Annotated in this window: 50 protein-coding genes and 2 pseudogenes (1 of these 52 running past the window's edge); 31 read left to right on the plus strand and 21 right to left on the minus strand. The window is 66.7% G+C overall.

Features of this window, described 5'->3' with window-relative positions:
* Positions 1-113, minus strand: a pseudogene (locus ACH49N_RS28110) (citrate synthase); the annotation flags it as partial.
* Between the two features lie 296 nt (positions 114-409).
* On the opposite strand from ACH49N_RS28110, the gene pdxH reads away from it, so the two are divergent.
* The 5 genes from pdxH (at position 410) to ACH49N_RS28135 (ending at position 5,492) form a co-directional block, all read left to right on the plus strand.
* Complete coding sequence (pdxH, locus tag ACH49N_RS28115) at positions 410-1,060, plus strand: pyridoxamine 5'-phosphate oxidase (RefSeq protein WP_397504811.1); 651 nt, start codon at positions 410-412, stop codon at positions 1,058-1,060.
* Positions 1,057-2,346, plus strand: coding sequence for an MFS transporter (locus ACH49N_RS28120; RefSeq protein WP_358271399.1), 1,290 nt, complete (start codon positions 1,057-1,059; stop codon positions 2,344-2,346). Before pdxH ends, ACH49N_RS28120 begins: the two co-directional genes overlap by 4 nt.
* A gap of 41 nt (positions 2,347-2,387) precedes the next feature.
* A complete protein-coding gene (locus ACH49N_RS28125; protein WP_250777994.1) occupies positions 2,388-3,350 on the plus strand; it encodes an aldose 1-epimerase family protein in 963 nt (320 codons plus the stop codon).
* A 438-nt stretch (positions 3,351-3,788) separates the two neighbouring features.
* The gene (locus tag ACH49N_RS28130; RefSeq protein WP_109327430.1) at positions 3,789-5,084 is read left to right on the plus strand and encodes a citrate synthase; all 1,296 of its coding nucleotides are present in this window, start codon (positions 3,789-3,791) and stop codon (positions 5,082-5,084) included.
* A gap of 45 nt (positions 5,085-5,129) precedes the next feature.
* A complete protein-coding gene (locus ACH49N_RS28135; protein WP_109327431.1) occupies positions 5,130-5,492 on the plus strand; it encodes an FKBP-type peptidyl-prolyl cis-trans isomerase in 363 nt (120 codons plus the stop codon).
* Between the two features lie 28 nt (positions 5,493-5,520).
* Here the strand turns inward: ACH49N_RS28135 and ACH49N_RS28140 are convergent, their stop codons facing one another.
* Both ACH49N_RS28140 and ACH49N_RS28145 read right to left on the minus strand, forming a co-directional pair.
* Complete coding sequence (locus ACH49N_RS28140; RefSeq protein WP_358270896.1) at positions 5,521-6,888, minus strand: HAMP domain-containing sensor histidine kinase; 1,368 nt, start codon at positions 6,886-6,888, stop codon at positions 5,521-5,523.
* On the minus strand, positions 6,885-7,601 hold the full coding sequence (locus tag ACH49N_RS28145; RefSeq protein WP_358270894.1) for a response regulator transcription factor: 717 nt from the start codon (positions 7,599-7,601) through the stop codon (positions 6,885-6,887). The genes ACH49N_RS28140 and ACH49N_RS28145 overlap by 4 nt, the downstream gene beginning before the upstream one ends.
* Positions 7,602-7,672: 71 nt before the next feature.
* Here ACH49N_RS28145 and ACH49N_RS28150 point away from each other — a divergent pair, with 71 nt between their 5' ends.
* Both ACH49N_RS28150 and ACH49N_RS28155 read left to right on the plus strand, forming a co-directional pair.
* Positions 7,673-8,590, plus strand: coding sequence for a mechanosensitive ion channel family protein (locus ACH49N_RS28150; RefSeq protein WP_213573358.1), 918 nt, complete (start codon positions 7,673-7,675; stop codon positions 8,588-8,590).
* A 29-nt stretch (positions 8,591-8,619) separates the two neighbouring features.
* Positions 8,620-9,960, plus strand: a complete 1,341-nt coding sequence (locus ACH49N_RS28155) for a deoxyribodipyrimidine photo-lyase (protein ID WP_358270892.1) — start codon at positions 8,620-8,622, stop codon at positions 9,958-9,960.
* A gap of 21 nt (positions 9,961-9,981) precedes the next feature.
* On the opposite strand, the gene ACH49N_RS28160 is transcribed toward ACH49N_RS28155, so the two are convergent.
* Positions 9,982-11,205 (minus strand): MFS transporter, encoded by a 1,224-nt coding sequence (locus tag ACH49N_RS28160; RefSeq protein WP_358270890.1) that lies wholly within the window; start codon positions 11,203-11,205, stop codon positions 9,982-9,984.
* 92 nt (positions 11,206-11,297) lie between these two features.
* Here ACH49N_RS28160 and ACH49N_RS28165 point away from each other — a divergent pair, with 92 nt between their 5' ends.
* Positions 11,298-11,882 (plus strand): TetR/AcrR family transcriptional regulator, encoded by a 585-nt coding sequence (locus tag ACH49N_RS28165; protein ID WP_358270888.1) that lies wholly within the window; start codon positions 11,298-11,300, stop codon positions 11,880-11,882.
* A gap of 21 nt (positions 11,883-11,903) precedes the next feature.
* Here ACH49N_RS28165 and ACH49N_RS28170 read toward each other — a convergent pair whose 3' ends face one another.
* The 4 genes from ACH49N_RS28170 to ACH49N_RS28185 all read right to left on the minus strand — a co-directional run bounded on the left by ACH49N_RS28170 (position 11,904) and on the right by ACH49N_RS28185 (position 16,901).
* Complete coding sequence (locus ACH49N_RS28170; protein WP_358270886.1) at positions 11,904-13,823, minus strand: propionyl-CoA synthetase; 1,920 nt, start codon at positions 13,821-13,823, stop codon at positions 11,904-11,906.
* Positions 13,824-13,910: 87 nt separating this feature from the next.
* Positions 13,911-14,033: a hypothetical protein gene (locus tag ACH49N_RS28175; protein WP_358271442.1), complete on the minus strand. Its 123-nt coding sequence runs from the start codon at positions 14,031-14,033 to the stop codon at positions 13,911-13,913.
* Positions 14,034-14,156: 123 nt separating this feature from the next.
* Positions 14,157-15,188, minus strand: a complete 1,032-nt coding sequence (locus ACH49N_RS28180) for an alpha/beta hydrolase (protein WP_397504812.1) — start codon at positions 15,186-15,188, stop codon at positions 14,157-14,159.
* Positions 15,189-15,401: 213 nt separating this feature from the next.
* Positions 15,402-16,901: a carboxyl transferase domain-containing protein gene (locus tag ACH49N_RS28185; RefSeq protein WP_159919901.1), complete on the minus strand. Its 1,500-nt coding sequence runs from the start codon at positions 16,899-16,901 to the stop codon at positions 15,402-15,404.
* Between the two features lie 177 nt (positions 16,902-17,078).
* Here ACH49N_RS28185 and ACH49N_RS28190 point away from each other — a divergent pair, with 177 nt between their 5' ends.
* Genes ACH49N_RS28190 through ACH49N_RS28205 form a run of 4 tightly spaced genes read left to right on the plus strand, consistent with a single transcriptional unit; the run spans position 17,079 to position 22,267 of the window.
* On the plus strand, positions 17,079-17,906 hold the full coding sequence (locus ACH49N_RS28190) for an FAD binding domain-containing protein (protein ID WP_358270884.1): 828 nt from the start codon (positions 17,079-17,081) through the stop codon (positions 17,904-17,906).
* Positions 17,903-20,626: a molybdopterin-dependent oxidoreductase gene (locus ACH49N_RS28195; protein ID WP_358270883.1), complete on the plus strand. Its 2,724-nt coding sequence runs from the start codon at positions 17,903-17,905 to the stop codon at positions 20,624-20,626. Before ACH49N_RS28190 ends, ACH49N_RS28195 begins: the two co-directional genes overlap by 4 nt.
* Before the next feature lie 10 nt (positions 20,627-20,636).
* Positions 20,637-21,608 carry an antibiotic biosynthesis monooxygenase gene (locus tag ACH49N_RS28200; RefSeq protein ID WP_358270881.1) on the plus strand — a complete coding sequence of 324 codons (972 nt, stop codon included), beginning with the start codon at positions 20,637-20,639 and terminating at the stop codon, positions 21,606-21,608.
* A 38-nt stretch (positions 21,609-21,646) separates the two neighbouring features.
* Positions 21,647-22,267 carry a PepSY domain-containing protein gene (locus tag ACH49N_RS28205; protein WP_397504810.1) on the plus strand — a complete coding sequence of 207 codons (621 nt, stop codon included), beginning with the start codon at positions 21,647-21,649 and terminating at the stop codon, positions 22,265-22,267.
* Positions 22,268-22,275: 8 nt separating this feature from the next.
* Here ACH49N_RS28205 and ACH49N_RS28210 read toward each other — a convergent pair whose 3' ends face one another.
* Positions 22,276-25,422, minus strand: a complete 3,147-nt coding sequence (locus tag ACH49N_RS28210) for a multicopper oxidase domain-containing protein (RefSeq protein ID WP_358270877.1) — start codon at positions 25,420-25,422, stop codon at positions 22,276-22,278.
* Positions 25,423-25,542: 120 nt separating this feature from the next.
* A complete protein-coding gene (locus ACH49N_RS28215) occupies positions 25,543-26,310 on the minus strand; it encodes a hypothetical protein (protein WP_358270875.1) in 768 nt (255 codons plus the stop codon).
* A gap of 209 nt (positions 26,311-26,519) precedes the next feature.
* On the opposite strand from ACH49N_RS28215, the gene ACH49N_RS28220 reads away from it, so the two are divergent.
* Positions 26,520-28,760: an NADP-dependent isocitrate dehydrogenase gene (locus tag ACH49N_RS28220; protein ID WP_358270874.1), complete on the plus strand. Its 2,241-nt coding sequence runs from the start codon at positions 26,520-26,522 to the stop codon at positions 28,758-28,760.
* A 27-nt stretch (positions 28,761-28,787) separates the two neighbouring features.
* Here ACH49N_RS28220 and ACH49N_RS28225 read toward each other — a convergent pair whose 3' ends face one another.
* From ACH49N_RS28225 to ACH49N_RS28245, 5 genes are all read right to left on the minus strand, one after another.
* Complete coding sequence (locus ACH49N_RS28225) at positions 28,788-29,420, minus strand: hypothetical protein (RefSeq protein ID WP_358270872.1); 633 nt, start codon at positions 29,418-29,420, stop codon at positions 28,788-28,790.
* Between the two features lie 64 nt (positions 29,421-29,484).
* Entirely contained in the window at positions 29,485-30,678 is a 1,194-nt protein-coding gene (locus ACH49N_RS28230) for an ABC transporter permease (protein WP_358270871.1), read from the minus strand.
* Complete coding sequence (locus ACH49N_RS28235; RefSeq protein ID WP_358270869.1) at positions 30,675-31,571, minus strand: ATP-binding cassette domain-containing protein; 897 nt, start codon at positions 31,569-31,571, stop codon at positions 30,675-30,677. The genes ACH49N_RS28230 and ACH49N_RS28235 overlap by 4 nt, the downstream gene beginning before the upstream one ends.
* A gap of 32 nt (positions 31,572-31,603) precedes the next feature.
* Entirely contained in the window at positions 31,604-32,143 is a 540-nt protein-coding gene (locus tag ACH49N_RS28240; protein WP_250775050.1) for a hypothetical protein, read from the minus strand.
* A 22-nt stretch (positions 32,144-32,165) separates the two neighbouring features.
* Positions 32,166-32,471, minus strand: a complete 306-nt coding sequence (locus tag ACH49N_RS28245) for a helix-turn-helix transcriptional regulator (RefSeq protein WP_358270867.1) — start codon at positions 32,469-32,471, stop codon at positions 32,166-32,168.
* Between the two features lie 146 nt (positions 32,472-32,617).
* Between ACH49N_RS28245 and fdxA the strand changes: the two genes are divergently transcribed.
* Positions 32,618-32,944, plus strand: a complete 327-nt coding sequence (fdxA, locus tag ACH49N_RS28250; protein ID WP_005244047.1) for a ferredoxin — start codon at positions 32,618-32,620, stop codon at positions 32,942-32,944.
* Position 32,945: 1 nt separating this feature from the next.
* Here fdxA and ACH49N_RS28255 read toward each other — a convergent pair whose 3' ends face one another.
* Both ACH49N_RS28255 and ACH49N_RS28260 read right to left on the minus strand, forming a co-directional pair.
* Positions 32,946-34,583: an ABC-F family ATP-binding cassette domain-containing protein gene (locus ACH49N_RS28255; protein ID WP_358270864.1), complete on the minus strand. Its 1,638-nt coding sequence runs from the start codon at positions 34,581-34,583 to the stop codon at positions 32,946-32,948.
* Positions 34,584-34,644: 61 nt separating this feature from the next.
* Positions 34,645-35,238: a class I SAM-dependent methyltransferase gene (locus ACH49N_RS28260; RefSeq protein WP_358270862.1), complete on the minus strand. Its 594-nt coding sequence runs from the start codon at positions 35,236-35,238 to the stop codon at positions 34,645-34,647.
* Between the two features lie 138 nt (positions 35,239-35,376).
* On the opposite strand from ACH49N_RS28260, the gene ACH49N_RS28265 reads away from it, so the two are divergent.
* Positions 35,377-36,231, plus strand: coding sequence for an aldo/keto reductase (locus tag ACH49N_RS28265; RefSeq protein ID WP_358270861.1), 855 nt, complete (start codon positions 35,377-35,379; stop codon positions 36,229-36,231).
* Here ACH49N_RS28265 and ACH49N_RS28270 read toward each other — a convergent pair.
* The 3 genes from ACH49N_RS28270 to ACH49N_RS28280 all read right to left on the minus strand — a co-directional run bounded on the left by ACH49N_RS28270 (position 36,228) and on the right by ACH49N_RS28280 (position 39,030).
* Positions 36,228-36,671: a cupin domain-containing protein gene (locus ACH49N_RS28270; protein ID WP_159919929.1), complete on the minus strand. Its 444-nt coding sequence runs from the start codon at positions 36,669-36,671 to the stop codon at positions 36,228-36,230. The genes ACH49N_RS28265 and ACH49N_RS28270 overlap by 4 nt on opposite strands.
* A gap of 32 nt (positions 36,672-36,703) precedes the next feature.
* A complete protein-coding gene (locus ACH49N_RS28275) occupies positions 36,704-37,417 on the minus strand; it encodes a hypothetical protein (protein WP_358270860.1) in 714 nt (237 codons plus the stop codon).
* Positions 37,418-37,533: 116 nt separating this feature from the next.
* Entirely contained in the window at positions 37,534-39,030 is a 1,497-nt protein-coding gene (locus ACH49N_RS28280; protein ID WP_358270859.1) for a phospholipase D-like domain-containing protein, read from the minus strand.
* 91 nt (positions 39,031-39,121) lie between these two features.
* On the opposite strand from ACH49N_RS28280, the gene ACH49N_RS28285 reads away from it, so the two are divergent.
* Positions 39,122-40,264: a lipase family protein gene (locus tag ACH49N_RS28285; RefSeq protein ID WP_358270857.1), complete on the plus strand. Its 1,143-nt coding sequence runs from the start codon at positions 39,122-39,124 to the stop codon at positions 40,262-40,264.
* Here the strand turns inward: ACH49N_RS28285 and ACH49N_RS28290 are convergent.
* Positions 40,236-41,327 carry an NAD(P)-binding domain-containing protein gene (locus tag ACH49N_RS28290; protein WP_358270856.1) on the minus strand — a complete coding sequence of 364 codons (1,092 nt, stop codon included), beginning with the start codon at positions 41,325-41,327 and terminating at the stop codon, positions 40,236-40,238. The two genes, ACH49N_RS28285 and ACH49N_RS28290, sit on opposite strands and share 29 nt — an antisense overlap.
* Before the next feature lie 143 nt (positions 41,328-41,470).
* Between ACH49N_RS28290 and ACH49N_RS28295 the strand changes: the two genes are divergently transcribed.
* The 15 genes and pseudogenes from ACH49N_RS28295 to ACH49N_RS28365 form a co-directional block, all read left to right on the plus strand.
* On the plus strand, positions 41,471-42,202 hold the full coding sequence (locus ACH49N_RS28295; RefSeq protein ID WP_358270854.1) for an enoyl-CoA hydratase: 732 nt from the start codon (positions 41,471-41,473) through the stop codon (positions 42,200-42,202).
* 44 nt (positions 42,203-42,246) lie between these two features.
* Complete coding sequence (locus tag ACH49N_RS28300; protein ID WP_159919939.1) at positions 42,247-43,362, plus strand: MBL fold metallo-hydrolase; 1,116 nt, start codon at positions 42,247-42,249, stop codon at positions 43,360-43,362.
* Between the two features lie 37 nt (positions 43,363-43,399).
* Entirely contained in the window at positions 43,400-44,731 is a 1,332-nt protein-coding gene (locus tag ACH49N_RS28305; protein ID WP_358270852.1) for an MFS transporter, read from the plus strand.
* A 36-nt stretch (positions 44,732-44,767) separates the two neighbouring features.
* Positions 44,768-47,218 (plus strand): HAD-IC family P-type ATPase, encoded by a 2,451-nt coding sequence (locus tag ACH49N_RS28310; RefSeq protein ID WP_358270850.1) that lies wholly within the window; start codon positions 44,768-44,770, stop codon positions 47,216-47,218.
* A 127-nt stretch (positions 47,219-47,345) separates the two neighbouring features.
* Positions 47,346-47,537 (plus strand): antitoxin, encoded by a 192-nt coding sequence (locus tag ACH49N_RS28315; protein WP_358270848.1) that lies wholly within the window; start codon positions 47,346-47,348, stop codon positions 47,535-47,537.
* Positions 47,538-47,643: 106 nt separating this feature from the next.
* A pseudogene (locus tag ACH49N_RS28320) lies at positions 47,644-49,271 on the plus strand (Na+/H+ antiporter).
* The gene (locus tag ACH49N_RS28325; protein WP_358270847.1) at positions 49,268-50,506 is read left to right on the plus strand and encodes a lipase family protein; all 1,239 of its coding nucleotides are present in this window, start codon (positions 49,268-49,270) and stop codon (positions 50,504-50,506) included. The pseudogene ACH49N_RS28320 and the gene ACH49N_RS28325 overlap by 4 nt, the downstream one beginning before the upstream one ends.
* Positions 50,503-50,868, plus strand: coding sequence for an MmcQ/YjbR family DNA-binding protein (locus ACH49N_RS28330; RefSeq protein WP_250774867.1), 366 nt, complete (start codon positions 50,503-50,505; stop codon positions 50,866-50,868). Before ACH49N_RS28325 ends, ACH49N_RS28330 begins: the two co-directional genes overlap by 4 nt.
* Positions 50,865-52,028: a sensor histidine kinase gene (locus ACH49N_RS28335; protein WP_109327510.1), complete on the plus strand. Its 1,164-nt coding sequence runs from the start codon at positions 50,865-50,867 to the stop codon at positions 52,026-52,028. Before ACH49N_RS28330 ends, ACH49N_RS28335 begins: the two co-directional genes overlap by 4 nt.
* A gap of 33 nt (positions 52,029-52,061) precedes the next feature.
* The gene (locus tag ACH49N_RS28340) at positions 52,062-52,874 is read left to right on the plus strand and encodes a LytTR family DNA-binding domain-containing protein (protein ID WP_358270845.1); all 813 of its coding nucleotides are present in this window, start codon (positions 52,062-52,064) and stop codon (positions 52,872-52,874) included.
* A complete protein-coding gene (locus ACH49N_RS28345) occupies positions 52,871-53,230 on the plus strand; it encodes a hypothetical protein (protein ID WP_159919953.1) in 360 nt (119 codons plus the stop codon). The genes ACH49N_RS28340 and ACH49N_RS28345 overlap by 4 nt, the downstream gene beginning before the upstream one ends.
* 7 nt (positions 53,231-53,237) lie before the next feature.
* Positions 53,238-54,995 (plus strand): cation acetate symporter, encoded by a 1,758-nt coding sequence (locus tag ACH49N_RS28350; protein WP_358270843.1) that lies wholly within the window; start codon positions 53,238-53,240, stop codon positions 54,993-54,995.
* A gap of 188 nt (positions 54,996-55,183) precedes the next feature.
* The gene (locus tag ACH49N_RS28355; protein WP_159919957.1) at positions 55,184-55,546 is read left to right on the plus strand and encodes a DUF485 domain-containing protein; all 363 of its coding nucleotides are present in this window, start codon (positions 55,184-55,186) and stop codon (positions 55,544-55,546) included.
* Entirely contained in the window at positions 55,543-57,177 is a 1,635-nt protein-coding gene (locus tag ACH49N_RS28360) for a cation acetate symporter (RefSeq protein ID WP_358270842.1), read from the plus strand. Before ACH49N_RS28355 ends, ACH49N_RS28360 begins: the two co-directional genes overlap by 4 nt.
* Before the next feature lie 66 nt (positions 57,178-57,243).
* Positions 57,244-57,671, plus strand: partial view of an SRPBCC family protein gene (locus ACH49N_RS28365; RefSeq protein WP_159919961.1) — the 5' portion only. It continues 4 nt past the right edge of the window; 428 of the gene's 432 nt are visible here — the first part of the coding sequence; it begins with the start codon at positions 57,244-57,246; the stop codon falls past the right edge of the window.

Here is a 57,671-nt window from a genome sequence, read left to right on the forward strand (position 1 = left end):
CGGTAGCGCAGGGCGCCGCCGTCCTTGTCGGGTTCAGCGATATCGCTGGTGAAGGCGACCACGCCCTCCAGTCCGCTGACGAAATCCTCCGGTATTGCCGCGCTCGCTGACATAGCTCGTGGACTCTCCTCGTTCGAGTGCCCCCGGTCAGAGCGGCACTGCCTCGGCGTTTCGACAACTGCGCTGATCGTGCATGCGGGATGGGCAGGCACTCGTTCGTCCGCGCAATCGGCCTCCCACCCTCCTGGCGTCGCGCGGTGGAGGCGACGGTTCAGCAAAGGCGGGTTCGGTCCCCAAAACTTTAGCCGGTGTCACCGGGAGGGCAGTCAGTGCATACCCGGGAGTAGCGTTCTCCGCTGTGTCATCAGATGCAGAACAGCCGGGTCCGGCGAACCCCGACCTCGCGACGATGCGCGTCGGTTACGGACATCAGGGCATCGCCGGACGGTCCGAAGAGTCCGATCTGGACGCCGAGCAGCTGAAAGACGGCTGGCTGCCGTTGATGCGTCGCTGGCTCGAGGACGCCGTGGAGGCGGGAATTCCCGAGCCCAATGCGATGACGCTGGGCACCGTCGACGAACACGGCCACCCCTGCACGCGCACCGTTCTCTGCAAGGGCCTGAGCCCGGCCGGAGTGCTGTTCTTCACCAACTACGAGTCGGACAAGGGGAGGCAGCTCGCCGCCGTTCCGTACGCGTCGGTGACCTTCACCTGGGTGCCGATCGCCAAGCAGATCACGGTTCGCGGTCCCGCCGAACGGGTCAGCGCCGAGGTCACCGACGAGTACTGGCACAGCAGGCCGCGGGGGTCGCGGCTCGGTGCGTGGGCGTCGGAGCAGTCGCGGCCGATCGGTTCGCGGGCCGAACTCGATGCTGCGCTCTTGCACGTCGCCGAACGCTTCGGCGTCGACGTCGACATCCCGGTGCGGCCGAATTGGGGTGGGATCCTCATCCGCCCCGAGGTGGTCGAATTCTGGCAGGGCCGGGCCAACCGGATGCACAACCGAATCCGGACTTCGAGGCACGGAGACCGGTGGACCGTCGAACGGCTGCAGCCATGACCGGACAGGTGATCCGGGATCGTCGGCCCCGAAGATTCCTCGCAGATACGACCCCACTCGAGAACAAGGACTACCGGCGCCTGTGGACTGCCGGGATCGTCACCGTCATCGGGGGCCAGCTCAGCGTGGTCGCGGTTCCCCAGCAGGTCTACGAGATCACGCGCAGCTCCGCGTACGTGGGCCTCACGGGAGCGTTCGCCCTGGTACCGCTGATCGTCTTCGGCTTGTGGGGCGGGGCCCTCGCCGACGTCATGGATCGGCGCACCCTGCTGACGATCACCACGGTGGGACTCGGGGTGACCTCGGTTCTCTTCTGGGTACAGGCAGCGCTCGGCCTGAACAACGTGTGGCTGGTACTGGGACTCCTTGCTTTGCAACAGGCGTTCTTCGCCGTCAATCAGCCCACCCGCAGCGCGATCATCCCGCGGCTGATACCGATGGGGCAGCTGGCGGCGGCCAACTCGCTGAACATGACGGTGATGCAGTTCGGCGCGATTGCCGGACCCCTGCTCGCCGGGGTCATGATTCCTGCCGTCGGCCTGTCGACGCTGTATCTCGTCGATTCGATAGCACTGCTGGCCACCCTGTGGGCGGTACTCCGGCTGCCCGCCATCCCACCGGTGGGGGAGTCGCGGCGCGCGGGATTCCGGGAAGTGTTCGACGGCTTCGCCTACCTGGCCACCCAGAAGGTGCTGCTCGCGTCGTTCGTGGTCGACATCATTGCCATGGTCTTCGGGATGCCCCGGGCGCTGTTCCCGCAGATCGCCCACGACACCTTCGGTGACCCTGCAGGCGGCGGTGTCGCCCTCGGTCTACTGTTCGCGGCGATGTCCGTGGGGGCGGTCGCCGGTGGTGTGTTCTCCGGCTGGTTGCCGCGGGTGCGCCGACAGGGACTCGCCGTGATCGTGTGCATCGTGCTGTGGGGGCTGGCGATGCTGGGCTTCGGTCTCGTGGTGGGGGTTGCGTCCCCGGGCTCGCGTCCGGTCCTGTTGTGGGCGGCTCTCGCCTTCCTCGCGTTCGGTGGTGCCGTCGACATGGTGTCCGCGGCGTTCCGCAGCACGATGCTCCAGCAGGTGGCCACCGACGAGATGCGCGGACGGTTGCAGGGTGTGTTCATCGTCGTCGTCGCCGGCGGGCCCCGCATCGGTGACGTCCTGCACGGCGCTGCCGCCGCTGCAGTCGCAACGAGCGTCGCCGCGGCCGGTGGTGGCGTCCTCGTCGTCGTCGGTGTGGTAATCGCCGCAGTGGCATTCCCGGCGCTGGTGCGATACAAGGTCGCCCGTTAGGTTCCTGTGCCCTGTCACAGATTTCGGGCACACTGTGGTGCATGGGTGAACCGCAGTCGTCGGAATCGAAGAGGTCCACAGCGGGCGGAGTGGAGATCCGAGGAGGCGGCTACCGGGCCGAGATCGCAGTCACGGGGGCTGGGCTGCGACGCCTCGAGTGGCACGGCCCGGACGGTCCGCGGGCGCTGACCGAAACGTGGGAGCTCGGTTCCAGACCGCCGTTGTCCGCGGGGTTGATCCTCGCCCCGTGGCCCAACCGGATCCGTGACGGTCATTTTGTCTTCGACGGTATCGAACACCAGCTCGAGATCACGGATACGGAGTTCGGCAACGCCAGTCACGGCTTCGTCCGTCGCCGGGACTGGCGTGTCGTCAGCCGCGCCGAGAACCGTGTGGAGATGTCGATCGATGTGGGACTTCACAAGGGCTGGCCGTATCCGCTGCGGGTGACCGTCGAATATGCTCTCGACGCTTCGGGTCTGACGGTCACACACACCGCCACCAATACCGGGGCAATTCCGGCGCCGTTCGGCTTGGGAATGCACTCGTACGTCCGCGTCGGCGACGTTCCCCTCGACGAATGCACGCTCCGCCTGTCCGCAGGCACCCGGTTGCCGCTCGACGACCGCCGGTTGCCGAACGGTGGTTCGCAGGCTGTTGCGGGCAGCGACTACGACTTCACCAGTCCCCGCCCCCTCGCCGGGGTGTCGCTCGACACGCCGTTCAGCGCGTTGGACGTCGACCCGGACGGTAGGTCCCGGCACGAACTGCGTGCCCCGGACGGCACCGGAACCATGTTGTGGGCTAGCCGCGAGTTCGGCTGGCTGCAGGCTTTCATCGCCGATCCGGCGGACGGCAAGCCCTACCCGGGCCGGGGACGGGCGCTGGCCCTCGAACCGATGACCTGTCCACCGGATTCGTTCAACTCCGGCATCGACCAGTTGGTGCTCGCTCCCGGGCAGCATTGGTCCGGCAGGTGGGGCATGACCGCAGTGGGTTCCTGACGGTCCGGTCCGCGGCGACATATGTCCACAGAGTGAGACGGTGTAACACCGCCGGTGCATCGCTCGATAAGTTCCGCGGGGGTTCTTCTGTTGCCGTGTCCGGGTTCGGTCGAGGGCAGTATTACTACGGCAGGTCTCCTCACCGCTTTCCTGGCGTGATTGTGCGTTTGCGCATCGTCGACGCCATCGATGCAGGTAACGCCGCCTCTTCTCGCTCCGGCGGCCACCGGCCGTTCATCTCGGCAGCTCGCACCGCACGAAATGTCTCATCCTCGCGGCGGTACTCCGCTCGTCGCCACCATCGTCTCGCCGCATTCGGCGGCGGGGGCGGGTTGCGGCCTTTCCGTGGACCCTCCTGCAGCGTGCGGGCTGGAGTGGGACTAGTTTCTACCTGAATGAAGTTGTTACTCATTGGTTTGAGCTTGAGAGGGATGCTTCGTGCCTGACAATGACACAAAGCCCACGCTTACCTACCCTGGTGGTGAGCACACGATGTCCATTGCCAGGGCAACCGAGGGCAATGACGGTATCGAACTGGGCAAGCTGCTGGCCAGCACCGGGTACACCACCCTGGACCCGGGTTTCGTCAATACCGCCTCCACCAGCTCCGCGATCACCTATATCGACGGTGAGCACGGGATTCTCCGCTACCGCGGTTACCCGATCGAGCAGCTGGCCGGAAAGTCGACGTTCATCGAGGTCAGCTACCTGCTGATCTACGGCGAGCTGCCGACCGCAACGCAGCTCGAGTCGTTCACCGACCGGATTCGCCGGCACACGCTGCTGCACGAAGACCTCAAGAGGTTCTTCGACGGGTTCCCCCGCAACGCGCACCCGATGCCTGTTCTCTCCAGTGCTGTGAACGCGCTCTCGGCCTACTACCAGGACTCCCTGGATCCGGCCGACCCCGAGCAGGTCGAACTGTCGACCATCCGCCTTCTGGCGAAGCTGCCCACCATCGCGGCATATGCGTACAAGAAGTCCGTCGGACAGCCGTTCCTGTACCCGGACAACTCGCTGAACCTTGTCGAGAACTTCCTTCGGATGACGTTCGGCTTCCCCGCGGAGCCGTACGAGATCGACCCGGAGATCGCCAAGGCACTCGACATGCTGCTGATCCTGCACGCCGACCACGAGCAGAACTGCTCGACGTCGACGGTGCGCCTCGTCGGATCGTCGGACGCGAACCTCTTCACCTCCATCTCCGGCGGCATCAACGCACTCTGGGGCCCGCTGCACGGCGGCGCAAACCAGGCGGTCCTCGAGATGCTCGACGAGATCAAGGCCAGCGGCAGCAACGCAGGCGATTTCGTCCGCAAGGTCAAGAACAAGGAAGACGGCGTGAAGCTCATGGGCTTCGGGCACCGCGTCTACCGCAATTACGATCCGCGTGCGGCCATCGTGAAGCAGACCGCGCACACCATTCTCGACAAACTCGGTGGCGACGACGAACTGCTCGACATCGCGATGGCACTGGAAGAGGCGGCGCTCACCGACGACTACTTCGTCGAGCGCAAGCTGTACCCCAACGTCGACTTCTACACCGGCCTCATCTACCGCGCCATGGGCTTCCCCACGCGCATGTTCACCGTCTTGTTCGCCATGGGCCGGTTGCCCGGGTGGATTGCACACTGGCGGGAGATGCACGAGGATCCCGCTACGAAGATCGGCCGTCCGCGCCAGATCTACACCGGCTACACCGAGCGTGACTACAAGGACGTCACAAGCCGCTGATCTGCGACCTGTGCCGAACCAGACAGCCCTCACCGAGGAGGACACATGACTAAGCCCGAGATCGAGTTCCAGGAGGGACCCGCCCCGACCGACCTGGTCATCAAGGATCTGGTGGTCGGCGAAGGCGCCGAGGCCGTTCCGGGGGGCACCGTCGACGTGCACTATGTCGGCGTCGAGTTCGAGTCCGGCGAGGAGTTCGACTCTTCGTGGAGTCGCGGGGAGTCCATCCAGTTCCCGCTGCGCGGTCTCATCAAAGGCTGGCAGGACGGCATCCCCGGCATGAAGGTCGGCGGACGTCGTCAGCTCACCATCCCGCCGGAGCTGGCCTACGGCCCGGCCGGCGCCGGACACCAGCTGTCCGGCAAGACCCTGGTGTTCGTGATCGATCTGCTGGACGCCAAGGAATAGTTTTCGGCTTCACGTCACAAGTCCCGCTTCACCTCGGTGAGGCGGGACTTGTCGCATTCTGCGCCGGAAGGTGCGGCATCGGATGTGCGTCGGCCGAGTGCAGCTCCACGACCAACCGGGCGCCACCGAGCGGGCTGTCCTCGAAGTGCGCCCGCCCGCCGTGCAGCGCTGCCTGTTGAGCAACGAGCGCGAGGCCGAGTCCCGATCCGCTGCTGGTGGCGTTGGTGCCCCGGTGGAAGCGCTCGAACACCTGAGTCCGCTCGGCGTCCGGTACGCCGGAACCGTTGTCGTCGACGGTGATGACGGTGGCGTCGTCCACGGCTCTCAGCGTGATCCGGACCGCTGTCGCACCCCCGTGCCGGACGGCGTTGGTGATCGCATTGTCCAGTGTCAGCCGCAGTCCGCCGGGCATCCCGCGGACCGTCAGCGGAACGGCGTCGACGGTGACCTGCAGTCCGGGATGGTGCCGCATCGCATCGTCGGCCGCCAGATCGCAGATGTCGACGAGGTCGCAGTCTACGAAGTCCTGGTCGGTGGACAATTCTCCGCGGGCCAGCCGCTCCAGATCCGAGAGGGTCGATTCCACCCGGCCCTGTGCGCGAATCAGATCGCGAAAAATTTCGTTCTGCTGCGCGGACGTCAGCTGATGCGTGGTGAGCACCTCGAGGTCGGTGCGCATCGCGGTGAGCGGCGTGCGCAGTTCGTGGGCGGACACGGCGGCGAAGTCACGCGCGGTGGCCAGGGCGGCGGTGGTCGCGTCCTGCGCTTCGGCGACATCGCGCAACATCGACTCCGCCGCGGAGGCAAGTTCGTCTGCCTCGCGCACCCCTGAGGACGCGGGCGTCAACTCGGGGTCGCGGCGAACGATGCGGCCGGTGAGGTCGACCAGGGGTCGAACCGCCCGGCCACCGAACAACCAGCCGAGGCCACTGGCTGCGGCCACGGCCAGGACGCCGACGAGGGCCACCTGGCGCTGCTGTTCGGCGGTGACGTCCTGGGCCTCCGAGTACGGGACGGCGAGTGAGATCCGGGTCCCCAGGAAGGGCGTCGTCGCCGTGAATGCCCGATACTTCGTGCCGTTGACGTCGACGGACTGCCACCCCGGTTCGAGCGGTGGCAGCCGGGTGGGGGTACTCACCAGAACGGTGTCGCCGCCCGCGGACCGGATGGTGATCGCGAAGGCGCCCTTGTCGCCCAGCGCGCCGAGGAACAGTCCCGCTGTCGCCGCGTTGGGAACCAGCACGTCGGACGCCGTCTCGAGCCGGCGATCGAGTTGGGACAAGTTGTTCCTGTTGATCGCGAGCGCCACCAGAATGCCCAACGCCACGACGATGATGGTCGCCCCGAGCGCCGTGGCCGCCGCGACACGGGTCCGGAGGGAGAACGAGCGCTTCACGACGGCTCCCGCAACACGAACCCCACGCCACGCACGGTGTGCAGGATGCGCGGTTGGCCCTCGGTTTCGAACTTGCGCCGCAGATACCCGACGAAAACGTCCACCACATTGGTGTCGGCCACGAAGTCGTATCCCCACACCAGTTCCAGTAGTCGTTCGCGGCTCAGGACGATGCCGACATTGCGGGCGAGGACCTCGAGCAGTTCGAACTCCCGCTTGGTCAGGGTTATTTCGTGGCCTGCGAGGAAGACTCGGCGCGCCGAGACGAATATCTCGAGAGCCCCGACGCGGATCGGTGGAGCCGCGGGGGCATCGGCTGCGGGGGGCGTGGTCGCACCGCGCCGCCGGAGCATGGCCCGGATCCGGGCGATCAACTCCGCCAGGACGAACGGTTTGACCAGGTAGTCGTCCGCTCCCGACTCCAGCCCGGAGATGCGGTCGTCGACGGTGTCGCGGGCACTGAGTACACAGATCGGGATGTCGTTGTTCATTGCGCGGAGCGCGGTCACGACACCGGTTCCGTCGATGACGGGCATGTTCATGTCGAGGACCATCGCGTCCGGGCGTCGCTCGCTGACCACACGGAGGGCGTCGGCTCCGTCGACTGCGGTGAGAACGGTGAATCCGGACAGGCGCAGACCACGTTCGAGCGAAGTCCGCACGTCCTCGTCGTCGTCGACGACGAGAACACTGGCTGAGTCGGTGGCGGTCACTCCTGCATTGTGCCGTGAGGAGGGGGTGGATGGCGGTGGTCCGGTCGTGTCCGTCCGTACACTCGGGTGCGATGTTTTCTTCGCTACTGGCATTCGAACTGACCGAAACCAACCGTGACTGGCTGATTCGCCGCCCTGCCGAGATCGCGATCTACGTCGTTCTCGCGCTGGCCCTGCGGTTCACCCTGCATCGGCTCATCGACCGGATGACCCGGCAGCGGACTGCCACCGACAAACCGGCGATGCTTCGCCCTCTGCGTGAGCGAGCGCCGAGAGGCATCAAGGAAGCGATGGCGAACGAACGCCGAGCGCAGCGTGCCACGACGATCGGGTCGGTACTCAAATCCGCGGTGTCGATCGTCGTCCTCATCTGGGGTGTGTTGCAGATCCTGGGAATTCTGGGGGTGAACGTCGCCCCGTTCATCGCGTCCGCCGGTGTGATCGGTCTCGCACTGGGATTCGGTGCGCAGAACCTCGTCCGCGACTTTCTGTCGGGCATGTTCATGCTGCTCGAGGATCAGTACGGCGTTGGCGACGTGGTCGATCTCGGTGAGGCCGTGGGAACCGTGGAGACGGTGGGCTTGCGGGTCACCACGATCCGCGACGTCAACGGCACGCTGTGGTATTGCCGCAACGGTGAAATCGTCCGGGTCGGCAACATGAGTCAGGGGTACGCGGTGGCGGTGGTGGATCTGCCGATCGCGCATGCGGCCAACGTTCAGCGGGCATGTGAGGTGGCCCTCGACGCCATCCTGGAGGCGTCGCGAAGTGACGCGATCGAGGCCGACGTGCTCGAAACGCCCGAGATGCTGGGTGTCAATGCCGTGACCGCCGAATCGGTGACGTTGCGCATCACCGCCCGCACCAAGCCGGGACGGCAGTGGGCGGTGCAGCGCACGTTCGCGCGGGCGGCTCTCGCGGCGTTCGAGAAGTACGACATCGATGCGCCGTACCTGTCGATCGTGTCCGCGGCCCGCATGGACGCCTGACGGCGTTGCATTTCAGTACCGTGGCAGGCATGGACACGGCACTGGTCTGGTTCCGGCGCGACCTCAGGCTCGGCGATCTTCCGACTCTGCACACCGTCGCCGAGGCGGGGGCTCGCGCGCTCGGCCTGTTCGTGCTCGACGACAAGCTGCTCCACCCCGCGGGCGGCCCGCGCCGGGATTTTCTCTACCGCAGCCTGACTGCGCTCGACGACCAACTCGAGGGGCGGCTGCTGGTAGTGCACGGCAATCCTGCCGACGTGGTCCCAGCGGTTGCCGAGGCGGTGTCGGCGGGTGAGGTTCACGTGAGCGCCGACTTCGGTCCCTACGGCCGCGAGCGGGATGCTGCGGTTGCCGAGCGGATCGAACTGGTGCCCACCGGATCGCCCTATGCCGTGGCGCCGGGGAGGGTCACCAAGGCGGACGGCGAACCGTATCGCGTGTTCACGCCGTACTTCAGGCAATGGCTCGACCACGGGTGGCGTGCGCCGATCGACACCGGTGCCGCGACGGTCGACTGGATCGAACCGGATGACGTCCCCGTCCGGCGGGCAGCAATTCCCCAGCCGGAGTCCGAGGGCGTGGCCGCGGGCGAGTCCGAGGCTTTGCGAAGGTGGGCGGAGTTCCTGGAGGACGAACTCGACTCCTACGACGATGCCCGCAACCGTCCCGACCTCGACGCGACGAGCCGCATGTCGGTGTACCTGAAGTACGGCAACATCCATCCCCGCACCATGCTCCGCGATCTTTCACGCCGCCGTGGTAAGGGGGTCGAAGCGTACCGGCGTCAGTTGGCCTGGCGAGATTTCTACGCCGACATCCTTTTTCAACGCCCAGACAGTGCGCGCGGCAATTACGACCGCAAGTTCGACGCGATCCGACTCGATTCCGGTCCCGACGCCGACGAGGCGTTCGCCGCGTGGTGCGAGGGAAGAACCGGGTTCCCGATCGTCGATGCGGGAATGCGTCAGCTCCGAGCCGAGGCGTGGATGCACAACCGGGTGCGGATGATCGTCGCGTCGTTCCTGGTGAAAGACCTGCACCTGCCGTGGTGGCGTGGAGCGCGCTACTTCATGGACCGCCTGGTCGACGGCGATCTGGCAAATAATCAGCACGGCTGGCAGTGGACGGCGGGAACGGGCACCGATCCCTCCCCGTACTTCCGGGTGTTCAACCCGATCACCCAGGGTGAGAAGTTCGATCCCGACGGCTCCTACGTGCGCAAGTGGGTGCCGGAGCTTCGCGGTATCCCGGGCCGCGCCGTCCATTCGCTGAAAGCCCTTCGGCCCGAGGGCTATCCGGAGCCTATCGTCGATCACGGCCTCGCGCGGCAGGAGTCCCTCGCCCGCTACGGCGAAATCAAGGCCCCGTGAGTACTTGTTAACAGTGGGCGGTTAAGAAGTACTCACAGGCGCTGGGCGCACAAGGAGGCCGAGGAAGGCGGCCCCGGCGAGCAGGATGACGAGTCCGCCGTAGAGGCGGGTGGTGTCGACCAATCCCACCTCGCCGACCAGGTAGCCGGCGAGGAGCGCCGGGACACTGTTGGCCAGGTAGGCGATCACGTAGATGGTCGAGAGTAGACCCGCCCGCTCATGGGGCGCGGCCAGAGGCATCACGGTATGGATTGTGCCCTGGAAGCCGGCACCGAAACCGACCCCCGCGATGGCTGTTCCTGCCAGGACGATTGCTGCCGAGGATGTTTCGGCGCCGACGAGTGTGACGGCCACACCGGCGATCAGTGCAGAGGTGCCGACGAGCAGCACTCGCCGCGCCGCCACGTTGCGGAGTACGAAGACGGCGATCGCCCCGGTTCCCGTCAGGGTCGCCACCATGATGGCGCCGATCAACGAGGTGTGGACGTCCAAGGCGCTGCGGGCGAGTGAGGGGCCGAGCGACAAGTAGAAACCGCCGAGTGCCCATACGGCGATCAGGCACGGCCCGGTGAGCATGAGCATGCCGAGAGCGGGGGACGGTACCGCGAGCGTCGGGCGCATCGAGGCCAGCGCGCCCTGCTGCCGCACGGCAGTTTCCGGTGCTGCCCAGATGCCCAGGAGCTCGAGGACGAAGAGTGCGAGGAAGACGAGGAACACGGTGCTGGTGGGACGCGGAAGGTGCTCGCTGATCAGACTCGATCCGATGGCGCCGACCGCGAGACCCACCGTAGGCGCGATGCTGTTGACGGTGGAACCGCGGCCGGGTCTGCGCTCGAGGTCGATGAGGGTCGATCCGAGCGCGCTGATCGCGGCTCCGGTCGCAAAGCCTTGCACGACCCGGGCTGCCAGGAGAAGCCCGAGGCTCTCGGCTGAGGCGAACATGGCCATCGCGACCGCCTCGAAGGCCAGCGCGGTGACGAGCACGGGGCGTCGGCCGATGTAGTCCGAGAGAGAACCGACGGTGAGCAGGGCCAAGAGCAGACTTACGGCATAGATCCCGAAGACGAGGGTGGATTGCAGGGACGAGAAGCCCCAGTGGCTCTGGTAGAGCTCGTAGAGGGGTGTCGGTGCCGCTGACGCTCCGAGCAGGGTGGCGATGACCACGGCGACAAGCGTGAACGCAGCGCCGCGGCCGAGTGTGGGTCGCGACTTTGGTGGAGCAACGGGTGCGGCAAGGGTCGTCATGCGGTACTCCCAGCTTTAAAGCAAAGCGTTTGCATTTATGAACGTACGCCGCCGCCATTCTTAATGCAAAGATTTCGCGTTAGTATGGGTTCATGAGCCCGGTCACAGGTCCACGCCCCGGTGGGCGCAGCGCCCGCATCCAGCAAGCGGTGCATGCGTCCACGCGCAAGCTGCTCGCCGAGCGCGAGCGAGCGGACATCACCGTCCCGATGATCGCGGCCGACGCCGGCGTCACCCCGTCCACCATCTACCGGCGCTGGGGCGACATCACCGAGGTATTCGCCGACGTGGCGATCGAGAGGCTGCGGCCCGAGACACCCCCGCGGGAGACCGGCAGTGTGCGCGGTGACCTCGTGGCGTGGGCTCAGGAGTATCTGGAGGAGATGTCCTCGCCGGTGGGCCGGGCCGCGCTGCGCGACATCGTGATGAGTGGTGACATGGGCCGCCCCGACAACGGCACCAACCAGTACAAGTGCGCGGCATTCTGCCGGAGTCAGATCAACGCCATCCTGGAACGGGAGCACCGTTTTTCGGGGACGCCAAGTGCCGCCGAGGGCGTGATCGACCACGTCGTCGCGCCGATCGTCTATCGCATACTGTTCGATCAGGATCCGCTCGCGGAGGACCGTATCGAGGCACTCGTCGATTCCGCTCTCGATGCGGTCGTTCACGCCTGACGCGCGCCTTTCCTGGAGACGTCAGTCCCGCAGCTGCTGCTCGAGCGCCTCGAGCACGGCGACATCCTCGATGGTGGAGGGCACGGTATAGGGCTCGTGGTCGGCGATCTGACGCATCGTCTTACGCAGTATCTTGCCCGAGCGCGTCTTCGGCAGGGCTCCCACGACGGTGACGTCCCGGAACGTTGCGACCGCGCCGATCTGCTCGCGCACCATCGCAACCAATTCGGCGCGCAACGTTTCCGGGTCGATCTCGACACCGGCCTTGAGGACCACATAGCCGCTGGGCCGCTGTCCCTTCAGCTCGTCGCGGATCCCGACCACCGCGCACTCGGCCACGGCCGGATGCCCCGCGACCACGGCTTCCATGCTGCCGGTCGACAGCCGATGGCCGGCCACATTGATGACGTCGTCGCTGCGGCCGAGAACGAAGACGTACCCGTCCTCGTCGATGTATCCGGAGTCACCGGTGAGGTAGTAGCCGTCGAAGGTGGCGAGGTAGGACTTCACGAAGCGGTCCGGGTCGCGCCACAGTCCGGTCAGGGTTCCGGGCGGGAGGGGAAGTCCGATCACGATATTGCCTTCGGTGCCTGCCGGAACGACGTGCCCCTCACTGTCGACCACCTCGACGCGATAACCCGGCACGGGCACGGTGGGGGAGCCGGCTTTGACGGGCATGGGTTCGAGCCCGCGCAGATTGGCGCAGATGGCCCAGCCCGTTTCCGTCTGCCACCAGTGGTCGACTACCGGGAGGTCGAGAACGCGGGTGGCCCACGCATAGGTGTCGGGGTCGAGGCGCTCGCCGGCGGCGAACAGCGTCTTCAACGACGAAATATCGTACTTGGCAATCTCTTTCGCTTCGGGGTCGGCCTTGCGGACTGCCCGGATCGCGGTCGGGGCGGTGAACAGTGCGGCTACCCCGTGGTCGGAAATCACCCGCCAGAACGCCCCGGCGTCGGGGGTGCCCACCGGTTTGCCCTCGTAGAGCACCGAGGTTGCACCGGCCAGCAAGGGGCCGTAGACGATGTACGAGTGACCGACCACCCACCCCACGTCGGAGGCGGTCCACCACACGTCACCGGGGCCGATGTCGTAGACGTTGGTCATCGACCAGGTCAGGGCCACCGCGTGTCCGCCGTTGTCCCGGACCACGCCCTTCGGCTTACCCGTGGTTCCGGACGTGTAGAGGATGTACAGCGGATCCGTGGCAGCGACGGGAACCGGCTGAGCGGGCGAGGCATCGGCGGCGAGGGCGTCCCAGTCGAACCAGGAGGCTCCGTCGTCGCGGTAGTCGGCGGCCGATCCCGGTACCTGCTCGCGATTCTTGACGATCACCGTATGCGGTGGAGTACTCGACAATTCGAGCGCCTTCGCCACCATCGGCAGGTATTCGACGGTGCGCCCCGGCTCGAGACCGCCCGATGCCGTGACCAGCACAACCGGTCCGGCGTCGTCGATCCGTGTCGCCAGCTCCTTGGCGGCGAAACCTCCGAACACCACCGAGTGGACGGCACCGATGCGTGCGCAGGCGAGCATCGCGACGGCGGCCTCGGGAATCATCGGCATGTAGACGATCACCCGGTCGCCGGCCACCACGCCCTGTGCGGCGAGGACGCCGGCGAACCGTGACACTTCGTCGAGCAGCTGTGTGTACGTGTATGTGCGGGAGGCCTCGGGTGCCATTGCCGAGTCGTAGATCAGGGCGTCCTGGTCACCTCGCCCGTCCCGCACGTGCCGGTCGAGAGCGTTGAAGCAGGTGTTCAGCCGTGCGTCCGGGAACCAGCGATACATCGGGGCGGACGAATCGTCGAGGGCGCGCGTCGGTTCCTCGACCCACTCGACTGCCGTTGCGGCCGCCAGCCAGAACTCCTCGGGACGTTCGACGCTGTCGCGGTAGACGTCTGCGTACGTACGTCCGGCGCTCGCTGTCGGGGAGCTCATCGATGTTCGTCCTCTCGCCGTTCACCTTGTGACGTGAAACACCCTATGCGATGGCGGGTGGACGTCGGTGGACGGCGCGGCGCGGGGTCAGTCCATACCGCGCCAACCCACGACATCGGGGTCGTCGTCGGCTGGAGGTTCGGGATCCCGCCATTCTTCCGCGCGCGTGGGTTTGTTGCCGCGGATCATTCCTTCTGTCACGTGCTTCATTTCGTCGTCCTGCCGAGGTCCGTGTTTGGCGCTCGCGCGTTCCATATGCTCGTCCTTCCTCTCGGTCCGCGCCGGGTACCCGACGGGACGAGAGGCGAAACGGGAGACCCGCCGGATCCGGCGCTAGATGCCGAGCGAGGACGCGATCATCGGCCAGGAATTGTGCAGGTCGTCCTGCCAGTAGCCCCACGAGTGGGTGCCGGTGGGATGGAAGTCGAACGTGGCGGGGATTCCCAGTGAGTTCAGCCGGTCGGCCAGCCGGTAGGTGCACTGGTTGGTCCCCGCTTCGATGATTCCGCCGACGATCACCTGGTTGGCCAGGACTCCTACGTCCCCGTTGACGTCCGGACCGTTCAGTGTGTCGTGGTGGCCGGGCAGGCCGGTACCGTTGCTGATGTAGAGGTCGATGCCCCGCAGCTTTTCGGCGTTGACGACGGGATCGTTGGCCACCCAGTCCGGATCGCCCGGGGGTCCCCACATGTTCTCGACGTCTCCGCCGCGGGCGCTGACGACGAAGGTGACGTAATCTCGGCCGGGCTGGATGCTCGTCTCGGCGCACCCGCTGTAGGAGCCGACCGCCCGATACAGAGAGGGGGCGTGCTGGGCGAGACTCAGCACCGATGTGCCCGACATCGACAGTCCTGCAATGGCATTCTCACCGGTCGTTCCCAGTGTGGCGTCGACGATCGGGGGAAGTTCCTCGGTGAGGAAGGTGGTCCATTTGTTGAGGCCGAGGGCGGGATCTGGCTTCTGCCAGTCGGTGTAGTAACTGAACGCGCCGCCGACGGGGGTGACGACATTGACGTTCTTGTCGGCGAAGAAGCCGACCACGTCAGTCTTGGCCTTCCAGGTTGCCGAGTCCTGCCCGCCACCGGCGCCGTTGAGTAGGTACAAGGTAGGGCGGGGGACGCTGGTATCTGCGGGACGAATCACCTCGAGGAGAATCACTTTCTCCATCGCCGCCGAGTAGACGTACATGTTCAGTTGACGGCCGTCGATCTCCTCGATGCGGTCGAGAACAGATCCGTCCGCCGAGGCCGGCTTGTCGGTGGGAAGAGTTCGCCATTCGTCAGCCGACGCCACGGCCACCTGACCGAACAGACTCGACGCGGCGACGACGGCGACAATCAGGAGAGCCCGACAGTGTCCGATCATCGGGAGAGCCCGACAGTGTCCGATCATCGGGTGCGCCCGACAGTGTCCGATCATCGGGTGCGCCCGACGGTGTCCGATCGCGCTCATGGCCGCTCCTCGTGCTCGACTGCACCGCCCGACTACCGTTGGATCCTGATTCCCTCTCACGGTAACGGGGAAACATTCCTCTCGGCGGCCGAAACGGAAGACCCGATCTTCGGTGGAAACGGAATGCTAGCCGTTCGGCAGGCCGAGGTTCCGGTAGCGGGCCAGCCGCGCCGCGAATCGCTCGGCGTCGGGCGCAGCGGTGAGCGTGCGCAGTTCACGGGAAATGGCCTCGCCGACCCGCTTCGAGAAGTCGACGGGTTCGTCGGCGGCGTCGGGTCGCTCGGGAATGATCGCGTCGATGACGCCGTCGCGCAGCAGGTCGAGGGAACGGATGCCCTGTGCGGCCGCCATCTCGGGGGCGTGCGTGGTGTCGCGGTGGACGATGGCACTGGCACCTTCCGGAGGCAGCGGCGCCAGCCAGCCGTTCTGTGCGGCGAGGACACGGTCCGCGGGAAGGAACGCCAGCGCCCCGCCGCCGGTGCCCTGTCCCAGCAGAACCGAGACGGTCGGAGTCTTCAGCGTCACCAGATCGGAGATGCAGCGCGCAATTTCCGGTGCCAGTCCGCGTTCCTCCGCCTCTTTCGACAGCGCCGCGCCGAGGGTGTCGATGACGAGGACCAGTGGTATCTGCAACTCCTCCGCGAGACGCATGCCCCGACGGGCCTCGCGCAGGGCGGCCGGTCCCATGGTGTTGAGCGCGGACTGTCCGGCGCGGTCCTGACCCAGGAGAACACAGGGGGCACCGCGGAACCGCGCCAGCGACAACAACACAGTGCCCTCGGTTTCCCCCTGCCCCGTTCCACTGAGCGGGACCTGCTCCGTGGCCGCGTGCCGGAGGAGGTGACGGATACCGGGACGGTCGGCGCGCCGCGAGAGCATCACCGACTGCCAGGCAGGGACGTCGGGAATCTCGACGTCCGGGATCTCGGCGGTGACCGTCGGTGTGGCAGGAGGGTCGATCAGCACGCGCAGGGCGCGATGCACCAGGAGCCGTAGCCGACTGGCGGGGACCACGCCGTCGATGACACCGTTGCGGTACAGGTTTTCCGACGTCTGCACGCCGTCGGGGAACTTCTCGCCGTAGAGCGCCGCGTAGACGCGGGGACCGAGGAACCCGACCAGCGCACCGGGTTCGGCCACGGTGATGTGCCCGAGTGAACCCCAGGACGCGAAAACTCCGCCGGTGGTGGGATTGCGCAAATACACCAGATACGGCAGGTGCGCCGCCTTGTGGGTCGCCACAGCCGCGGCGATCTTGACCATCTGCACGAAGGCGACGGTGCCCTCCTGCATCCGCGTGCCCCCGGACGTGGGGGAGGCGAGCAGGGGCAGCCCCTCGCGGGTGGCGCGCTCGATGGCGCTGACGATGCGTTCGGCCGCCGCCACTCCGATCGAACCCGCGAGGAACGCGAACTCGCAGGCGATCACCGCGACCCGGCGCCCACGAACCGTGCCGACTCCGGTGAGCACCGATTCGTCGACGCCCGACTTCTCGGTGGCCTTCATCAGGTCCGTTCCGTACTTGTCGTCGGGCCGCACGTCCACCGGGGTGGTGTCCCAGGAGACGTAACTGCCCTGATCCAACACCAATTCGAGGACGTCGTGGGCGGAGATCTTGGCGGCCATGGCCCTGAGAGTAGCGGTACGTCCGCAGGGAGCGATGCCTGCTACGGCGGGTGACGGCAGTCCATTCAGGGGGAACAGCGCAAACAGCGCCGACACACCGTCGCCGGTGTCTAGAGTCGAAGACGTCGATGCAGGTTGGGCATGAGAACGACAACTTCCCCCGAGGGGAGCAGTCCCATGGATCTCCACACTGTCACGGACGTCGTTCGACGACCATCCGACAGGCCGGGGGAGGCGTGGCGTGACGGCGACGCCTGGCTGGCCGGGGGCACGTGGTTGTTCTCCGTCCCGCAGCCCGACGTCCGCCGCCTCGTCGACATCACCACTCTCGGCTGGGACGCGCTGGTGGCCGGTGACGCCGGCCTGGAGATCGGTGCCACGTGCACGATCCGGGAGCTTTATGCGCTGGAGCCGCCGGGCGACTGGCTCGCCGGCCCGTTGCTGGCCACGAGTTGCGAGGCGTTTCTGGCGTCGTTCAAGGTATGGAATTCGGCGACAGTCGGCGGCAACATCTGCATGTCACTGCCTGCCGGCCCGATGATCACGCTGACCGTCGCGCTGGAGGCGACCTACACGCTCTGGAATGCCGACGGATCCGAACGCACCGTCGACGCCGCCGACTTCGTGACGGGAGATCACCGGAACATCCTCGCGCCGGGTGACATCCTGCGGCGCATCGACATTCCGGTGAGTGCCTTGCGTAAGCGTCACACCCACCGCCGTTTCACCCTCACGCAGTTGGGTCGTTCCACAATCTTCCTGATCGCCACGCAGTCGCCCGGAACCGAAGACTTGCTGCTCACCCTGACTGCGGGCACCACCCGTCCGGTGCGCCTGTCGTTCCACTCCATGCCCGACGCCGACGCGCTGCGCCGCAGCATCGACGACCTACCCGCCGATGTGTGGTTCGACGATCCGAACGGCACTCCCGACCACCGCCGTCACCTGGCGAAACACTTCGCCGAAGAGATTCGCAGTGAACTGGTACCGGGAGAACTGTCATGACGTACACCGTGAACGGCAAGACGTTCGACGAACAACCCGAGCCGGGCCAGTGCCTCCGCACCTTCGTGCGCGCACTGGGCCATCACGGTGTGAAGAAGGGATGCGACGCGGGTGATTGCGGCGCGTGCACGGTATGGCTCGACGGCGTCCCTGTGCACAGCTGCATCACCCCTGCATTCCGGGCCGACAGCCACGAGGTAACCACCATCGAGGGGCTGGGCTCACCCGATAACCTGCACGCGGTGCAGCGCTGCTTCCGCGATGCGCCGGGCTTCCAGTGCGGTTTCTGCACTGCCGGCATGATCATGACCTCGGCGACGTTCACGGACGCGCAGAAGGCGGATCTGCCTCGCGCGCTGAAAGGTAACCTCTGCCGTTGCACCGGGTACCGGGCGATCGAAGACGCGATCAACGGTGTCACCGAGATCGAGGAAGCGCTGCCGGGCAAGGCCGTCGGCACCAGTGTGGGGGCGCCCGCAGCCACCGACGTGGTGACGGGCCGCGCCGAGTTCACCATGGACACCGAGATCGAGGGCATGCTGCAGCTGAAGGTGCTGCACTCCCCGCACGCCCATGCGCGCATCGTCTCCGTCGACAAGACCGCGGCGCTCGCCGTTCCCGGGGTGCTGCGGGTCTACACGTGGCAGGACGTGCCCCGGAAGAGGTTCACCACGGCAATCCACACCGATCACCTCGTCGACCCCGACGACACCTACATCCTCGACGACACCGTGCGGTTCGCCGGGCAGCGGGTGGTCGCGGTACTCGCCGACTCCGTCGCCGCCGCCGAGGAGGGATGCCGGAAGGTGGTGGTCGAATACGACGTGCTGCCTGCGGTGTTCGACCCGGAGGAAGCGATGGCGGACGGGGCGCCTCGGCTGCACGGCTCGGACGACCCCTTCGTACGGGATCCCGACCACAACATCCTCCTCGAACTCCACGGGAACATCGGTGACCTCGAGGCGGGGCTGGCCGAGGCCGACGTGATCCACGAGGGCACCTACTTCTCCCCGCGCGTACAGCACGCGCATCTCGAGACGCACGGGTCGATCGCATGGATGGCGGACGGCCGGCTGCACGTGCGCACCAGCTCGCAGTCGCCGTCCATCGCCAAGGTCAAGCTGGCCCATCTCTTCGACCTGCGTCCCGATCAGCTGCGTGTGTTCTGCAAGCGTGTCGGTGGCGGTTTCGGTGGCAAGCAGGAGGTGATCACCGAGGACCTGGTGGCGCTCGCCGCCCTCGACACCGGGCGTCCGGTCTGCTTCGAGTACACCCGGGAGGAGGAGTTCACGACGGCGTCGCCGCGGCACCCGATGACGTTGACGATCACCTTGGGAGCGCGGGCCGACGGCACGCTCACCGCGTTCGGGGTGCGCAACGTGTCGAACACGGGGGCCTACGGCAATCACGGGGGCGAGACCCTGTTCGCGGCCGGAGCCGCCATCTCGATGTACCGGTGCCGCAACAAGAAGTTCGACGCGTACTCCGTCTACACGAACACGGTGCCGAGTGGTGCGCTGCGCGGGTACGGCATGACTCAGCCGGCGTTCGCGGTGGAGTCCGCGATGCACGAACTCGCGGTCGCCCTCGACATCGATCCGCTGGAACTGCGCAGACGCAACATCGTGCGCCCCAGGGATTCTCTCGTGGCTATCGACGACCGGCCGGACGACGTCGCCTTCACCGAGGACGGCCTCGGCCAGTGCATCGACCTCGTCGACGCTGCCCTCTCACGCAGTGCGGACGGGAAGGCGCTCGGTGACCACTGGCTGATCGGCACGGGTACCGCCAGTTCGGTGCACGAGACCGCCCCGCCCACGGAACACATCTCGGAGGCGTGGCTGACACTCGGCGACGACTGTGTCTACGAATTAGCTATCGGCACGGTCGAATTCGGGGAGGGAACGTCCACCGCGCACGTGCAGATCGCCGCCAACCAGCTCGGCACCACACCTGCGCGGGTGCGGCTCGTGCAGTCCGACACCGACCGGACGGGTTTCGACACAGGAGCGTTCGCGAGTGCGGGCCTGTTCGTCGCCGGCAACGCCGTGCTGCGGGCATCCGACGCCCTGCGCGACCGCATCCTGGCCTTCGCTGCCGCATACACCCGGGCCGATCTGTCCGAGTGCTCGATGGACGACGACGGCGTCGTCTGTGGTGGCGTCCGGGTTTCGCTCGGCGAACTCCTCGATGCGGCACACCGACGCGGCATCCGCTTCACCGCGGCGCGTAAGGCGTACGGCTCGCCGCGCAGCGTGGTGTCGAATACCCACGGCTTCCGTATCGCCGTTCACCGGATCACGGGCGAGGTCCGCATCCTCTACAGCGTTCATGCCACCGACGCCGGCGTCGTTATCAACCCGGCCCAGGTGCGCGGCCAGATCGAGGGCGGCGTGGCCCAGGGCATCGGGTTCGCGCTGACCGAGAACTACCACGTCGACCACACCGGCACGATGATCAACCCGAGCCTGCGGAACTACCGCATCCCCACGTACGCCGACGTCCCGCGCACGGAGGTGTTGCTGGTCGACTCGACGGATTCTGTCGGCCCGATGCGGTCCAAAGGCATGGCGGAGTGCTGTATCAACCCGGTGGCGCCGGCGTTGGCCAATGCCCTGCACAACGCGACCGGTGTGCGCTACCGGGAGTTGCCACTGACACCCGAGCGCATCTACCGACGGCTCGGGGAGTCGACGAGCGTTGTGACGGCGCAGGCGTAGGGCGGCGGCGATGCGCGCGGAACGGATCGACAGCGGCGCCGCGACGGTGATCATCGGTCAGAAGGTCCGCGCCGGTTGCGAGCAGGCCTTCGAGACGTGGCAAGAGGACATGAATGCCGCCGCCTCGGATTACGCCGGGTTCCTGGGCGCCGAGATCACCGCACCGACCGACGTGCAACCCGACTGGGTGGTGGTCTACCGCTTCGATTCCATCGCTCACGTGCAGGCCTGGATCAACAGCGCCACCCGGCAGGAGCACCTCGACGCGGGGCAGCGGTACGTCGACGGTCCCGCCACCCAGCAGGTCCTCGGCGGGGACACCCGACCCCACGACCCGCTCGTGACCGTCGTGGTGTCACATCGCGTCGCGCCCGGCAAAGTCACCGCCTTCCTCGAATGGCAGGAGCGACTGTGCCTGGAAGAGAGCAGGTTCGAGGGCTTCCGGGGCAGCGAACTCTTCCGTCCCGTGGAGGGCGTGCAGGACGAGTGGACCGCGCTGTACCGCTACGACACCGCGGCGCACCTCGACACCTGGCTCACCTCGAAGAAGCGGCGGGAGCTGCTGGCAGAGGGCGAAGAGTTCTCCGACTTCGAGTTACGCACCGTCGACAACTCCTTCGGCAGTTGGTTCGCGTTCGACGAGAATGGCAAGGAGGCCCCGCCGCCGTCGGAGACCAAAACCTCCATCGCTGTCTGGGTCGGCCTGTATCCCACCGTCGTGCTGCTCACGCTTGCGCTCTCGCCGTTGCGGATGCCGCTGTGGCTCGGAATGCTCGTCGGCAATCTGCTGTCCAGCTTCACCATGAGTTTCTTGACGATGCCCCACTACGTGAACCCGCTCCTGGGGCGGTGGCTGCGGCCCCCGGCGGGTGCGTCGAGGGTGAAGACCAACGTCAGAGGGATCGCGCTCGTCGCAGCCGCCAATGTGTTCTGGGTGCTCGTCTTCTTTCTGGTGACCACCCAGTTCTGGACGCTGCCCTGACAGCAGCGCCCCCGACACCGTCAACGGAAGGATCGATGATGACCGCGAAAACCGTTCGAGGTACGAGCCTGACCGCCCTTGCCATGGCATCGGCACTGCTCCTGGGAGGTTGTGGCTCGGACAGCGCTGACGACTCCGGTTCGCAGACAAGTGCCACGGCAGCCACCACCACGACGGATTCGGCAACCACGACTGGCGCCGGCACCTCGCCCAGCGGGACGGCGGCCTCGACGGCGGTGGGCAAGCAACAGGCCGAACAGATCGCTCTGGCGACGGTGCCCGGAGGCACGGTCGCCTCGTCCGAAGAGGTGAAGCGGGACGGTAAGACGGTGTGGCACGTGCATATTCGCGATGGCAGAGGCTGGGACTACGACGTGAACGTCGACGCTGCCAACGGCACAGTCGTATCCGAGGATCAGGACCGGGACAACGACGACACTGCGACGACACCCACCGTGCCGGCCGCGCCGCAGCCGGTCACCCAGCAGCAGGCGGAGCAGACGGCTCTGGCTACGGTGCCCGGGGGCACGGTGGCCTCGTCCGAGGAACAGCAGCGGGACGGTAAAACGGTGTGGCACGTGCATATTCGAGACGGTAGGGGCTGGGACTACGACGTGAACGTCGATGCCGCCACCGGCGTGGTGGTCCCCGACAACTGACGGACGATCTACCGCCCACCGAGCGGCACCGGTCCGCTCGGCGCGGGCAGGGGAGGCAGAACGCCCAGTGGGGACGGCGCCAGGGTGCCCGCCTGCGGGTCGGCCCTGCCGAGCCCGAACTTGCGGACCTCGGCGCCGCCCGGTCCGGCACCACTGACGAGGAGATCTGCGCCCGTGGTGGTGCTCGTGGTGGCCACCTGCACGCCGCTGCCCGGGAATGGCACGAAGGCGGCGATCTGCGTGAAGGTGACGGGCCCCGAATGATGGTTGGGGCTTTCGAGATACATCGCCGGTTCGCCGTCGAGTCGTGAACCGCTCGACCAGACGCGAACCGTGCCGTCGCCGCCGAGCATGCCGGTGACGATGCTCTGAGCGCCGCCCTCGGCGCCCGCGACCCACCCGGTCGACAGGGAGACGCCACCGGTATAGCCCTCGTCGAAGGCCAGGAAGTCCGAGGTGGTCACAGGTCCGGCAGCGTGGCCGGCATGCTCGTCCGCCGATCCGCTCGCCTCGGCCGCGGCGGTCGGGGTGTACAGGTCGTAGCGAAAGGTTTTGACGCGGGGTGCTTCACCCGGACCGGGCGCGGTGACGATGCTGTCGCGGCCCGAAACGGCGTCGACCATGCCGGTGGCAACTGTGGCACCCGACGTCGATCCTGGGTACGGCGTGAAGCGCCCGAACAGTCCGGGGGCCGTGCCCTTCTCGTCGGGAAGGCCGAAGATCTTCACTTCCGACTCGATTCCGGGACCGGAGCCGACGATGATGTTGTCGGCCAGGGCGTTGCCGTCGATGTCCGCGCCTGCGACGGTGACACCACCGCGGAATTCCGAGTCGAAGGGCGCGAAACGGGTGAGCTCGGAGAGGAACTCGTCTGCTCCGTCGTAAGCCACCACCTCGGGTGCCACACCCGCACCCGTGCCGGCCACGAGGTCGAGCACCATGTCGCCGTCGACGTCGGCCATGGCGACGGTCGGCGTTCCCTCGAACGAGGGAAAGGGCGTGGCGGTCGAGACGAGCCTGTCACCGTTGCCGTCGTAGACCTGCACGGTCGCCGCCCTGCCCGGTGATCCAGGTACCGCGACCGCGTACGTTGACACCTCGGGGATCACGTTGACGGTGGCCATCAGCCCGTTGTCCTCGTGGTTGAGGCGATGGCAGTGGATGACGAAGGTGCCGATGTACTCGGTGAACTTCGTGCGCAGCGTCACCGAGGCCGGTACGAGCGGATTCTCGTTCGCGTCGGTCACCGGCGCCGGCACGTTGACGTTGTCCTCACTCCACATCTGCACCCCTGTCCTCGTGCCTGCGACCGGGTCCACGATCTCGGTGACCTGAAAGTCGTTGACGTGGATGTGCATCGGGTGTTCGTCGTTGTTGAGATTGGTGATCAGCCACTCCTCGACGGAGTTCAGCCGGGGCTGAATCAAGGGAATGTTGGGGAAGGTGTTGTCGTCGAACTCGTAGGTGAATGCCTTGGGGTCGCTGTTGCTGGCTTTCTCGTTGCCGAAACCGCCCGAGACGGTGAGGGTGCGTTTCACGTCGGGCGTCATCGCCGACGTGTCGACGAAAGACGTGTAGGCGTCGAGTTTCTGCCCGGGTTCGAACGGTGTGGTCCGTCCCTGGCCGTCGTCCGGTGTGGCCTGGATGAGCTTCTGCGTGGGAAAGGTGAAGAACCCGTCGGCGTAGCTGATGACCGACGGATCGACGGTGACGGTGCCCAGAACGGCGGGCGGGTTCTCGGTGCCGTCATTCGTGTACAGCACACCGGGATTGCTCACCGACTGCGCGTTCTCCAAGGGCGGCATGTCCAGCACCAGGTCGCCGGTCGGCGGCATCGTCACCGCAATCGCGTACCGCGACGCCGGCGGGATGACGAGCCGGGTCCCGTCACCGCCGACGGGCCTCTCGACCTGAGGGAAGGGATTACCGTCCTGGCCGACCACCGCAAATTTCGGGTGGTTGCCCGTGGCCGTCTCGGTGAGGCGCAGCGGCATGTAGGCGAAGTCGCTGATGTTCGCGAGCACCCAGATTTCGGTCTGTCCCGCTTTTAGCTTCAGTTCCGGCTGGAACTGGCCGTTCACCGTGTACTGCACATCGCGCTGATTGTCCGGCAGGGACGGATCCGCGGGGATGTTCGTCGTGTCGCTGCTGAAACTCTGCAGGTTGCCGGGCACGAACTGGTTCTGTCCCCGGTGGTTGGCGGGCGACAGCGGTCCGCTGTACCAGTTGGTGAAGTACTGGGCGCCCTCCGACGTCTCCGAGAAGTTCACCGGGGCCAGGCTCGGCGAGTACGTGCCGTCGGCGAGCTGGTCGCCTTCGGGAGGCGTCAGCGTGCTCACGTACTGCGGCCAGTTCGGGTCGTTCAGCTGATGCCCGCCGCCCATACGGTCGAACACGAAGTTGTACTGCAATGCCATGTCCCGAATCGGGATGTCGTTCTCGGTCACCAGCGGTAGGTTGCCGTCGGGACGCCCGATCTCGAGGAGTCCCGCGAGCCCGAGATATGTCTGCTGCGCCGTGACCGTGTGGCGGTGGCTGTGATACCAGTACAGGCCGTTCGGCATGTTCTTCGGCACCGCGTAGTCGTAGACGTTGCCTTTGCCCGCCGGGATGTCGAGTAGGACGTTGTCGGCGTTGCCGTCCGGACTGACATGAAGTCCGTGGGTGTGGAGATTGAGCGGTGACGACGTCAGAGCCGGTGGGTAGATCGGTACGTCCCCACCTGCGGGTGTGAAGGCGGGATCGTAGAAATCTTCGATCGTCAGGTTCTGCAGGTCGTTGTCGTAATGGATGATCAGACGCTCACCCGGATCGACCCGCAGTGTCGGGGCCGGGTAGACACCGTCGGCCTCCGTCGAAGCGTCGGAGGCCGTGCCTCGGAGAACCTCGTACCCGAAGAGCAGAAAATTCGATACCGGCGCAGAGGCGGTGTCGAGGTCGACGGTGCCCTGGCGGGCCGAGAGCCGCACTTCGAGGACCCCGCCGTCGCTCGTCAGCTTCACCGGCTCCTGGTACGCGACGGGCGTGCCGTCCGGCCCAAAATTGCCACCACCTGCGGTGGTCGTCTCGGATGCGCAGCCGGCGAACATCAGAGTGAGCGACGTGACCATCGTGACAGCGACCAGGACGACCGGCCTTCTACGACGGACGACCATGACGTTCCCCGTTCCACGACCGCACGTGAGCAGCGCCGATCGACATATCGAACGCTACACGGCACGAACAGCCCCTATCAGGGGATTCGCGCCTTCCCCCGCTCACGACACGGCACGGCCTCAGCCCCTCTCGTAGTCGCGTAGGTACTCCGCCAGCGGAGCGTGCCGTTGTATCCGCGACACGGCGATCCGGCGCGCCACCACCCACATCAACGCGGAGATGACGACGGCGAGGACGACGCACGGCGCGAAAGTGGCGGTGTCGATCCGGGTAGGCGCATCCGCGGGTCGCACCGAGCGCCAAAGCGCGACTGGGGCGACGGCAACCGCCACCGACAACGCCGGGAACACGCCGTAGGGAAGTACCAGCAGGATCAACCACCGGACGACGACGGTGCGCCACCGGGCGCGTTGCTCCCACCGCCACCGCAGGGACCGCTGATGGTAAGGGAAGAACACCCCCACCAGACTCGACCCGACCAGCGGACCGAACGGGCACAACGCCACAGCGACGACCACCACGGCAGTGAACATCCAGTCCCGCTCCACGAAACCGACGACGATCGCGATGGTCGCGCAGAGCGGCGCGATCAGCATCCACAACGCCACCGCCTTGGCGCCGAGAATCCTGCGCAGCGCGGTGCGGTCGTCGAGCGAAGCGAGAACTTTCTCCCGGTCCGGTGCCAGCACGTTGGTCGCGGTGACATCGGCGTACATCCAGCCGGCCAAGGCCAGGGCGAAACCCGACGGTCCGGTCCACTCGAACAACCAGTTCCGCGGCAGCAGGAACCAGGCCCCGATCATCAGGACGGCGTTGAACGCGACGGTCGCAAGGGTATCCGCGGGGTTGCGCCAGATTCTGATCCACTCCGCGTGAAGAGCGGCCACGACGTTCAGGGTAGAGCGCGCGGCATCGGACGTAGGTCTGTTTCCCGTGCGTCGAGCGGTGGACGAAACCAACCGCAGTGAAGCGGAGTTCGGAGTACCGGGTACCGGCGCTCGAATATGGTTCTATTGATCTCGCACGTAGCCTGGTTTTCGTCGCGATGCCACGAGCACCTTTCGAAAACGGACCGAACTGACGCGGGAGAACAAGCATGAGCGCCGATAAACAGTCGACCATCATCTACACGCTGACCGACGAGGCGCCGTTGCTTGCGACCTACGCCTTCCTGCCGATCGTGCGGACCTTTGCCGAGGCCGCGGGCATCGAGGTCGAGTCCAGCGACATCTCGGTTCCGGCGCGCATCCTGGCCGAGTTTCCCGAGTGTCTGACCGAAGAGCAGCGTGTCCCGGACAACCTCGCCGAGCTGGGTCGTCTGACACAACTGCCCGAGACCAACATCATCAAGCTGCCCAACATCAGCGCGTCTGTGCCGCAGCTCCTGGCCGCCATCAAGGAGCTCCAGGGCAAGGGCTACCAGATTCCGGACTTCCCGGACCCCCCGAAAACCGACGAGGAACGTGAGATCCGGCAGCGCTACGGCAAGATCCTCGGCAGCGCGGTCAACCCTGTCCTGCGTGAGGGCAACTCCGATCGCCGCGCACCCAAGGCGGTGAAGGAGTACGTCCGCAAGCACCCGCACAGCATGGGTGAGTGGTCGATGGCCTCGCGGAGCCACGTGGCGCACATGCGGCACGGCGACTTTTATCACGGCGAGAAGTCGATGACGCTCGACCGGCCGCGCACGGTCAAGATGGAGCTGGTGACCAAGGGCGGCGAGACGATCGTTCTCAAGCCCGGGGTGGAACTGGGTGAGGGCGACATCATGGACAGCATGTTCATGAGCAAGAAGGCCTTGCTCGATTTCTACGAGGAGCAGATGGAGGATGCGCGCAAGACGGGCGTGATGTTCTCCCTCCACGTCAAGGCGACGATGATGAAGGTCTCGCACCCCATCGTCTTCGGTCATGCGGTGAAGACGTTCTACAAGGACGCCTTCGCCAAGCATCAGAAGCTGTTCGACGAACTGGGCGTCAACGTCAACAACGGCCTCGCCGACCTCTACGACAAGATCGAGAAGCTGCCCAGCACGCAGCGGGAGGAAATCAGTCGGGATCTGCACGATTGTCATGAGCACCGTCCCGAGTTGGCCATGGTCGACTCCGCCCGCGGCATCTCGAACTTCCATTCGCCCAGCGACGTGATCGTGGACGCCTCGATGCCCGCGATGATCCGCTCGGGCGGCAAGATGTACGGCGCCGACGGACGGCCCAAGGACGTCAAGGCAGTGATGCCGGAGTCCACGTTCGCGCGCATCTACCAGGAGATCATCAACTTCTGTAAGACCAACGGCGCGTTCGACCCGACGACGATGGGTACCGTCCCCAACGTCGGGCTCATGGCGCAGAAGGCCGAGGAGTACGGCTCGCACGACAAGACCTTCGAGATTCCGGAGGAGGGCGACGCCAATTTCGTCGATGTCGACACCGGTGAGGTGCTGCTCACCCAGCACGTCGAGGCGGGCGACATCTGGCGCATGTGCACCGTCAAGGACGCGCCTATCCGCGACTGGGTCAAGCTTGCGGTCACCCGGGCGCGTAACTCCGGCATGCCGGTCCTGTTCTGGCTCGACCCGTACCGTCCGCACGAGAACGAGCTGATCAAGAAGGTCGAGCTGTACCTGCAGGATCATGACACCGAGGGCCTCGACATCCACATCATGTCGCAGGTGCGCTCGATGCGGTACACGCTGGAGCGGCTCATCCGCGGGATGGACACCATCGCCGCGACCGGCAACATCCTGCGCGACTATCTCACCGACCTCTTCCCGATTCTGGAACTCGGCACGAGCGCCAAGATGCTGTCGATCGTGCCGCTGATGGCCGGCGGCGGCTTGTACGAGACGGGCGCCGGCGGGTCGGCGCCCAAGCACGTCAAGCAGTTGGTGGAGGAGAACCACCTGCGCTGGGATTCGCTCGGGGAGTTCCTTGCCTTGGCCGTCAGCCTGGAGGACCTCGGGATCAAGACCGGCAACGATCGGGCCAAGATCCTGGCCACGACGCTCGACGCAGCCACCGGCCGGCTCCTGGACACGAACAAGAGCCCGTCGCGCAAGACGGGCGAGCTCGACAACCGGGGCAGCCAGTTCTACCTCGCGATGTATTGGGCGCAGGAACTCGCCGCGCAGACCGAGGACGAGGAACTGGCACAGCACTTCGCCCCGCTCGCGGAGGGGCTGGCCGAAAACGAGGACACCATCGTGCGGGAACTCATCGAGGTTCAGGGCGAAGCGGTCGACATCGGCGGCTACTACAAGCCGGACAGCGACAAGACGGTCGCCGTGATGCGGCCGAGCAAGACCCTGAACACCACGCTGGCGGGCACCCAACGCTGAGCCCGAACGCCCGGGCGATCTTTCGGTTCAGGTCCGCTCTGCCACCGGTGGTGTGACCGCCAGGTCGTCGAGCAGCCCCAAGAATGCCCGGGCTCGGGGGAGGTCAGCGGTGACCGCCGCGACAGTGGTCCAGTCGACCTGTTCGCGTAGTGCGCGGGCGACCGGCAGCATCGGCACGAAGTTCCACCGATGAGCATCGAGATGACGAAGTTCGTCGATCATCAGATCGGTTGCGCTGAGGACCGGTGCCCAGATCTGCCCGATTCGCATCGTCTCGGCCCGTTCGAGGAGTCCGTGTCCGGTCCCGGTGGTGCGGGACGGATACAGCAGGGTGATCCGGTGATCGCCGTCGACCAGCAGGCGTGACCCGAGCCGTGGGGAAACGAGGGGCCGCATCCCGCCCGTCGCCAGCGCAGCCCTTGCCCCGGCCAGGTGAGTGTCCGAGGCGATGATGGTCACGGGGTGCTCGGCCGGCGGTCCGCCGCGGGCGTACACCGCGCAGTCCCCGCCCACCGCGAACGGCACTTCGGCGGCCCAGAGCAGGGACACCACCCGCCGCAGCGTTCGCATCAGCTGGGCTTCGCGGTTCGGAACCTTCCGGACGGTGGGGTGTTCCTTCGCCCACGGCACACGATGGCGCGACAGGTGTTCTGTGGTCATGACCCTGGATACCCGGCGCTCCGGACCTCAACCGTGCGACGGGTGTTCCGGGAGATGCGCGACACTAGCGTCCCAGTGCCTCTTTCCACGACACGACCTTGCCGATACGCAGGATCGAGCGCTGGTAGATCTTGGCGGCCAGCACACTCAGCGCGGCAGTCACGGCGAGCATCAGTGCCACGGTTGCCACGACCTGCGTGGGTGATGCCACGCCGGCCGCGATCCGCAACGGCATCAGGATCGCGGAGAACGGCGGGATCCAGCTGAGTACGTTGCTCACTGTGCCGTCGGGGTCGCTCACCGAGGAGAACGCGCTGAAGAACATGATGACGATCAAGACCATCAGCGGTGACGCCGTGGCGTTGACGTCTTCCTGCCGGGACACCATCGACCCTGCAGCGGCGTAGAGCACGGCGAAGAACGCGAAACCGAGGACGAACCAGCCGAGTGTGCCCACCAGGACCCCGAGTGCGGTACCGGTCACGGTGAGGGTGCCGGTGGCGAGGCCTGCGCCCACGCCGGCCACCCCGTACGCGGCCAATTGCAGCAGACCGACGGCGCCGATACCGATGACCTTGCCCCACAACAACTGCAGTGGCCGCAGCGTCGACAGCAACAGTTCCACGACGCGGCTCGACTTCTCCTCGACGACGCCCATCGCGACGTACATCCCGAACATCATGATCTGCATGTAGAGCAGCACCACCACGGCAACCGACAATGCCACCCGCTGCCCCTTCTCCGGGTCGGGCGGGTCCAGGGCGTCGACCGTCACCACCGCCTTGCCGGCTTCCTCTGCCAGTTGAGCGGGATCGACACCCTGCGCCGTCAGTGCTTCGGCCTGTGCTCGTTGCAGCACGGCGCCGTCGATCACGGCACGTAGGCCGGAGCCGATCTCCGATTCGGTGACCGCGGTGGCAGAGCCGTCGGCGCCCGGAATGAGGACCACGTCCAGATCACCGTTCTCGACGCGTTCGCGGCCGGCCTGTTCGCTGTCGATCACCGTCACCTCCACGGGGGTGCCCACGGCGTCCCCGGTCGCGACGAGAACCGGTGCGAGCGCCTGGTCGCCGACGACGCCGATCTTCGCCCGGTCGTCGCCGCCGCCCGAAAAGAGCGAGTAGGCGACGATACCGCCGATGATCGCGAGGAGAATGATCACGTTGCTGATGAGGAAACTCTTCTTGCCGACCTGTGTCAGAAACTCGCGGCGGGCTACCAAGCCGATGGCACGGACAGGACTCAGTGGGGCGCTCATGCCGTCACGACCTCTCGGAACATTTCGGTGAGGGACGGCCTGTGCAACGAGAATTCGTGCACCGGGCCGGTTTTCAACGCGGTGTGGAGTATCAGCTGATCGTCCACGTGTGGTTCGAGCGACAGCAGGGTCCGGCCGTCGACGTGGCTGATCGTGGTCACACCGTCGAGGTGGTGCGCCCACCCGACGGGAGCTTCCGGTGCATGCACGTCGAGTTGGACGTTGCCGGCGCCGCGTAATTCCTCGACAGTCCCGACCGCACGCATCTTCCCGGACGCGATGATGCCCACCCGGTGGCACAGGCGCTGCACCAGTTCGAGCTGATGGCTCGAAAAGATCACCGGGACACCGGTTCGCGCCTTCTCCAGCAACACCTCGCTCATGACGTCCACGGCGACGGGATCGAGCCCGGAGAACGGTTCGTCGAGCACCAGGACCGCCGGATCGTGGACCAGCGCTGCCGCGAGCTGGACTCGTTGCTGATTACCCAGCGAGAGTGCATCCACGGTGTCACCGGTGCGGTCCGAGATGCCGAGGCGTTCGGTCCACCGGCCTACCGACTCGCGGGCAGCCGCGCGCGTGAGACCGTGCAGCTCCGCGAGATACGCGAGTTGCGCACCCACTTTCATCTTCGGGTACAGCCCGCGCTCCTCGGGCATGTAGCCGATGGTCCGTCGCACCTCGAGGTCCACGGGCTTGTTCCCGAGCCGCACCTCACCCGAGTCGGCGGACAGAACGCCGAGGGCGATACGCATCGTGGTGGTCTTTCCGGCGCCGTTGCTGCCGACGAATCCGAAGATCTCGCCGGGCCGCACGTCGAACGAGAGGTCGTCGAGTGCGACGACGTCGCCGTACCGTTTGGAGATGCCGTCGATCGTGAGGGTGTGAGACATGGGTCCTTCCCATTTCGGAGGGCGAGAAGTTGTCATGGCGTCAGGTCTTCCGGTTCCGGATCGGGTTGTGTCCAGCCCAGAATCATGGCCGGGGTGCATCCGCCGACCATCAGCGCGGTGACCACGAGGAGACCGGCGGCGTACGGCACGTTGCTGTGATCGCCGTCCTGCGCGCCGACGAAAATCAGGTACAACCCGGGAACGAGCGTCAGCAGCTGGGTCACCGTGAGTCCGATCGACCGGGCGCTGTTCCGCTGCTGGATCTCCCACTCGTCGAGTGCATCACGGGGTGCGTCACCCTGCCGTCCGGAGACTATCTGCAACGTCGTCCACAGTGGGAAGAAGAAGAGGCAGGCGGGAAGCCACAGCAGTGGTCCCACCGCCATGTCGAAGTGGCACACGATCCCCACGGCGACCATGAACACGAATGTGAGCGCAAGGAGCACGACGAGTAGCCGCCGGCGGCGCTGTGTCCGCCACCCCGGCAGCCACGTCCGATAACGGGCTTCGTTCTGCAAAAACCTTCGGGTGCGGAAACCCTGGTACCGCTCCAACAGAGTCGTGTCAGGCAGAGTTGTATCAGGCAGAGTCGTGTCAGGCATCGGAACTCCTCTCGCTTCCTGTTTCGCGCACCGGACGGGTGTTGTGGTAGAGCTCAGTGGACAGTGGACCGAATTCGGTCCGGGAGAAGATCGCCTCCACGGGTAGCTCGAACACCCACGCGATGCGGAAGGCGAGGTCCAGGCTGGGGTAGTGGTTGCCCCGTTCCAGCGCGCCGACGGTTTGCGGATTGACGTCGATGAGGCCCGCCAGCTGTGCCCGGCTCATCCCTCGCTCGGCGCGAAGCACCCCGATGCGGTTGTAGATGGGAAGAGACTCCCCCCGGCGAACTGGACTCACACACAGAAGTGTTGTGAAAACCCAACGATTTGTCAATTGTGGGCAACGATCCGCGCGCCGAAGTCGACTTCAGTTGACCACGGGCAATTGAGTGGCAGAGTGGAGGCGATTCGCGCCGGACGGCAGGAAAGGCCAGGATTACTGACGTGACGTATACCATCGCCGAGCCCTGTGTCGACGTTCTGGACAAGGCATGCATCGAAGAGTGCCCGGTCGACTGCATCTACGAGGGTGGTCGGATGCTCTACATCCACCCCGACGAATGCGTCGACTGCGGAGCCTGTGAGCCCGTGTGCCCCGTCGAAGCCATCTTCTACGAGGACGATGTCCCCGATCAGTGGGTGGAATACACGAAGGCGAATGCCGACTTCTTCGACGACCTGGGGTCGCCGGGAGGTGCGGCGAAGCTGGGCAAGGTCGACTACGACCCGCCGTTCGTCAAAGCCTTGCCGCCCATGGCCGAAGGCGACTGACCTACTCCTCGAACAGCCGGCCCGCATCCATCCGCCACCGGCGGGTGCTGCGGGTCGTCTCCAGCATCCGGCGGTCGTGGGTGACGAGCAGCAGGGTGCCGGCGAAATTTTCCATCGCCTGCTCGAGTTGCTCGATCGCCGGAAGGTCGAGGTGGTTTGTCGGCTCGTCGAGCACCAGGAGATTGACTCCGCGGGCCTGCAACAACGCGAGTGCCGCCCGGGTGCGCTCGCCAGGGGACAGCGACGACGCGGGACGCAATACGTGGTGGCCCTTCAATCCGAATTTCGCGAGCAGTGTTCGCACGTCGGCGTCTGCCCAGTCCGGCACCTGGGCGGCGAACGCGTCGGACACCTTCTCCGCGCCTTCGAACAGGCCGCGCGCCTGATCGATCTCGCCGATCGCCACACCCGAGCCGAGCGACGCGCTACCCGCGTCCGGAACGAGCTTGCCCAGCAGTACCTTCAGCAGCGTCGTCTTGCCGGAACCGTTGGCGCCGGTGATGAGGATGCGATCACCCCAGTCGACCTGGGTGGTCACGGGCCCGAACTCGAAGTCGCCGACGCCCTGGGTGATCGTGGCACCATTCGCCGTCGCGACCACGGACCCGCTGCGGGGGGCAGCGGCGATCTCCATGCGCAGTTCCCACTCCTTGCGGGGTTCCTCGACCACGTCGAGTCGCTCGATTCGGCGTTGGGTCTGACGGGCCTTCGCGGCCTGCTTCTCGGTCGACTCGGTACGCAGGCCCTTTCCGATCTTGTCGTTGTCCTTCGCTTTCCGCCGCGCGTTGCGGACGCCGTGCTCCATCCAGTTGCGCTGCATCTGCGCGCGGTCTTCCAGCTCCGAACGGGTGCCCGCGTACTCTTCGTAGGCCTCGCGGGCATGCCGTCTGGCAATCTCCCGCTCCGCGAGATACGACTCGTAGCCGCCGTCGTACACGGCGATCTGCTGCTGAACCAGGTCGAGCTCGACGATGCCGGTCACCGTGCGCGCAAGGAACTCGCGATCGTGGCTGACCACCACCATCGCTGCCCTGCTGTCCGCGACGAAACGCTCGAGCTGTTCGAGCCCGAGGAGATCGAGGTCGTTGGTCGGCTCGTCCAGGAGAAGGACGTCGTAGCGGGACAGCAGCAGCGACGCCAGCCCTGCCCGCGCGGCCTGCCCACCCGACAGGGCCGTCATCGGGGCGGTCAGCGGCACCCCGAGCCCCAGCTCGGCGACCACCTTCTCGGCACGTTCGGCGAGATCGGCTCCGCCCAGCGCCAGCCACCGTTCGAGAGCGGGTGAGTAGAGATCCTCCTCCGACTCGCCCAGGGTTTCGGCTGCGGCGTTCATCGCGTCCTCGGCCACGGTGACGCCGGTGCGCCGTCCCAGGAAATCGAGAACGGTCTCACCTGGCACACGCTCGGGCTCCTGAGCGAGGTAGCCGACCGCGGCGTCGGGTGGGCTGAGGATGATGCTGCCCTCGACGTCGGCCGATCCGACGCCGGCCAGAGCGGTGAGGAGGGTGGATTTGCCTGCGCCGTTGGCGCCGACCAGGCCGGTGACGTCGCCGGGGGCGACAGTCAGGTCGAGGCCGGAGAACAGTGTCCGCTCACCCCGCGAAGCCGACAGTCCGCTGATGCGCAGTGTTGCAGTCACCTGGGCATTATCCCCCGTGCGCACTTGTGCACCGCGGGCGGTGGACAAGTGCGCACAGGGGTCAGCGCTTGACGAGGCGGAACCAGCGGGGGTCGGCCTTCTTCAGCGGCCCGGGCATGCCCGTGGTGTCGGCGTCCACGTCGGAAGTCAGCTTCCACGCCTCGAAGGTGCGCTCGACGTTGGAACGGGAGGCACCGCGGGGGAGGGGTCCCCGGTGACCCGGGCCGAATGCGAACATCAGGAGAGTGGCTCCCGGTTCGGTGACGGTGGTGACGTTTTCTGCGTACGCGATGCGGTCGGCGTCGCTCATGCCGTGGTAGCACCCGACGTCGAGGACGAGGTGGTAGCCGCGGCCGACGGTGTGCTCGAGATCGGTGGCGTCCGCACGGAGAAACCGCGCGTCGACGCCCGCCTTCCGCGCTTTGGAGCGTGCCTTGTCCAGCGCCAGCTGGACGGTGTCGATTCCGGTCACGTCCCAGCCTCGCCTGGCCATTTCGATGGCATGGTCGCCCGTCCCGCAGCCGACGTCGAGGACTTTGCCCGGTGGGGTGTCGCACGGGGCGAGCAGACCTTCGATCTGATCGCCGAAGATTCGGCCCGCTTTTACCCAGGGTGTGATCTTGAACCGATAGGCCAGTTCGTACCCGAGGCCCATGCTCGCCCCTTCCGATGGGTGCGTCCCCACCTGAACACACCACTGCCGACCGATTACCCGCTCGCCACCGGACGACACGCAACGTCCACATCCTGAGACTGAGGAACATCCTCGTCGGGTGTCCGGTTGGATTCACCTATGGGTTTAAACGCTGCACAGAGTCCTGTACCTGTACCTACGGTCACGCTGAGCGACGGGAACAGCATTCCTGCGCTGGGCTTCGGTGTCTGGCAGGTACCCGACGACGAGAGCTACGGCGCGGTCACCGAGGCGCTGAACGCGGGGTACCGCAGCATCGACACAGCGCGCATCTACGAGAACGAGGCCGGGGTGGGCCGTGCGCTGGCCGACTCGGGCATCGCTCGGGACGAACTGTTCGTCACCACCAAGCTGTGGAACGACGATCAGGGCTACGACTCCACGCTCCGCGCTTTCGACGCGAGCCTCGGCCGGCTGGGCCTCGAGTATGTGGACCTCTACCTCATCCACTGGCCGGTGCCGTCGGCGGATCGATACGTCGAGACCTTCAAGGCCTTCCAGAAGATCAAGGCCGAAGGGCGCGCCCGTTCGATCGGCGTTTCCAACTTCACGCCGGCCACCCTCGAGCGCCTGATCGCCGAAACCGGTGAGGTGCCGGTTCTCAACCAGGTGGAGCTTCATCCTCGATTCAACCAAGCCGAGTTGCGGGCTTTCCACACCGGGAAGGGAATCGCGACCGAAGCGTGGAGCCCACTCGGGCAGGGCACCATCCTCGAGGACGAGTCGATCACCGCAATCGCGGCGGCACACGGTAAGTCGACAGCGCAGGTGATTCTCCGCTGGCATATTCAGATCGGGAACGTGGTGATCCCGAAGTCGGTGACCCCTGAGCGCATCGCCGCCAACATCGACGTTTTCGACTTCGAATTGACCCCCGACGAGATCAACACGATCGGCTCCCTCAGCCGCCCGGACGGCCGTCTCGGCGGCGACCCGGACACGTTCGCCGGCTAGACCAGCCGAAAATCCTCGAAGTCGAAACCCGGGGCGACGACGCAACTGACGAGAGTCGGTTCGTCGCCCGCCGGAGTGGCGCGCTGCCAGTGTCGGGGCGGGACCAGTAGCTGTGGCTGCTGGCCCGCCGCGACGTCGGGTCCGAGAATGTGCGCTGCCGGGGCGTCGGGTTCGCCGCCGTCACCACCGAGGTCGAGGCGCAGTGGGCTGCCCCGGTGGTAGAACCAAATTTCGGCACTGCGCACCGTGTGCCACGCCGACTGCTGATCGGGCAGCAGGAGGAACAGGATCGCGGTGCCTGCCGACCGCGGTCCCGGATAGTCGGCGGGCAGACTTTCGGCGGGGACGGTGATGTCGCTGCGCCACGTCTCGCGATACCACCCGCCCTCCGGATGAGGAGTGAGATCGAGGGTGCGCGCCCAGTCCGGAAGATCTGTCATGAACCCATTGTGTTCTGCCGATGGCGCACCCGTCACTCGGTCGCCCGATGGCGTTCCGGATCATACGGCTCGAAAAACGACTCGCCGACCACGAACATGCCGCGCTGTGGCAACCAGAAGTCTCCCAGTCGCGCTTGATGATCGAGCGGTCCAGGCGGACCGATGTCGACGCCGTCGACCATGGCCCGGCTGTCGTCGACGGTCCACAGCATCCGTGGATTGGCGCGGAACCATTGGCCGTTCGACACCGTCCCGGTGAGGCCGACCTTTCCGGCGCGCAGCACTGGTCCCGCCACCTTCGACATCGCGGACAGCACCTTGTCGCTCCGCCACCAGGCCGCAGGCATGAGGCGGCCGATCCCGGTCATCGCCGCGGTGGCAACCGAGCGACCGAGCTCGAGTTCCCACACGATCTTGTGCCGTATCTCCACGGTGAAAGCGCGCGGACCGGTCCACTGGGCTGAAATGTCGTCCACCCGTGCGGCTTCGAGTTCCGAGCCGAAGTAGCGCGCGCAACTCGAGCTGGGTGGGACGCTGCTGTAGATCACCCAGTTCCCGGCCGGGTCGCGATGCCACACCGAGTCGTACCCTTCCCCGACCGAGCTCGCCGGGAAATGCCGGAACGCGAGGTAGTGCCCGCTGGCGAACGGCAGGCCCATCACCCCGTACCCCGCGAAACGCTCCTCGTTCAGACCGGCGGGAAGCGGCGTGTCGCGTTGGGCGATCGATCGCGGGCTGTCCGTCATCACGGCCTCCTCGGCTGAGCCCTGTCCGTTCATCATACTTTCCGGGAGCTCGAATTCCGGTACTCAGCAACCACATCAGGCGACGCGTCACTCGGTTGCGGGGCGCAGCCTGTAGCTCACGCGTGTTGCGATCCGGCCGCTTTCCTGCGTCGGACCAGTCTGCGCCGGAACCGGGTCCAGTTGGTCCTCTCCCAGATGCTCGGCGGTGTCCGTTCCGGGTCCATCAATTCGCTCTCGGCCAGCGGGCTGTCCTCGCCCTCGACGATGTCCGGTTCGAACGGCATCAGCGTCCGGCCGTCGCCGCGCAGCGCCTCGACGGTGGCCAACAACGAACCCTTCTCGGTGAGAAGGTCGTCGAAGGTGTCCGACGCGACGTCGAGGTGCTCGCACAACAGCTGACGCCGTATTCCGACGATGGTGTCGCGGAGTCGGTCGCCGTCCGCGGTGTCTGCCGTCACCTCGACCGCCAGGTCGCACTCCGAGTCGAAACCCATCGACCGGTTGTTGAGGTTCGACGAGCCGACCCGCAGAAGACGGTCGTCCATCACCAGAATTTTGGCGTGTACGTAAATGGGGTTTCCGCCTGCGGTGACCGGGTAGTACACGCCGAGCTTGCTGCCGGCGTCGGCGTCCCACAACAGGTGCAGCAGTCGTCGGCGGGCCCCGTCCATGGCCAGCCGCTCGAGCCACCCGTCGGCGTTGCGGGGCAGCACCAGGATGATCTCCGGGCCGTCCGGTTCACGCAGTCGCGTGGCGATCGCCTCCGCGATGGTGCGGGACGCCAGGTACTGACTTTCGATGTACAGCGATCGTGCCGCGCCCGCGATCGCCGCCAGATAGAGAGCCTCGATCTCGCGAACCTCCCCCCGATCGGCGAGTTCGGGGAGAGTACGGGCGATGCCGACGTCGACGGAATGCATCGTCGGCTCCAGCCCGTCCGGCCAGGGTGTCGTGTGCGCGGTGTCGTCGAGCGCCGGAAGTTCCTTGCCGGTGGCGGTCTTCCATCGGGCGCGGGCCTGTTCGCTGACAGCTTTGGCGGCGTCACCGTCCACCGCGGTGGTCGCGTCGTGCCACGGCCCGTAGCGGTTGCCGTTCGGCTGGGTGCGGTAGTGGTTGTCGTCCCGGTGATCGGAGGTGTCCCAGCGGTCGACGGTCATGTCGATACCGCCGCAGAACGCGAGCGTGTCGTCGATCACGACAATCTTCTGGTGATGAGCGGACCCGACCGGGTGAGCTCCGTCGATCTCGAAATGCAACCGGCGATCCGTCACCCAGTTCACCATGAACACCGGGGTCATACCGCGCCCGATCGCCGCGAAGGCCCCGATGTTCCACTTCAGCAGATAAATCTCCAGATCGGGACGCTTCCGGGTCAGCCAGACGAGGAATCGTCCCAGCCGATTCGGGCCCTCGAGCGTCTTCTCGTCCGGCTCGAACTTGATCCGGGTGTCGAAGTCCCAGCCGATCAGGATGATGCGGTGCCGGGCCTGGAGCATTGCAGATTTGGCGTGGCGGAAGTAGTCGGCGGCGTCGACGATGCACGCCAGCCGATCGGCGTGCGTGACCTGCCAGCACGTCTCGCCCGGTGCGAGTATCGGGCTCTCGTAACTCATGTTTCCGCTCTCCCCGTCCGGTGGGACCGCCCTACCCCCGAAGGCGGACGATTCACACTACTGCCATCCCTGCGCGGACTACCGTGGAGAGGTGCGGCGTTGGTGGCGCATCGTGGCGTTACTCGCACTGGTCAGCGTGCTAGGGGCACCCACTGTCGGTGCGGTGCCGGTGCGCCCCGATGACCGTCCCGGAACGGTCATCGCATCCTCCGAACTCCCGGCGGAGCTCCGTCTCCCGGGTGCAGGCGCCGCGTACCGGATGACCTATCGCACCACCGACCGGCACGGCGTCACGCCCTGTACCGGAATGCTGTTCGTGCCGGCAGGCCCACCGCCCGACGGGGGCTGGCCGGTGATCGCCTGGGCGCACGGCACGGTGGGGAACTCCGATTACGACGCTCCGTCGGTGACCGGCGTCGACACGGAGTCGCGAGACTATGTCAGCAGCTGGCTGCAGAGGGGCTACGCCGTCGCGGCGACGGACTACGTGGGGCTGGGCACTCCGGGGGTACCGCCCTACCTCGACGGCAAGGTCGCCGGACGCAGTGTCGTCGATTCGGTCCGCGCTTCGAGGGAGGCCGACGACACCCTGTCCTCGTCCTGGGTCACGGTCGGACTGTCACAGGGTGGGCAGGCCTCCGTGTTCGCCGCCCACGCTGCCACCACCTACGCGCCGGAGCTCGACTACCGCGGCGCCGTCGCGGGCGGTGTGCCCTCGAACATCGAGCTGGTGGCGCCGTGGAGTGGTCCCTGGTTTCCGCCGCAGGGGCTCGCAGGCCTGACGGTGTACATGTCCTATCTGATCGCCGGGTTCCGCGACGCGTATCCGGAACTCGACCTCGACAGTTACCTCACCGAGGCGGGGAGGCGATTGGTCGATGCGGCGCCGGAGTTGCCGTTCCGCGACTTCGCGAGGCTGACGCGCAACGTCTCGGTGGCCCAGATGCTGTCGCGCGGGCTGGACGCGCCCGACCTGCAGTCGGCGCTGCACGAGTATCTGGAAGTACCCGTCGCCGGCTACGACCGCCCGCTACTGATCGTTCAAGGTGTCACGGACCCGTCGGTGCCGTTCCCCCTGACGGACAAACTGGCCGCCGACATGCGCCGAGCGGGAACCCCGCTCGACTACCGCATGTACTCGGGCGGCCACTTCGGCAGCATGTACCAGTCCGCGCCGGAGCAGGCCGTGTTCGTGGCGGCACTGTTCAGGCAGTCGACTCGAGGTACCGGGTGAGTTCGCGTGCGGCGGCTTGTCCCGCACGGTTGGCGCCGATGGTCGACGACGACGGCCCGTAACCGACCAGATGGATCCGCGGATCGGCAGCTACCTGGGTGGCCAGCCGCCCCGTCATCTCGATGCCGCCGCCCGGGCCGCGGAGTCGCAGCGGCGCCAGATGGTCGAGCGAACTGCGAAATCCCGTGCACCACAAAATCACATCGACGGTCTGCTCACGCCCGTCGGCCCAACGGACACCGGTCGCCGTGATCTCGCTGAACATGGGCAACCGGTCCAGCACCCCGCGCTCGCGGGCGGCGCGAATAGCGGGAGTGACAGGGAGGCCGGTCACCGACACCACCGAACCGGGCGGGAGACCACGCCGGACCCGATCCTCGACGAGGGCGACCGCGGCTCGACCGATCTCGGGAGTGAAAGGCTCGTCCCGGAACTCGGGCGGACGCCGGGTAACCCACGTGGTGGTGGTGACCCGGGAGATCTCGTCGAGCAGTTGCACCGCCGAGATCCCGCCGCCGACCACCAGCACGTGGCGTCCCGCGAACTGATCCGCCGACGAATAATCCTTGGTGTGGAGCTGCTGTCCGGCGAACAACTCCGCGCCCGGATATCGGGGGATGAACGGGCGCTCCCAGGTGCCGGTGGCATTGATCAGCCCGCGAGCGGTGAAGGTGCCCGCGTCGGTCTCGATCCGCAGCCGCTGCTCGCGGGCACACACCACGCGCGTGTGCACGGGCCGGTGCACCGGCAATTCGAACTGTTTCTCGTACGTCGCGAAATACTGAGGGACGGCGGTCGACGCCTGCACCTGGGCCGCCGCCACGTCATCGACGTCGACGCCGACCGCATCGGCGAAGGACAGGCCGGGAAGGTCGTGCACCCCGTTGACGGTGCTCAGGGTCAGTGACGGCCAGCGGAACTGCCAGGCGCCCCCGGGCCCGGCCGCATGGTCGAGAACCACGAACTCCGTCTCCGGCTCCACCCCCAACCTGCGCAGGAAGTAGGCGGCGGACAACCCCGCCTGACCGGCCCCGATCACCACCACGTTCACATTCCGACTCATGTTCGTCCTTACCTCCCCTTGGACAACTATCCGACCGGCTCCCGTGTTCCGCCCGTTCCGGCGTGTGGTTGGCTGGCAGCGGTCCAGTCGGGTGGGCACGTCAGCAACGCAACGGACAGCAAACACGGAGAAAGCGAGTGGACATGATCGGGACGAGTCGTGACGGCGACGTCATCACCCTCGAATTACAACGCCCCGACCGCCGGAACGCCCTGAACACCGAACTCTGCGAGCGCCTGCGCGAGGAGATGGAGACGTCCGTCACCGACGGCGGACGAGTGATCGTGCTCACCGGACAGGGCACCGCGTTCTGCGCGGGAGCCGATCTGTCGGGCGACGTGTACGCCGACGGGTTCACCGACACCCTGCTCGAGATGCTGCACACCCTCGACTCGGTTCCCGTCCCGGTGATCGCCGCGATCAACGGTCCCGCCATCGGCGCAGGAAGCCAGCTGGCCCTCGCAGCGGACCTGCGGGTGGTGGCCCCCGAGGCGCGTTTCGCCATCCCCGCTGCCAAGCTCGGTATCTCCGTCGACAGGTGGACCGTGCACCGGCTGGCGTCGCTGATCGGCGGCGGACCGGCCCGCACCATCCTTCTCGGGGCCGAGGAGGTCGGTGCCGACGAGGCCCTCGCCCACGGTCTCGCCAACAAGCGTGGCGGCCTCGCTGTCGCACAGCGCTGGGCGCACTCCATCGCCCGGCTCGCCCCGCTGTCGTTGCAGCACCTCAAGATGGTTCTCAACGACGACGGAACCCAGAGCCCGCCGCCGCCCGAGCAGCTCGCCGCACTCCATGCCGCGTGGAAGAGTTACGACGCCCACGAAGCGCGGGTGGCACGCGCGGAGAAGCGGCCCCCGGTGTTCCGGGGCCGATAGCCGGCCGGGCCACGTACGGCGCACTCGTGGTTACAGTTGTCGGGATGAACGCGAAACGCGCTGTGACCACAGTCCTGGCAACTGCCACACTCGGGTGGCTGACGAGGGCTGCGTGGGGACTGCCCGCGCAGATCGGTGCGTCCCGCGCGCAGGTGCGTCCCTACGCCGCGGTGTCGCCGAGATACCGCAACCAGCAGTTCCACAACTCCGACCCCGGCAGCACGATGTTGCCGGGATCGGAAACCGGAATCCTGAAGGCGCTCGTCACCCGGGGTACCGCGGGACGACCGCGCAGGCCGATTCCCCTGGCCACGCCCCTCGCACCGGTCGAGGCAGCCGACGTCGCGGTCACCTGGTACGGCCATTCGAGCGTGCTCGTCGAGGTCGACGGGTACCGGGTCCTGGCCGATCCGGTGTGGAGTCGCCGGGTGTCTCCGTCGACGTTCCTCGGTCCGTCCCGCATGCATCCCACACCGGTGCCACTCTCGGACCTGCCTGCGGTCGACGCCATCGTCATCTCCCACGATCACTACGACCACCTCGACATGGCGACGGTGCGGCAACTCGTCTCGAGCCAGAAGGCGCCGTTCGTCGTCCCGGTCGGGCTCGGCGCGCACCTGCGGCGGTGGCGGGTGCCGGAGGAGCGGATCGTGGAACTCGACTGGGACGAGTCGACCACCGTGGGTGCGCTCACGCTGACCTGCACGGAGGCGCGGCACTTCTCCGGTCGCGGGCTCGTCCGCAACACCACGCAGTGGGCGTCGTGGGTTCTCGCCGGCCCCGAACGCACCGTGTTCTTCGGTGGTGACAGCGGATACACCCCGAGGTTCGCAGATCTCGGCCGCCGCTACGGGCCGTTCGATCTCACCCTGCTGCCGGTCGGTGCCTACGACCCCCGGTGGGCCGATATTCACATGAACCCCGAAGAGGCGGTGCAGACACACACCGACCTCCAACAGGGCGACGCCGCCCGCGGACTCCTGGTTCCCGTGCACTGGGCAACCTTCAATCTCGCCTTCCATGCGTGGTCCGAACCGATCGTGCGGCTCGTCGAGGCCGCGGAAGACAGCGGCACGACGGTGGCCGTGCCGATGCCGGGCCAGCGCGTCGACGTGACGAAGCCGACGGCGCAGACGCCGTGGTGGACGGCCCTCGGCTGATCTGTGGAACGCGGTGCCGGGTGCTAACTTCCGGTCCATGAACACACGAACCCAGCGGCTGGACGAGCTTCCCTTCACCCGGAAGCACGGAAAGCTGCTGCTCGGCTCCGGCGTGGGGTGGGCGCTCGACGCGATGGACGTGGGGCTCATCTCGTTCGTGATGGCGGCGCTGGCCGTGCAGTGGAAACTGAGTTCGACGGAGCTGTCGTGGATCGGGTCGATCGGCTTCGTCGGCATGGCGGTGGGTGCTGCCCTCGGCGGGCTACTCGCCGACCGGATCGGACGACGCCAGGTATTCGCGGTCACGCTGCTGGTCTACGGCCTCGCGACCGGTGCTACCGCGCTCGTCGGTTCGGTCGCTCTGCTACTCGTTCTGCGATTCGTCGTCGGCCTCGGTTTGGGCGCGGAACTTCCGGTGGCGTCGACGCTGGTCAGCGAGTATGCGCCGCGCAAGGTGCGGGGGCGCGTCGTGGTGGCGCTCGAGGCGTTCTGGGCGCTCGGCTGGATTCTGGCCGCGCTGATCGGTTACTTCGTCATCCCTCTCGGTGACGACGGATGGCGATGGGCACTGGCCGTGGGACTCGTCCCCACCCTGTACGCGGTGGCGGTGCGGATCGGACTGCCCGAGTCGGTGCGGTTCCTCGAACGACAGGGCCGATACGAGGAAGCGGAAGCCGCGGTCCGCTCATTCGAGGAATCGGCGGGCGTGACGGCCGCGGTCGATGGTGGCAACGCCGACAACGCTGCCGGCCCCGACAGCGCCACCCCGCAGCCCCCGGCAGAGTCGATCTGGTCGCCGCGGCTGCGGTCCCGGACGGCCGCGCTGTGGACGGTGTGGTTCTGTATCAACCTCTCCTATTACGGCGCCTTCATCTGGCTGCCGAGCCTGCTCGTCAACCAGGGATTCGACCTTGTGAAGTCGTTTCAGTACACGTTGTTCATCACGCTCGCCCAACTGCCCGGTTATGCGGTCGCCGCCTGGCTGATCGAGGTGTGGGGCCGCCGCAGCACGCTCGCCACGTTCCTCCTCGGCTCCGCGGTGGCGGCAGGGCTGTTCGGACTCGCGGATACGCCCACCACCATCGTGGCCGCCGGAATGATGTTGTCGTTCTTCAACCTCGGCGCGTGGGGTGCGCTGTATGCGATCGGTCCGGAGCTGTATCCGACGTCGGTGCGGGCGGCAGGGACGGGTGCGGCGGCGGCCTTCGGCCGGATAGCGTCGATCCTTGCGCCGTTGATGGTTCCCTGGCTGCTGATCGGCGGGGGAAACGCACTGGTGTTCGCCGTGTTCGCGGCAGCATTCCTCGTGGCCGCCGGTGCGGCGTTCACGCTGCCGGAGCGGGCCGGGATGGTTCTCGAGGCGGGATGACCGCCTGTCGCCGCCCCGTTGCGTAGCCTGTGGACCATGGCGTACGACGAGACCGGTACGGACGGCGTTGCCGTCCTCGCTGCGCACGGCTTGACCGCCGACCAGGTCGCCGAGCGGGTGGCCGCAGGCAAGACCAACGACGTGCCGGACCGCGCCAGCCGGTCGATCCGCGACATCGTGCGCGCCAACGTCTTCACCCGGATCAACGCGATCCTCGGCATACTGTTCGCCATCGTTCTGGCGACGGGTTCGATCATCGACGGGATGTTCGGGCTGCTCATCATCGCGAACAGTGGCATCGGCATCATCCAGGAGATCCGCGCCAAGCGGACTCTGGACGAACTTGCCATCGTCAGCCAGACCAAACCGGTGGTGCGCCGCAACGGATCGGCCGTCGCGATGGCGCCTCGGGAAGTGGTGCTCGACGACCTCATCGAGCTGGGATCGGGCGACCAGATCGTCGTCGACGGTGTCGTGGTGGAGGCGAGCGTGCTCGACATCGACGAATCGCTGCTCACTGGCGAGGCCGACCCGGTGCACAAGGCGGTGGGTGATCCGGTTCTGTCGGGGAGTTTCGTTGCCGCCGGTAGCGGCTGCTATCGGGCGACGAAGGTCGGCAGTGACGCATATGCCGCGAAACTGGCGGAGGAGGCCAGTAAGTTCACACTCGTACATTCGGAGTTACGCAGCGGCATCGACACGATTCTGAAGTTCATCACGTACCTAATGATTCCGGCGGGGCTGCTCATCATCTACAACCAGCTGTTCTCGAGCGGTCAGGCGTTGCGACCGGCGTTGAACGGCATGGTGGCCGCACTGGTGCCGATGGTGCCCGAGGGGCTGGTGCTGATGACGTCGATCGCGTTCGCCGTCGGCGTGGTCCGGCTCGGCCGGCGTCAGTGTCTGGTGCAGGAGTTGCCCGCCATCGAAGGGCTCGCCCGGGTCGACGTGGTGTGCGCCGACAAGACGGGCACGCTTACCGAGAACGGGATGCGCCTGTCCGAATTGCGTTGCGCTGTAGCCGAAGATGTCGGTCCGGCCGGCGCCGCACTCGCTGCCCTGGCCGCCGACGATCCACGCCCCAACGCCAGTGTCCTGGCGATCAAGGAGGCGTTCCCGGACGATCCCGGCTGGGGCGACGCCACGGCGGAGGCGCCGTTCTCCTCGGCGAAGAAATGGAGCGGACAGTCGTACGGTTCCCACGGGAACTGGGTGCTCGGCGCACCGGACGTTCTCCTCGACCCGGGCAGCGCCATGGCACGGGAGGCGGAGCGGGCGGGTGCGTCGGGACTGCGGGTGCTGCTCCTCGGCAGCGGAGACGTTCCGGTCGACCATCCGGCGGCGCCGGGAGTTGTCACGCCTCGCGCCCTCGTGATCCTCGAGCAGCGGGTGCGACCCGATGCGCGCGGCACCCTCGAGTACTTCGCGGGTCAGAACGTCACGGTCAAGGTGATTTCCGGGGACAACGCCGTGTCGGTCGGTGCCGTGGCCGGATCGCTCGGCCTTCCGGGTGGGAACCGACCCGTGGACGCCCGCACCCTCCCATCGGAACCCGAGGCCCTCGCCGATGCTCTCGAAGAATCCACCACGTTCGGCCGGGTGCGGCCGGATCAGAAGCGGGAAATGGTGGCAGCGTTGCAATCTCGCGGCCACACGGTGGCGATGACGGGTGACGGTGTCAACGATGTTCTCGCGCTCAAGGACGCCGACATCGGCGTGTCGATGGGATCGGGAAGCCCCGCGACGCGGGCGGTGGCACAGATCGTGTTGCTGGACAACAAGTTCGCCACCTTGCCGTACGTGGTCGGTGAGGGTCGCCGGGTGATCGGCAACATCGAACGCGTCTCCAACCTCTTCCTCACCAAGACCGTCTACTCGGTGTTGCTGGCGTTCCTGATCGGCCTGACGGGTGCGCTGTCGCAGATTTTCGATTTCGAACCGGTCCCATACCCCTTCCTGCCGAGGCACGTGACCATCGCGGCCTGGTTCACCATCGGTATCCCCGCATTCATCCTCTCGCTGGCTCCCAACAACGAACGTGCCCGCTCCGGCTTCGTCCCACGGGTGATGCGGCTGGCGGTGCCGTCGGGCGTCATCATCGGTGTCACCACGTTCATTTCGTACCTCCTGGTCTACGCCGGGCCCGAGCAGACCCAGACGCAGAAGGTGCAGGCGGGTACGTCGGCACTAATCACACTCATCATGATCGCGCTGTGGGTGCTCGCCGTCGTCGCACGCCCGTACGTGTGGTGGAAACTGGTCCTGATATTCGGGTCCGTTGCGGCGTACCTCATCCTGTTCGCCCTCCCCTTCACGCGGACGTTCTTCGAGCTCGACCCGACCAACGTGGCTGCCACCACGTCGGCGCTCACCTGCGGTCTCGTCGGGGTGGTTCTGGTGGAGCTGGCGTGGTGGGTGACGGGCCGCCTCCACGGAGAGCATCGACGACTCTTTGCGCCACCGGCGGATCTGCCGGGCCGCCGTTGAGGGCGGTGGCTCGCGCCCTGATAACGGGAGCGTTGGCGTCCCCGGCTCGATGCTGTGAGACTGGGTGCGCTGCGAGTGTTCGATCTCGCGCAGACGCAATGTGCGCAAGCACAGAGGAGGAAGAACGATGAGTTTCGCCAATACACTGAAGGGCCTGCTGGGCAAGGGGAAGGTTGCGGCCTCGCAGAACGCGGACAAGGTTCACGGCGCCATCGACAAGGCTGCCGACATCGCGAACAGCAAGACCGGTCGCAAGTACAGCGACAAGATCGACAAGGCTGCCGACGCGGCGAAGAAGGCAGTTCCTCCGAAGGAGTGACCGTCCTTCCCTTCAGACCTGTCCGGGTCCCGGTTCTCGAACCGGGGCCCGGATGCGTCCGCGGTGATGAGCCGCGAGCTCGGGGCGGGCACGGCACAATCGAACTGTGAACGGCGTCCTCGTGCTTCTCGTCATCATCGCGGCCATCGCGGTGACGAGTCTCGCGAAGCGCCGCGATCTGCAGCCGCCCCTCGTTCTGGTCACGATCGGCGCGATCGCCTCCTTCATTCCCGGCCTTCCGCGCCTCGAACTCGATCCCGAGGCCATCCTCGGAGTAGTGCTGCCGCCGCTGTTGTACTCGGCGGCCCTCAAATTTTCGGTGGCCACCTTCCGTCGCCACCTCGGGCCGATTCTGCGGCTCGGCATCTTCACCGTGCTGGCGACGGCATTCGCCGTCGCGTTCTTCGCCTCGTGGTTGTCGCCCGAGTTGACGTTGGTGGCTGCACTGGTACTCGGGGCGGTGGTCGCGCCGACGGACGCGGTCAGCGCTGTCGCCGTCGGCCGCCGGCTGGGGCTGCCGAATCGGGTGATCGCCATTCTCACCGGTGAGGGCCTGGTGAATGACGCCACCGCCCTGACACTGTTCGCCGTGGCCGTCTCGGCCGTGGTCGGGACGGATGTACCGGTTCACCCGGTGTTGTACTTCGCCTACGAGGTGATCGGCGGAGTGCTCGTCGGGCTGGTCCTCGCCAAGATCGTCGAGTGGGTGCGGCGCCGCATGTACGACTCGCCACTGGAACGGTCCTGGGGCTGATGCTTCCCTTCGCGGCGTACCTCGCCGCCGGGCAACTGCACGCCTCCGGCGTTCTCGCGGTGGTCACGGCCGGGTTCCTGATGGGCCACAAGGCAACCGACGCCTCGGTGTCCACCCGAATACAGGAGCGGTCCCTCTGGGAAGGCGTGGATCTCGTGCTCGAGATGTTCGTGTTCGCCTACATGGGGTTGCAACTCAAGTTCGTCATCGTCGACGTCCGCGACAACGGATTGCCGGTGCACCACATCTTCTTCTACGGGTTCGCAGTCCTCGTCGTGGTGATGGCGGTGCGACCGGCGTGGATACTGCTGCACCGGTTTCGCCGCCACATCGGTCTGGTGGTACGTACACCGGGCGACACGGTGGAACTCGGCTGGCGCGAAAGCCTTGTCGTGTCGTGGGCCGGCATGCGCGGAGTCGTCACGATCGCGGCAGCGGCGGGAATTCCGATGACGGTCGCGAGCGGAGCGCCTTTCCCGGGACGGGAAGTCATCCAGGCCATCGCCTTCGTCGTCGCGGTGGGAACCCTGCTCATCCAGGGCGCCACCATGCCGTTGCTGATTCGAATGCTCGATCTGGCAGATCCCCTCGAACGTCAACGGGAAGAAGAACAGGTGAAGCACGCGCGCACCATTTCACGCGAGGCCGGCGAACGGTTTCTCGACGACTGCGCCCAGCATCCGCCCTCGGGAATCGACTCCGCAGAGGTGACCGACATTCTGTCGCGGGTACGCCGGTCGATGCGGGCACGCCTGCAGGCCGAAGAAGCGGAAGAGCCCGGCGAAAAGGCGCGGGCCGGCGTGGTGTTCGACGACATTCGCCGGGCAGCGCTGCGTGCGCAGCGGCAGGCGTTGATCGATGCCCGTGACGCGGGCAGTCTCGACGACGAGGTAATGCGTACCGTATTGGAAAGCCTCGACGTGGAAGAGGCAGCAGCAGAAGAGCGGGTCCGACGGCGTCGAGAATGGGGTGCGCGATGACAGGTTTGTCGAGGCGGCGTGCGGGATGGCCCGTGATCTTCGCCCTCACCGGGGTCGTGGTGCTCGCAGGGTGCGGCGCAGACGGGGCGACCGTTCCGCCGCCCTCCGCTCCCGCAGCGACCTCCACCGCCGCGTTGCCGTCGGCCCCCACCGGGGACGACCGCGGCGCGCTCACCGCGCAGACCCCCGTGGCCGACATCGACCCGGCGATCACGAATCTGGGAGCAACGGCAACCCGCGTCGTCTATCGGTCGACGTCGGGGGTCGACGGGGCCGGTACCGAAGTGGTGGGCACCGTGTTCACACCGGCAGGGCCCGCTCCCGAGGGCGGTTGGCCGGTGGTCACGGTGGGGCACGGCACGACCGGGGTCACCGACGACTGCGCGCCGTCGGCGTCACCGACGCTGTCGGGCACCACCGGACTCGTCGTGCCGCTCTTGCAGAGGGGGTATGTGGTGACCGTCAGCGATTACCAGGGTCTCGGCACCGACGGCCCGCATCCCTACCTCGAACCCGTCACCGCGGCATACAACCTCATCGACGCCGTCCGCGCGGCCCGCAACGTGGTGCCCGAGGCCTCGACGCGCTGGGCGGCCCTCGGGGTTTCCCAGGGCGGTCAGGCGTCGTGGGCGGCGGCCGAACACGCGGACGACTACGGGGACGGGCTCGAATTCGTGGGTTCGGCCAACCTGTCGCCCGCGGCTGATCTGTCGGGCATCATGGCGGAGGGAACCGCAGCCCCGTTGTCGTTGCCGCAGAAGATGTTCCTGCCGTATCTGCTCGAGGGACTCTCGGTGTTCCATCCGGACCTCGATCCGGCCGACTACATGCGCGGCGCGCTCGCCGACAATCAGGAGATCACGCTGTCGTGTGTCACGGCGAGACTTTCCGAGAAGTGGACTGTGGCAACCCAGCTCACTCCGGAGGACACCGGACCGCGTACGGAGGCCGCCGCCGCGCGGATGAACGGCTGGCTCGAGGAGATCGCGCTGCCACGCGAGCGTGCCGAGGGCCCGATGCTCGTCGTGGTCGGTGAGCGAGACAATCTCATTCTGCCGCAGTGGACTTCGGAAGCCGTCGACAAGGCGTGTGCGCAGGGCGACGTCATCGAGTTCGAATCCCGTCCCGGGGAGGGGCACGCCGACGGACGGGCCGTGCCTGGTGCGGTGCAATGGATTGCCGACCGCTTCGCCGGTGAGCAGGCGCCGAACACCTGTGACGGCGGCGCACGGTGAGCGAATCGGTGATCGACCGGCTGCGGGCGTTGTGCCTGGCGTTGCCCGAGGCGACCGAACGCGTCAGTCACGGAGAACCCGCGTGGTTCGTCCGCCGGTCACCCCAATTCGCGACTCTCGCAGACCATCACCACGACGACCGCTTGTCGTTCTGGGCCGCCGCTCCCGCAGGCGCGCAGCAGGACTGGGTTCGGCGCGACGAGGAGCGCTTCTTCGTGCCGCCGTACGTCGGCGGGCGCGGGTGGGTAGGTGTGTACCTCGACGTGCCGCAGGATTGGCGCGACCTCGCCGACATCGTGGAGGAGGCTTACCGCACCGTGGCCCCGAAAACGCTGGTCGCTCGACTGGACGCCGGAGAATGAGCCGTCGCGGGCTGCTGCAGTGGTTGCGGGCGAGGCAGGAGCTGACCACACCCACCGAACGAGCGGTCCACACGACCTTGCACACGGCGTCGCTGGCGGCCGGATCGTTGCGGCGGGGACTCGACGAGACCTCGGCGCAGGAGGCGGCGCCGCATCTGCGCCTGCTTACGGGCGCCCAGGCCCTCGCGATTTTCGATGCCGCCGGGCACCTCCTCGCCTGGAACGGCCCCCACGAGGCGTTGGCGGAACAACTCCACGATGCGGCGAGCCGGGCCGTCGACGGTGAGCGCCGGGTGCTCGTCGCCTACGGCGGACTGGTTCGCAGTGCCGGTGACCACGGGGTGCGGGCGCTGATCGCCCAGCCCCTGCTCATCGAGGCCACCGGCGTGGTGGGAGTGCTCGGGGTGGTCACCACGGAGGACCCGGGGCCCGGCATGCTGGGCGCCGTCACCGAGGTGGCCCGGTATGCGTGCAGTCAGATCGAACTGGCCGACCTGGATGCGTCTCGCGCGCGACTCGACCGCGCCGAGGTGCGGGCGCTGCGCGCACAGATCAGCCCGCACTTCATCTACAACGCGTTGAACACGGTGGCGTCGTTCGTGCGCACCGATCCCGACCGGGCCAGGGAACTGATCCTCGAGTTCGCCGATTTCACCCGGTATTCGTTCCGGTCGGCGGGGGAGTACACCCTGCTGGCGGACGAACTCCGCAACATCGATCGTTACCTCACCCTCGAACGCGCCCGATTCGGTGACACGCTGGCCGTCACCCTGCAGGTGGCCCCCGAGGTGCTCAATGTGGTGTTGCCGTTCCTTGCGCTGCAACCGCTGGTGGAGAACGCGGTGCGGCACGGCATCTCCGGCAAACCCGAGGGCGGCACCGTCACCATCGTCGCCGCCGACGAGGGTACGGACTGCGTGATCAGCGTGGAGGACGACGGAATCGGGATGGACCCGGAACTGCTGCGGTCGGGGTCGCTCGACGCGGTCGCCGAGTCGTCCGGCATGAAGGAGGCGGCGCACGTCGGGCTCGCCAACGTCGACGACCGGCTGCGCGCCGCCTTCGGCAACGACTACGGGCTGGTCGTGGAGACCGCGCCCGGGGCGGGCACCAAGGTGAGCATGCGCGTTCCCAAGTTCCGGCAGGGGATCCGCCCGTGACTCGGTGGGGTCCGTGCGAAAATCGGTTCCGTTGTGAATGACACTGACGACATGGCCCCCCGAGCGTCCGGAAGCGACGCGCCGCTCACCGTGCTGGCCGTCGACGACGAGAAACCCGCCCTCGACGAGTTGGCGTTCCTGCTGCGCGCGCAGGATGCCGTCGGGGAAATCCGCACCGCAGGGGAGGCCACGACGGCGCTGCGCATCCTCCAGGACGGGAACATCGACGCCGTGTTCCTCGACATCAACATGCCGGGACTCGACGGCCTCGAGCTGGCCGGCATCCTGTCGAACTTCGCGTCGCCCCCACCGGTCGTGTTCGTCACCGCACACGATGACCGGGCTGTGGACGCGTTCGACCTCGGTGCCGTCGACTATCTGCTCAAACCGTTGCGCGAGGAACGTCTCGCCGAGTCCGTGCGGCGGATCGTCGAAGGCCGGCGGCGCCGACAGGAACCCGCCGCACCCGGGGGGGTGTCCGACGAGGTGATCCCCGTCGAGCTCGGCGGCGTCACCACTCTGGTACACCGTTCGTCGGTGGAGTGGGTGGAAGCCGACGGTGACTACGCACGACTGCACACCGCCGACCGTTCACATCTCGTGCGCATCCCGATCTCCGCGCTGGAGGCCCGCTGGGCCGATGCCGGTTTCCTCCGCGTGCACCGTTCCTACCTGGTGTCCCTGCCGCTGGTTACCGGAATTCGCACCGTCGGCAACGGCCTCGTCGTCTGTCTACGCCCGCACGGTGATCTGCCGCCCGTCGAATTGCCGGTCAGTCGACGGCACACGCGAATTCTCAAGGATCGCCTGGTCCGGGCACCGAAACAGTCGTGGACCGCGCGATGAGCTCGCCCGAACGGGTTCGAGTGGTGCTGGCGCAGCGGCGTGGGGCCCGCATCGTGCGTACCCGTGTCGAGGTCCAGGAACAGACCGAGGTCGGGGACGCCATGATCCGCGGGCTCGTCCGGGCCCAGCTGTGGCTCGCTGTCCGGCTCGCCGTCCTCGCGGCAGGAGTGCTGTGCGCGGTACCGGTTGTCCTGCTGTCGTTCCCCGCGGTGTCGGAGGCGACCGTGCTGGGGATTCGCCTGCCGTGGGTGGTGCTCGGCGCCCTGGTGTATCCGGTGCTCCTGACGACCGGGTGGGTCTACATCCGGCAGGCCGAGCGCAACGAGCAGGAATTCACCGAACTCGTGGACGACTGAGCACGCCGTGACCACCGACCAGCCGATTCCCTGGCTCACGTTGGCCGGTCTGGCTGCGGCGGCCGTCGCCACCGTGGCCATCGGAATCTACGGCGTGCGGTTGGCCCGCACCACGTCCGACTTCCTGGTCGCTTCGCGTAGCGTCGGCCCGCGCTGGAATGCCGCCGCGATCTCCGGTGAATACCTCTCGGCCGCATCCTTTCTCGGAGTCGCCGGGCTCATCGCCAAGTACGGTGCCGACGCACTGTGGTACCCGATCGGGTTCACGGCCGGATACCTGGGCCTGCTGCTGTTCGTCGCGGCGCCGCTGAGGAGGTCGGGGGCCTACACGGTGCCCGACTTCGCCGAGTTCCGGCTCGGCTCGGCTCGGGTTCGTACCCTCGCCATGATCGTCGTCGCCGTCGTCTGCGCGCTGTACCTCGTCCCGCAGTTCCAGGGGGCCGGTCTCACGCTGAACATCCTCCTCGGCGTCCCGAGCTGGGTCGGAGCGGCGGTGGTCGGGGTCATCGTCATCGCGAACGTGGTGGGCGGCGGCATGCGGTCCGTCACCTTCGTGCAGGCGTTCCAGTACTGGCTCAAACTGACCGCGGTCGCGGTACCGGCGCTGGTGTTGTCCGTGTACTTCTTCGCCGACTCCCACGAATTGGGTGCACCCGCACCGCCCACCGTCGACGAGCAGACCACTGTCGACATCACCACCGACGTCGTCGTGCAGGTTTCGGCTCCCGTCACGGTCGGGGGGTCGGGAACGATCGACGGAGTGGAGAACTCGGAAGACGTCACGCTGGCGCCCGGTGAACACCATCTCGGCGAGGGCACGTCGATGACCCTCGAAGCGGGGTCGCCCGTACCCGTCGTCGCGGGCGCACCAGCCGACAACTCCGACTGGATCACGCCCGGATGGGGTTTCGGGGGCGGGCATCCGACATATCAGGTGTATTCGCTGATCATTGCCACATTCCTCGGCACGCTCGGGCTTCCGCACGTCCTGGTCCGGTTCTACACCAATCCCGACGGGCGGGCGGCGCGGTTGACGTCCCTCGCCGTCGTCGGACTGCTCGGGGTGTTCTACCTGTTCCCGACGCTGCTCGGCGTGTTCGCGCGGCTGTACGTGCCACAACTGCTGATCACCGGTACCTCCGACGCCGCGGTGCTCCTGCTGCCCGGCTCGGTGTTCTCCGGTTGGGGCGGTCAGCTGCTGGCCGCGCTCGTCGCCGCCGGTGCGATCGCCGCCTTCCTGTCCACGTCGTCCGGACTGCTCGTCAGCATCGCGGGGGTCCTCAGCACCGATGTGCTGCGCGGACGGGTCCGCGACTTCCGGATTGCCGCGACCCTCGCCGGGGTCGTGCCACTGGCGCTGTCGTTGGCGGTGACGTCGCTCGACCTGTCCCGAACTGTCGGCCTGGTCTTCGCGGTCGCAGCGTCGACGCTGTGTCCCTTACTCGTCCTCGGCATCTGGTGGCGCGGACTCACCGCGGCGGGGGCGGGCTCCGGGATGACGGCCGGGGGACTCGTCGCCGGTACTGCCGCAGCGGTCGTCGTGGTGGGCGGCGTCCCCGACGACATCGCCGACGGCTGGCCCGCCGCGATGGTCGCCTACCCTGCTGCGGTCAGCGTGCCGCTGGCCTTCGCCACGATGGTGCTGGTCAGCAAGATGACGAAGCGGCAGATCCCCGCCGACCTCAGCCGAATCTTCACCCGCATGCACGCCCCCGAGCGCCTCGGTGTCGGCTCCGACCGCGAGAGGGAGCTCCGCTCCCCGTGAGCCTTTTTGGTAGCTCCAGCGACCAGAAAGGCGCACGAGGGGTGAAGCCGCTCGTCGCGGTCGGGTAACCGTTCGGCGCACACTCCGACAGTTCGGCGTGTGACTGCCGCCACACTATGTTGTTGTGACTCACCTCTCAGTACCGTCGATTTTCAGTTCACTTCACGCGTGCGACCAAGGAGCCAGCAGTGACCACAGCCGATATCAGCGAGGGAGCGTCGCAAGAGCGGCGCACCCCTGATGCGCAAGCCTTCCTCGACATGCAGGCGAGTCCCGAATTTCAGGAGTTGCGGCGCCGCCTCCGTAGGTTCGTCTTCCCCATGACGGCGTTCTTCCTCGCCTGGTATGCGGCGTATGTGCTCCTGGCTACCTACGCCTCCGACTTCATGGCTACCAAGGTGCTCGGCAACATCAACCTCGGCATCATCCTCGGCCTCGGGCAGTTCGTGACCACCTTCGCGATCACCGCCCTGTACGTGCGGTTCGCCAACCGGGAACTCGATCCCCGATCCGCCGCCATCCGTGAAGAGCTGGAAGGACCCGTCAAGTGATTACCACCCTCGCGGCCGGTACCGACGTCGGCAACCCGCTCCTCAACATCGCGATCTTCGCGGCCTTCGTCGTGATCACGATGACCATCGTGATCCGTGCGAGCCGCACCACCAAGAAGGCCTCGGACTTCTACACCGGTGGCGGTCAGTTCTCCGGACCGCAGAACGGTTTCGCCATCGCCGGCGACTACCTGTCGGCGGCGTCGTTCCTCGGTATCGCCGGAGCCATCGCGGTGTACGGGTACGACGGATTCCTGTACTCGGTGGGCTTCCTCGTCGCCTGGCTGGTGGCTCTACTTTTGGTTGCCGAACTCCTCCGCAACACCGGCCGGTTCACGATGGCGGATGTGCTGAGCTTCCGGCTGAAGCAGCGCCCGGTGCGCATGGCCGCGGCGCTCTCCACGCTCGTCGTGTCGCTGTTCTACCTGCTCGCGCAGATGGCGGGCGCCGGCGGACTCGTCGCGCTACTGCTCAACATCGACGGCAAGGTAGGCCAGGCCGTCGTTGTCGCCGTGGTCGGTGCGTTGATGATCGTCTACGTGCTCGTCGGTGGCATGAAGGGCACCACCTACGTGCAGATGGTCAAGGCGGTGCTACTCGTCCTCGGTGCCGGTGTCATGTTCTTCCTCGTCCTGTTCGCGGTGCGCGGCAATTTCTCGCAGCTGCTCGCCGACGCGCAGGCCACGGCCGCCGGTTCCACGAACGAGGCGATCGCGGGCCGTGACATGCTCAGTCCCGGTGCCAAGTACGGCATCAGCTCGATGAGCAAGCTCGACTTCATCTCGCTCGGTATCGCGCTGGTTCTGGGAACCGCCGGCCTTCCGCACGTCTTGATGCGGTTCTACACGGTCCCCACCGCCAAGGAAGCTCGCCGCTCGGTCACCTGGGCAATCGGACTGATCGGCGCGTTCTACCTGTTCACGCTGGTCCTTGGTTACGGCGCCGCCAAGATGGTCGGACCGGACGCCATCCTCGCCGCGCCCGGCGGTGAGAACGCGGCCGCGCCGCTGCTCGCATTCGAACTGGGCGGCACCATCTTCCTTGCAGTCATCTCCGCGGTCGCGTTCGCGACCATCCTCGCAGTGGTCGCGGGCCTGGCGATCACGGCCTCGGCATCGTTCGCCCACGACATCTACGCCAGTGTCGTCAAGCGCGGTAACGCCTCCGAGGAGTCGCAGGTACGGGTGTCGCGCATCACCGTCGTCGTGATCGGCGTCGTGTCGATCATCCTGGGCATACTCGCGATGGGGCAGAACATCGCGTTCCTGGTGGCGCTCGCATTCGCCGTCGCCGCTTCGGCCAACCTGCCGACGCTGCTGTACTCCCTGTTCTGGAAGAAGTTCAACACCACCGGTGCGCTGTTCAGCATCTACGGCGGCCTCATCAGCTGCCTCGTGTTGATCGTCTTCTCCCCGGCGGTGTCCGGCAAGAAGTCGTCGATGTTCCCGTCCGCCGACTTCGACTTCTTCCCGCTGGCCAACCCCGGCATCGTGTCCATTCCGCTCGCGTTCCTGCTGGGCGCCGTCGGCACCTACATCGGTCGCAGCAAGGCGGAGGATCCCGCCAAGCAGGCGGAGATGGAGGTCCGTTCACTCACCGGTGTCGGCGTGGAGAAGGCGGTCTCGCACTGATCCCCCTGTGAGTACTTATTAACCGCCCGCGGTTAATAAGTACTCACAGGCGGCTAGGCTGCAGCGATGGCGAAACTTACGGTCGAGACGGACGTCCCGCTGACTCCCCAGGACACCTGGGACAAGGCATCGAATCTGCAGGAGTTCGACAAGTGGTTCGTGGTGCACGACGGCTGGCGCAGCGAGCTTCCCGAAACGCTCACCGCTGGTACGGTTCTGAGCTCCGTCGTCACGGTCAAGGGGCTGCGGAACCGGGTGAAGTGGACCATCAAGGAGTACGACGCTCCGCGGCGACTTGTGCTGAAGGGTGACGGCAAGGGCGGCGTGAAGCTCGGCCTCACGCTGGAAGTGAAGGCGAAGGGTGGTGGCTCCGAGGTGGTGTTCACCATCGAGCTGGGCGGCGCGCCGCTGTTCGGACCCATCGGCTCGGGTGTCGCGAAGGCATTGAAGGGCGACATCGAGAAGTCGCTGCAGACGTTCGTGGAGCTGTACGG

The organism is Rhodococcus sp. NPDC019647, assembly GCF_044389235.1.
GTDB classification, from domain to species: Bacteria; Actinomycetota; Actinomycetes; order Mycobacteriales; family Mycobacteriaceae; genus Rhodococcus_F; species Rhodococcus_F oxybenzonivorans.

Coding starts and splice junctions, on each gene's coding strand:
- pdxH (WP_397504811.1), top strand. CDS start 410: ATGCGCGTCGGTTACGGACATCAGGGCATCGCCGGACGGTCCGAAGAG.
- ACH49N_RS28120 (WP_358271399.1), top strand. CDS start 1,057: ATGACCGGACAGGTGATCCGGGATCGTCGGCCCCGAAGATTCCTCGCA.
- ACH49N_RS28125 (WP_250777994.1), top strand. CDS start 2,388: ATGGGTGAACCGCAGTCGTCGGAATCGAAGAGGTCCACAGCGGGCGGA.
- ACH49N_RS28135 (WP_109327431.1), top strand. CDS start 5,130: ATGACTAAGCCCGAGATCGAGTTCCAGGAGGGACCCGCCCCGACCGAC.
- ACH49N_RS28150 (WP_213573358.1), top strand. CDS start 7,673: ATGTTTTCTTCGCTACTGGCATTCGAACTGACCGAAACCAACCGTGAC.
- ACH49N_RS28155 (WP_358270892.1), top strand. CDS start 8,620: ATGGACACGGCACTGGTCTGGTTCCGGCGCGACCTCAGGCTCGGCGAT.
- ACH49N_RS28160 (WP_358270890.1), bottom strand. CDS start 11,205: ATGACGACCCTTGCCGCACCCGTTGCTCCACCAAAGTCGCGACCCACA.
- ACH49N_RS28165 (WP_358270888.1), top strand. CDS start 11,298: ATGAGCCCGGTCACAGGTCCACGCCCCGGTGGGCGCAGCGCCCGCATC.
- ACH49N_RS28170 (WP_358270886.1), bottom strand. CDS start 13,823: ATGAGCTCCCCGACAGCGAGCGCCGGACGTACGTACGCAGACGTCTAC.
- ACH49N_RS28175 (WP_358271442.1), bottom strand. CDS start 14,033: ATGAAGCACGTGACAGAAGGAATGATCCGCGGCAACAAACCCACGCGC.
- ACH49N_RS28180 (WP_397504812.1), bottom strand. CDS start 15,188: ATGATCGGACACTGTCGGGCTCTCCTGATTGTCGCCGTCGTCGCCGCG.
- ACH49N_RS28185 (WP_159919901.1), bottom strand. CDS start 16,901: ATGGCCGCCAAGATCTCCGCCCACGACGTCCTCGAATTGGTGTTGGAT.
- ACH49N_RS28190 (WP_358270884.1), top strand. CDS start 17,079: ATGGATCTCCACACTGTCACGGACGTCGTTCGACGACCATCCGACAGG.
- ACH49N_RS28195 (WP_358270883.1), top strand. CDS start 17,903: ATGACGTACACCGTGAACGGCAAGACGTTCGACGAACAACCCGAGCCG.
- ACH49N_RS28200 (WP_358270881.1), top strand. CDS start 20,637: ATGCGCGCGGAACGGATCGACAGCGGCGCCGCGACGGTGATCATCGGT.
- ACH49N_RS28205 (WP_397504810.1), top strand. CDS start 21,647: ATGACCGCGAAAACCGTTCGAGGTACGAGCCTGACCGCCCTTGCCATG.
- ACH49N_RS28210 (WP_358270877.1), bottom strand. CDS start 25,422: ATGGTCGTCCGTCGTAGAAGGCCGGTCGTCCTGGTCGCTGTCACGATG.
- ACH49N_RS28220 (WP_358270874.1), top strand. CDS start 26,520: ATGAGCGCCGATAAACAGTCGACCATCATCTACACGCTGACCGACGAG.
- ACH49N_RS28225 (WP_358270872.1), bottom strand. CDS start 29,420: ATGACCACAGAACACCTGTCGCGCCATCGTGTGCCGTGGGCGAAGGAA.
- ACH49N_RS28230 (WP_358270871.1), bottom strand. CDS start 30,678: ATGAGCGCCCCACTGAGTCCTGTCCGTGCCATCGGCTTGGTAGCCCGC.
- ACH49N_RS28235 (WP_358270869.1), bottom strand. CDS start 31,571: ATGTCTCACACCCTCACGATCGACGGCATCTCCAAACGGTACGGCGAC.
- ACH49N_RS28260 (WP_358270862.1), bottom strand. CDS start 35,238: ATGGGCCTCGGGTACGAACTGGCCTATCGGTTCAAGATCACACCCTGG.
- ACH49N_RS28265 (WP_358270861.1), top strand. CDS start 35,377: ATGGGTTTAAACGCTGCACAGAGTCCTGTACCTGTACCTACGGTCACG.
- ACH49N_RS28270 (WP_159919929.1), bottom strand. CDS start 36,671: ATGACAGATCTTCCGGACTGGGCGCGCACCCTCGATCTCACTCCTCAT.
- ACH49N_RS28275 (WP_358270860.1), bottom strand. CDS start 37,417: ATGACGGACAGCCCGCGATCGATCGCCCAACGCGACACGCCGCTTCCC.
- ACH49N_RS28280 (WP_358270859.1), bottom strand. CDS start 39,030: ATGAGTTACGAGAGCCCGATACTCGCACCGGGCGAGACGTGCTGGCAG.
- ACH49N_RS28290 (WP_358270856.1), bottom strand. CDS start 41,327: ATGAGTCGGAATGTGAACGTGGTGGTGATCGGGGCCGGTCAGGCGGGG.
- ACH49N_RS28295 (WP_358270854.1), top strand. CDS start 41,471: ATGATCGGGACGAGTCGTGACGGCGACGTCATCACCCTCGAATTACAA.
- ACH49N_RS28300 (WP_159919939.1), top strand. CDS start 42,247: ATGAACGCGAAACGCGCTGTGACCACAGTCCTGGCAACTGCCACACTC.
- ACH49N_RS28305 (WP_358270852.1), top strand. CDS start 43,400: ATGAACACACGAACCCAGCGGCTGGACGAGCTTCCCTTCACCCGGAAG.
- ACH49N_RS28310 (WP_358270850.1), top strand. CDS start 44,768: ATGGCGTACGACGAGACCGGTACGGACGGCGTTGCCGTCCTCGCTGCG.
- ACH49N_RS28315 (WP_358270848.1), top strand. CDS start 47,346: ATGAGTTTCGCCAATACACTGAAGGGCCTGCTGGGCAAGGGGAAGGTT.
- ACH49N_RS28325 (WP_358270847.1), top strand. CDS start 49,268: ATGACAGGTTTGTCGAGGCGGCGTGCGGGATGGCCCGTGATCTTCGCC.
- ACH49N_RS28335 (WP_109327510.1), top strand. CDS start 50,865: ATGAGCCGTCGCGGGCTGCTGCAGTGGTTGCGGGCGAGGCAGGAGCTG.
- ACH49N_RS28345 (WP_159919953.1), top strand. CDS start 52,871: ATGAGCTCGCCCGAACGGGTTCGAGTGGTGCTGGCGCAGCGGCGTGGG.